Genomic DNA, 57,671 nt, shown 5'->3' on the forward strand with positions numbered 1-57,671 from the left:
AACAAATATATATGTTGTTTGCTCTACGGCAATACCAGCTACGTTGCCAGCTTTGTACACGCCACCTGCATATGCATAGATATTGTGGTAGTTAAGCATCGAATAGTCTGAGCCGGATCCACTACAACCTGATGCTTCATGCCAGAAGAGTCTAAACTGATGCTCGCCCGTCATACCATGATTTCGACCCAATGTATCTTGCAATGGAATACAACTCGCATTATTTAGCACTGCAATATCAGCGATAGCAAACACACCCACATCACGCATTGTGATCATCATTTCTTGGCTGTTGTTTTTATAATGAACCCACTGTGGATCCGTTAAGTGGTAGTTGTCATCAAACGATGTAATGTTTTGTGTTGCCGTGAAAAGTACTTCAAAGTTGTGAATATGGTTGTAAGCTTTACCCGGCACATAACGGATACCCATTAAGGTCCAACCGCCGCCTTCCATTTCCATGTCACAGAAAGTAGTAAACTCAGGCAAGCCGCCAGCCCCATCCGGATCTAGTGTGTAGTAGCCAGATTGTGAAGCTGGGTCTTTATCTAAAATTGCCTTACAACTCGTGTTGCCAAACGCTGGTTGAACATTTTTATTTGCACGGATTGTGGCCGTATCACCCCCAATCGACGTAATATCTTGAGCGAATAAATGGCCATTAATATCAAGCACGTTAATCACTTCATGTACATGTTCAAGCTCTGCATCACGAGACTGCTCCTCTTGTAAAAACAGCTCATGGCTTTCAAACTGCACTGGTAGTTCATCCACTTTAATCTGGTTAAGTTTATACACTTCACCTGTATCCAAATTACCAGACTTACTTGGTGCATAAATCGCTAAATATGAAACAGTTTGATTATTGCGCGTATTTGCGCTAGTTTGCAGCTCTTGAAACTGAACCTTGGCATTAAAACCAATTTGATTGACACTGCTTGCTCGGGCAACATACGCAAACCCACCATTGTCAGACTGAGGACTTAAAAATAAGTAAGGGACTTGGTCGTACTGCTGTGCAAAATTAAAAGTTTGGCTAGCCGTACTCAAATTGACCGTACCCACTTCCCAGATTGCACCGTCTTGCATCGTGTGCGTACCAACACTCAAAGTAAGTGTCGATATCGTCTCATCTGCGTGAGCGCCATCTAGGTACTCCCACTCCTTAAAGCTTATTGTAAATGTACCATCCTGATTATTTTGCAGTGCTACCGCACCAGGTTGTTGATCAAGATTGCTAGCCACCCCTGCAATCACAACTTCATTCGCAGCAGCATTAACAATAGTACCATTGCTATTTGCGGTGTTCTCAACCAGAACAGTAGCACTGGCCGAACACACTGCGAGTATAGGTGCCATCAGCAAAGCTTGTTTTAACATATCTTTTCCTTTTATATTTGGGTATTTAAGCCGTTTCTTCAGCCTTTTTCTCGACCGCATTCTAACAAAGCCAGTGACCTTGACATATATAAATTGGAATAAGCTATTGAATTATCCTTAAAATTAGGATTATTGTATTAGAAAAATATGGGAGTTGCTTGAAACGCCAACGGTCAGTTAAATGAATGTGAGTACTAACTCAGTTTCAAACTGGAATATCGCAATCACGCGAGCAACACATGAATCCGATAATCTCATTGATAATAAAGCAACCTAAAATAGACTTTGAATTGCGCAATTTTCGTATTGTGATGATTTAATGTCCAAACAAACCAATTAGTTATTGCCTTTTCAAATAAAATCATTATAGTGACAAACCAAGTCGGCATATAGCGCAGCTTGGTAGCGCACTGTCATGGGGTGTCAGGGGTCGCAGGTTCAAATCCTGCTATGCCGACCAGCTTATCCTCTCCCTATTCAATTACTTATCTTTTTGCTTTCAATATTCAGCTTCTTTGATTTTTAATTTTTCTCCAAACATTTATAGCATCATGATTGTTTTCTACGTTTAAGCTCGTTTTTGTGGGTTAACTTTTGGACACAGCCAATAGTTGCAATGAGTTGTCAGTTTTTCAATATTGTTGGAACATTAGCTTGGTAGTCCATCGAGATCTGCTACGTACGAGGCTCAGTCATCTACAGCTTTGATTTCAAATCATTGACTCTGACCTCTTTGATTGCAAAGGCGACTTTGATAAGGCCATTGCCTACTTTGAGTTGGCACTAGCTCAAAATCAAAAATTGCTTGGAAAGGATCACCCCAGTACAAAAGTAGCAGCAAAGAATTTAGAATATGCCAAAGAGTTAGCAATGACGCAGCAAAAAGCTTCAAAAGGGTTATAACGCAAGCAAAATAATATTCTATATACCCTTTTTAAGGCCTGCTAGAATCGGACTTTGTTTACAAAACAAACTTAAAACAAAAACTGTAGGCCCAGATATACTATTCAACCACCCTGCTCTAGCTTAGGCAATCAGCAAATGAAGTAGCATCTATATCCGCTGCTAGCTTGGAGCCTAACAAACGTCATTAAATGCGTTACACGGTTTTTACTCACTAGTTTGCGGTTGCCTTTTTGTTGAAGCCATAGATTTTGAATGTTCGCCTGTTCACTCGCTTAAGATCCACCTCTAAGCGTTTTACTTCATCACTTTCTGTGTGTTTGCTCGAATGTTCCTGCCTTGTTAACCCTGCTTTGGAGTGTTCTATCCGTAATACCAGCATATGGGTAGCACCTTTATTTAATTAACCATTGCCAACGAATCTACACACATCTTCGTCATTAAATTACTGGCATATTTTTCTCATAAAACCGATTTTTCTAACTCATTCCCCAAACCAAATGTATCTACTCATTAAGCGGAATTACTCTTCATAAATAGAGTGAAAAACTCGTTTTATTTAGAATAACCCTTGTATCTCGATATCAAAAATACAATTAATTTACCAACAAAAACTCGAACATAATGAAATATAAAATTTACAAAAGAACAATTATTAACCACAATTAATGCCACTTGAAAGCATACCAACCCAACTAATAATTGACGCTTGAAGTATGAATAATTTTATAAATTACAAAAAATAAATAAATTTAAAATTATTGCTTTTAAGTTAATGCCAGTACAAATAAAATAACCTATGGGAAACACCCATTAACCAAAGAATCAACATAAACCAATATGTGAAATTACTGTATGAATCGAGTCATATTTATTATATCTGCATGGTTGTATGCGAGCGTGACGCACGCAAATACCTTGTCTAACTTAGACAGCATGTATGCAATTACTCCCGAGGGTACTTCATCTACTGTTAACTTAACACTTACTAATCTTAATAAGCCTCTAATTATCTATAATGGTGATGCTAAACGAGACATGTTTCATCTCAAGTTCTCTGGCAGCATTAATATCAACTCAAAAATAGAAGTTTTAGGTCACCCTGCAAACCTGTTAATTACTTCGGCGAATAAGGTTACTTGTACAAATTGTAACTTCGAAAACGCAAAGCGAATTAGTATTTCTTCAGGTTCATTTTACTCAAATAGAATAGTCGCCAGTCAAAGTGGTCAAATTGACATCAAAACGTTAAATGCCAGAGGTGCTCAATCCCTCGAGCTTTATACAGATAATCTGATTACGTCAAGTAATACTCGTGTCGATATCAATTTAAAAGCTATGAATCATAAAAACGAATATCTCATTATGGATGAATCAGGAGATATTGAGGTGGGCACAGGTGGTATTTCCCTTTATTTAGGGGGATATAGCGTCAATTATTCTGACGGTAAAATAACAGGCCCTAGCCTTCAAATGCTGCCATACAACTCAAGAACTTATAATGCAACGATAAACGGTCAATACAAAAGTGCTGGCTTCTCAGTTGCAACAAATAAAAACCTCACCATTGCAAGTAATACCAATATAAACACAGTAACCGAAGCGCTATCTTCTAGTAACTCAGACAATGGCTTGTTTGTCCCTAGTGAAGGCATTGCTATTTCACACATTGGCAAGCTCTCTGTGGGTGACCCATTTAATTTTGAGCCACGAGGGGTAGAACTACAAAGCGCAGCAATAGAAGACACTCAATCCTGGGGTCATGGTCGTGGCTTTTTCGTAAATCCAAATATTGTCAACTACGGTAAACTATACTCTGATGAAAACCTTAAGTTAGTTTCTCTATCACGTATCATTAACCAAGGTATCATATACTCGGGGGCCGCAGAGTTTATCTCTCGTTCTGGAGTAAGTAATTCAGGTCAAGTTGAAGCAACTGATATTAAAGTTTCAGGTTATTACTTTACAAACCAGAACAACATCAATGCTCGTACCCTCACCATAGAAACGCAAAAAGATATTGCCAACGGCTACGGTGGTATCATCAGAGCTAACTCACTTATATTGAAATCAAGAGAAGGAACTGTTGCAAATGGTACTCGTCGCAGTGGGCAGAACTTAACCTCGACACGTCCATTTTTGGAGTTAACCAGAGATCACGAAAACCTATCCCAGGGTATCTACCATAACTCTCAGGTTCAAAAGATAAAAGAAGTTAGCCATTCAAACCTGTCCGCTAAAATCTATGCCAACTCAATTCAAGTCGATGCACAAGCCTTTGAGAATATTAATTCATACAACATTCCAAGAGGTGCATCTGATTGGAGTTCAGGCATCAAGGTAAGCTCAGCAAGGTCTAACGATGTTGTGTTCCAAGCCGAGAACAAGCTTGAAATTAAAGCACCCAAGTACATATTAAACTCATCTGCAATTCTAAGCCTAAGCCAGTCTGGTGTCTTTGATATCAATAGTAATAAAGTATTTAACGAACGCTATAGATTAGATGTAGAGACAGGGTACTATTCGGGTGTCAGTTACACCAACGACTCTAAAACTGGCGTGATCTCATCAGAACAAGGGAGCCGCTCAAAAATCAACCACTACTCACCTCCTGGTCGAATCATCGTATTCGGTAAATTAAGAGTCAGTGATGGCACGCACAATGCTCGCTCGACACAAGAGTTCAACAATATGTTCTCTTATACAGAAGTATTTTCAAAAGCTTATTTCAATAATTTACAGCTTTCTTCAATTGGACTGCGTCTATCAAAAGACACGTATACGGCCACTTATGCTGACACTAAATATTGTCAAACAACTGGACGCTGCCGCTTCGAAAAAATAGATACTTTTGTAGAGTCTGAAACGCTGCTGTCTTTCCATGGCGGTGTATACGGCGTCAAAGAAGATCTGCCTTCGAGTAGTGATTTAAATGTGACAAATCTAGATGCACTGGGTACCGAAAAGAAAAATGAAGGTATCAAGTATATGAAAACATTTGAATATAACTATGGAATTGGCAACACTGCAATCGTCTCCTCTCAATCTACCAACGGCGATATTTTAACTTTTGTTGTGACTACCTGCCGCATGGTTATTCTGCCAGGCGATGGTGAAGTTTTACAGCCTGCGTGTAGTAATCAAACCCATACTGTGAACTTAAAAACTTTAGTAGATCAGAAGAATAAAGATAAAGACATCGATGGCACGAATTATACCGCAAGACAAATCGAAGACGCGCTGAACAAGCGTATTCAAGGTTATCTAAATACCCCTCCACCAAACACATTTGGCTCTCACTGGCTACCAACCTCTATTGTATTGACTGGTTATGAAATTAGTGCAGACAAGAAAGAGGTTAATTACTCATACCGTAAGTCTGGCTACAGTGCGATTGACGACATAGGAAAGCCTAGTGTTAAAGATTGTGAAACAAACAACAATACAATCGGCATAAATTGTAAGTTTGAAAGCGAGCATGTGTATACCTCTGTCGTGCTTGCAACCTTAATGAAGTGATAGGCTTGGAATTGCAAATATCATGAAAGAAAAAAACATAGAACAAGAGTCTTGGGAACAAAAAGTTCCCATGTGGCAAAAAGTGACGGCCTGCCTCAACATATTCATGTTGTTAGGCCAACTGATGCTCCCCACAATTGGTTGGGCAATCACCAATGAGCAAGTAGCTGCGGAATTGTCAAACCCACAATACACCCGCTCGTACGTTAACGATGGCTACTTGTACAAAAAGTCAGATTACGTTGAGGATAAGGTTAATACCTCAACCACACAAAACATTGGAACTTTCTTTAAGCGACTTAAAGATAATTACAAAGTGGCTTTACAGCCTCCGGTTATGATACCGATCCAAGTCCGAGGACTAACGGTGATTATTCCACATTACCCACTGCAAGAAATGGTCGGTGATAACTTTGTACAATCTCGCTTTATCCGCTCGCAAATATATAACGAACTAAATCGTAATTTGCTGATTGGATACAACAGTGAATCAAACCAAATAAATGATTTATACAATAAGGCATATGAATTCTCTAAAACAGGTGCCGCTAAATTTGGAGATGCCATTTCACAGTCACAAATTGATAAATTTGGCAAAAACTTTATTTGGCCTGAATCGAGAACAATCGGCTCAGTTAACGTGCTAGTACCAGTTGTACACTTAACTTCAAATACCATCAAAGCGCAAGAAGTCAATGGCCACCAAGTAGAGTTCCACGGCGAGAGCAATGAATTTAAATCAATCAATGTTGATACTGCTAACCTATACACGTACCGTAATGCGTTAATAAGATCTGTTGAAAACATTACTGTCACAGACGGCAGTATAATCGCAGATGGCGACTTAAACCTCTTAGCCGGTGGTACCGTTGCAAATCTGTCTAGTCACTTTTCTGCGTCGAAAAACGTTAAAATTTTCGCCAACAATTACGTACAGAAAACACTTGTTCATCGATATGAAACCCCCTACTCTCAAGGTACACGCCTAGGAAAAATTGCCAAGCTAGAAGGCAATAATATCTATATCAAAACCAGTAATGATATTGTGCTAGAAGGCGCTCAAATTTCAGGTAATAATATTGCACTCAATGCCGGAAACAACATCATTATTAAGTCGGCTAAAGAGACTTATGCTGGTAGTCAAACACGACCAGGTTACTCTGAAAACACGCAAACAGTTGAACATCTCGTATCTCGCCTAACCGCTGAAGACAGCATCAAACTGCTTGCTGGCGGTGTTGTCGAGCTTCATGCGGCAAAATTACACGCAGATAAAGGCGTCATCCAAATCCTCGCAAATAACGGGGTTTACATCGCAAATGAATTTAACGAATATCAACGCGATATGAACCGTAAGTGGGGGAAAACAACAGAAACAGAACAAGAGTTCGAAACCATTGCTATCCGCTCTGCATTGGATGCGGGTAAAGGTGTTCTCATTGCGTCTCAATATGGCGATATCACACTTAAAGCAACTGAAATCACGTCAACCGACGGCACTCACATCGATGCTCGCAATGGCAGAGTTAATCTTCTCATGGCGAAGCAGCAAGATCATTACTTTTACCACAAAATAAGGAAAGGTACTTGGAAAATCAAAACAGAGACTATCCAAGATACTGAAGATACAGCCGTATACAATGAAATCGTTGGTGGCGTAAAAATTAACGCAACACATGGCATCACTATTGAATTTGGGCAACAAGAAGGCCAGTCTGTCTCTAATATTGTCAATGGCTTTGCATCAAGTAAAAGCTTGAGCTGGATGTCTGATCTTTATAATGACCCTGAATATGCATGTCCTCCACAATCATTGACCTCAGCGCCGAGAAATATCAATCCTTATGCGTTTGAAGCAATAAAAGCTGATCCTGAGTTCAAGCAGTGTAACAGCATGCTAGATGTCGTGTATACCAAGCTTGAAAGGATCAAAAAGCATGAAACGACCAGTGCACTAAGCCCTGCAGCAATGGCAGTCATTGCGATAGCAGTTTCTGTTGCAATGGGACCAGCAGGTGCCGGAATTACAGGTTCTAATGGTGCTATAGCCACGGCTGTTGGTAAAGGTACTTTCTCGGCTGCGGCTTTATCAGCAGGTGCTGCAACGCTTACTACCCAAGCAGCTGTCAGCTTGGCAAATGGCGAAGGTATTGATGGTGCCATTAAGTCTATTACTGAAAGTGACAACTTGCGTTCGCTTGCGATTTCAATGGTCACCGCTGGTGTGATGCAGGAGTTAGATGGACTTGATTTCTTCGAGTACGATCCTAACGCTCCTCTTATGAGCACAGACACATTAATCTCTCTAGGCAATCAATCACTGCAAGTTGTTATCGAGTCTGCCGCAAAAGCGGGTATTGAGACCGCTATTTCAGGCGGCAGTATTGACGACCTATCAGATTCGTTTGTCAATGCACTCAAAGCAAGTGCTGTCAGCGCTCTAGGAGAAACTTTAACGGCCAATATAGAAAGCACCTCTTTGTCAACTGCTGCGAAATACATCGCGCACGCAGCAACAGGATGTTTACTCGCTAATGTCAATAGCCAACACTCTAACCGCTCTCAGCAATGTGCAGCAGGTGCCGCAGGTTCTGTAGCAGCTAAGTTTGTTGCAAGTCAATATGACCCTCAAGTTGACAAGCTCACAGCACAAGGTGAAGCGACAGCAGCTTGGGTAGAGAAGCATGTTGGTATAGATGCAACGCAAATGTCGCAGGAAGAACTGTATGCGTATATGAATACAGCACGCCTGACGCCTCAAGAAATTTATCAATGGGGTAGCATGAAACAAGCGATGAAAGAGCTTGGTGCAATTCAAGCGCAAAGTGCTGATTTAGCTAGATTAGCCGCGGGTCTTGCAGCTTTCGTCGCAAAAGGCTCAGCTGAAGTCATCAATAGAACGGCAAATCAAGGTACAGCCATCACTCGTTCAGCATTGATCAGAGAGATGTCACCTCAATACCAAAGAGCAACAGCATTACTTGCCGTGCTAGAGCATCACAATATTTTACTGCATGCTCGTGCACACCGCTTTACTGTAAAAGAAGCATTAGATGCAGGTGTACATATCCCGGACGCATTTAAAGGTGTTCACTATCAAAACATACCACTGACAGGCGCCGATCTAGAGTTACTGCAAGACATCGCCATAATGGATACTTTGCAAAACGGAACACCTGAACAAGTTGCTGAACTGACTAAGCAATATGGTGCATCTGTGGTGGCCAAATACAAATCTACCCAAGGGCAAATTATCCACTACGACTGGGGGGCACTGGCCAAGCGAGCACGAGACACAGATCCGTACACCGCCTTTAAACAAGCTAAAAAGGATATTTCAGATAAACAGTATGACACAGTACAAGGTATTACCGAGTTAAGAACGCTGTTTGATAGAAAGGAAGAAAACTATATAGCTTATGTTCCGCTGATTGATAGCTTGAGAAATTTCTCAAGTGCACCGCTTACAATGGTGTTTGGCGGGGTTAAATATGTTGGTCATTTGTTGAAGAAAAATAACATAGAGCAATATAAGAAAATTGATCTTGAATTAGAAAAAACCAATTTTGCGAAAGCTCTACAAGCAAAAGCAAAAGACTTGTTAAAGAACGGAGATGGTAAAACACCATTGCCTCATAACCGTAAGGCTATTTCTCAAGCATTTGCACCTGGTACCAATTTAGCTAAATCACCTGAGTTCTTTAACTTTACTGGGAAACCAAGTGAAGTTGGGAAAATGGTAAAAAAAGCTGAAACACATGTTGAATGGAAAGAAGTCAATAAAAGTATACTTGTCAAAGACCCTGAACAGTACGTGAAGTACATAGAAAAAGAGTTCTACAAAGGAGAGGAGCCACTGCACCCTATTATCAAGCAACGGATTTTAGATTACCTAAACACCGAGCTGAAAAAAGGCAATGGCATTGCTACGCAGGCTGGTGCCCCAGGGCTACACGCTGAAGTGCGAGCGGCAAATTGGTACTTGAACAATACATCCGCAACAGTCGAAGATATTACCCTTGCAACATACAAACTTTATGACAAAACGGGTAACCCGTTCCCTGCTTGTCAGAACTGTTCTGGTATACTGAAAGGGTTCAATATAATTACGGATTAAACACTATGATTAATAAAGGACATTTGCTCGTTATACATAACGCTTTAGTTGAGCAAAATGGTCTTTTACACTTTGATGGCACGCCGTTTAGCGGCGTTGCTATCTTTACCGAGAAAGGTAAAGTTGTGAAAAGACACTTTGTTGAAAAAGGTGTTATTGGCGATGTTTATCTAAGCCCTTTTTCTAAACAGGCGATAATCAATCAGCACCTCATAACCGATGAGTTAGTAGCAGAGCATATTGAGCCATTAATGGTCGAAGAAGACGTTTTTACGGGCACTCTGTATTCTCCACATCACAATGGCTGGGTCGAGTCAGAAAACGTCTATCGAGAGGGTATTTTAAGAGAAGGTATTTCATACCACATGAATACACCTCTTTATCATGAAGTGGCCATTGATACAGACAACACATCGCAAACATATGAGTTTTGTGAAAATGGCCATACTGTTTATTGGGATGTGGCGCCTTTTGATCACGAATTGGAACAAGAAACTGGAAGAATAACCTGTCAAAGTGATGATGATGAAAGCCTGACCGTGACATTGAGCCGATCTTTTTTAGATATCGTCGCGTTTCAAGAACAGGTTGTATTTCCCTCTATTCAATACTTAAGTTTAGACAATGGCATCAAGTTCTTTGATATAAACATTGATACTTTGTATTTGACTCAAATACCAGAACAATGCATGGAATTTGTGCATGACCTTTTCGCAAATCAACATATTAAATATGTGCATATTGACGGGTTTTGTGATGCTTGGTTAGAACCACTTAAGGTGGCCTATACCAGAGGGTTAAAAAAGCTGGATGTCAGATTCGATTGTAATATGGATAGCGCTGAATTACTTGCGTTTCGTGATACATACCTCCCAGACTTGGAAGTTATTCAGTAGCTGATTGCCCAATCAGTAATTTGGTTTCTACTGTACACTGACTAACAAACAAATAGGCTATACCAAAGCTTTATCGCTGGTATAGCCTATTCTTCTTTAACGATGTCAAAGTGCGTTCTTTAAATAACGATAAGAAATATCTGCTGCTAATTCACGTTGAGCTGACATGCACAGATTTACTTTTCGCTGTAGACACCTTTACTGTCCACGGACCTAATCTCCAAAAACCAATTTGTTGTTATCCAAGTCTCTAACGTAAGCTGAAAACTTAGGGCCTCGCTGTCTTGGCTCACCTTCACAAGTACCACCTAGCTCTATTGCTTTATTATAAAGCCGTGTCACCTCTGCAGCAGAGTCGACATTAAAACCCAACATAGTGCCATTGCCATTTGTTGCAACCTCGCCATCAAAAGGTGTGGCGACTGCAAAAGCCGAATCAGGATCATCGCCTTGCCAAAAGGTCATTCTGTTATTTGTAATTGTTTGTTTAAAAGGTGTCTGTTCAAATAGCGCATTATAAAAGCCCATCGCGGCTGCCATATCATTTGTACCGACCACGAAGTAGTTCATTTTCATCCCTAGATTCCTTTTACGACTTAATCAATTAGGCGGGAATGATAGATCAGCGCACTGACACCCAATGTCAGGAGCCTTGAAGTTGCAGTCAGACGAGAAAACTACGCTGTACCTTAAACAAATTGAGCATGTCTAACCCACTGTACCTCAGGCTAAAAACGGGTAAGTAAATAAGCAAAAGTGCAGCAGATTAAATACAAAGTGGATATATATAGGCACTAATATGTTATTGGCCTTTTGGTAACCATACGCACAACCAATGCCCAGTATCGTTGCAATTAAAGTATAGGCAAGGCCACCAGGAAAATGTACAACGCCAAACAGCACACCTGAGCAAAAGACCGTTAGCTTGTCACCATGGTGGTGATGTTTGAATGTGTTTTGCATCTGCGTTTGTAAAAAACCTCGAAAAAAGGCTTCTTCTGCATAGCATGTCGCAAATAAGTTTGTTATCACCCAACCCAGCAAGATTGGGCTTAACTTAGGCTCCCACTCCACCAACCCAAACAAAACACCACCAGCTAATCCAGACACGATTGCCAAAGAGATCAAAACAAACACTTTACCACTGCCTTTGCCCATTGACGCTCTACTGTGGGGCACCACCAGCGCCAACAAAGCGATAGCAACCATAAGCTTGTCAAAATTCAAATACTTTGAAAAAGGTACAGCATTGTTACTGACCATGTACGACTCAATCACTAACGGGTTGTTGAATCCTGGAAATGCATGAATAAAAAACAGAATTGAAAAAACGAAAATACCTATCCCTAGCAACCATTTGATCGCTTTGTGCTTGAAATGATTAAACCCGTAGCTCATTAAAAATAAGCTGGTGATACCAAAGGCCGCAATCATATTAATCACTTCAAAGTAGTAGCCAAGTAAGACTGACACACTAGCTAAACCAATAGCGGTACGGCGCATCAAAAAAGTGAGCGCTAAAAGGGCCAATAATGCTGGAAAGAAGGAAATAACAGTGCTTAGGGTAAGGGTTAGTCCAAACAGCTCAAAAGGTGAATTCATCTCAAACGCTACTTAACTTGTGCTATTGACACACAAGCGCATAAAAATGGTTAGTTGAGCGATATTGTACGTTAATTAATCCTATGAATTATATAAATTTTTAATATGGTTCTAGCCCAACTAAGCTGGGCTAGATCTTATTAGCAAATAATTTTAGTGGGACAAAACACAGGTGCGGTATGACATGCACCAAAGTCTTTGCTGTAAGCCGAAGCGCCACCACCGATTTGGCGTGTTTGCATGTTATTCAAATTTTTATTGCTGCTTAGTTTTTTTAAACTTACTTTGTTGAGCTTCATAATAATTCCTGTTGTTAATTTTCAACTTTTATCAAATAAACAAGCACGGCCTATTGCTGCGCTTGCCTGCATGACTGTGTTCAAAAAACATACACAATGCAAGCTAAAAAAGTTCACAATACACGCCAGAAGCTTTACATGTTTGTTTTATAAGTTATTTATTATATTGAAAATTTATCATAATACAGAAAAATGACAGCGCTAGACAACAATCTCACTTTTGTACTCATAATTGCAAGCAACAAGCATAAGATGCAAAAACTTAGGAGATGAGTAATTTCTCAGCGTTATGATCTCTTCGCTATTGTCTTGCTTTTGCCCCCCACGACACAAATTAGCATCTTGTTTAAAAGTTATATTATGCAAATTGCTAACCGCGTATTGGAGCGCTCTTGTTGGAAACGTTTTTAACTAAAAAACGTGAATCAAAGATCCCTGTTTACATCACCAGATCAAACTGAGTATTTGCAACAACTTTACCATTAATTTGCAGTTCAACCTTGTGTATACCTGGGTAGTAGGTGCGAGTTGTAATCGCCTTGACAGCATGCTTCTTTGTAAGCTGTATCGACTCACCTGGATGAAGCTGAATTGACTTCCACTTGAATACTTTAGGAGACGTCGTGCCATTGGCTTTTTGATGATGCACAATATAATCTACTATCAAGGATTGCATCGCCGTACTATTACTTAGGATCTGAGCAGTCAGTTCGATATGAGCGCCAAAATTAAGCACAGGTGATGAAGTATTTAACGCTACCGATTGCAGTTTCACATCGCCATATCCAAACGCATTTAACGTCTTCATATGACCTTTTTTAATTAAGGTTCGACAGGCATGTTTGACCAATGCCTTTCGCTCCGCGCTGGCATTTTGAAGCCACGCTAAGGCGATGTCAGACACTCTATCTTGATGATCTTTAGCAATATCATTCAGATTGTTTGCTACAGATCGCCTAACATATTCGCTGGGATCGTCTTTCAATATTTCCAATAACTCAATCACAGGTTCAGGATCTACAATATACTGCTTTAATTGCAAGCCCCAAGGTAATCTCGGCCTACAACCTTCGCTTGCCAGCCGCCGTACATTGATATCCGAGTCAACAGCCCAGGTTTTCATCACTTCCAAGGTGCGCTCAGGCTCAGCAATTAAAAAATGCCGTATGGCGAATTCTGAGGTATTTCGCTTAGTCAGTTCTTTAAGTAAGTGCATCGAAAGCTCAAAATGGCCTTTACCTTTTGTGGCTACATAATCACTCATGGGGATGATTGCCCAACCAGAAATTCCATTCTCATTGCAAGCTGCCAGACTCCACTCCCCTTCAATTTGATCTCCTAAAGATCGCTCAATGATCTTCGCTGAGGCTTCAAACTCTTCTGGAAGATATACCTGCATCGCCTCGCAAATGCATTGACTGCGCTGCTTGAACTCTAGCTTATCTAAATCTCTTTCAATGTCATAAATGAAGTTTTCAGACTTAAAATCAGGGAATACACGGCGAAAATGAAACGCCATAAGACGAACAAGTTCTCGATCAAATACATTTTTAAATGGTTCTGGCATCTCGGTTTAATACTCAGCTGTGAAAATCGGCTCATTTATAGGCTAAACATAACATGTTATCCAATCTCAAAAAAATACCTATTCGACGCACTCTCAAATATGAAATTTATAAAAGATAAAAACCAACAAATAAATAATAAATACAATTGGTCTATCAAAAGCATTAACCCATTATCAGTTATTCCTTTTTAGGCATGACGATTTTTATTGTCATTAATATCTCGCTATTAATCTAGATGTATAATGGAGTTGAATTTCCTTTTCGTTTTTTCATCACACTACGTTTTGCAATTACATATAAGCAACTTGCACCTAAGAGCGAAAAAGCCATCACTTCGACTTTTTCGCTGAACTGCTTAAGATCAAAACCGGGTTACAATTCGCTAAAATACCTTGAATCTTAAACCACTCACAATGTAAAATAAATGTAACACCAATATTTGGAAGGGATATTCGCATGGGTAAATCCAAGCAAGACAGTACAGCGCACTACACAGCAGAACAACCTTCACAGCTGCATACCAATCAAAATAAAAAACGCTTGCCCGACAGACCTATTACCAGTGGTAAATTTTTCGAGGCTCTGAGAGATATTTATGTCCGTTACTGTGGCACAACTGCTGAACTAGACGCACCTGAGAGCAAAATAGTCGCTTTCAGTGTCGATTATGAAACAAGAAAAACAGATGGTTTATGGAGCACACACCCATGCTACAGAGTACACTTTTCTAATCAAGATATTCGACCTTTTTCGATACCAACTACAGTGCCGTCTTAAGCCAACCCTGTGCACTCTATCTTTTACTTCTTATCACTATGATGCCAGCACCTGAATAGCTGGCATCACCTATTAATTGCTTATTCCTCTTCTACTTTGAATGCAGTAATTGGTGGCACTGGATCGCCGTTTTCGTGGTCACCTACAATATAGACGTGCCCATCACGAATTGCGATATCACTGGGCTCCATCACATCCTCTTCATCGAGGTCAATCACCGCTACAATTTCGCCTTCAAGGTTTAACTTCAATACCTTGGTAAATTGCTCAGAGACAACATAAACAAATCCGTTATTGAAGTGTACCCCTTGCGCATCAAACTGGTAAATGCTGCCCTGTGTGTCTCCCGAATAAGTGATCGGGTACTTGGCTTTTACGTTAAACTCGCCATCTAAAACAATCAATATATCAGCCTGCTCTTCGCCGTTCTGATCTGGCACTACATAAAAGTCACCGGACGTCGCATCATGTCCCAAACCCGAGTAACTATAGAGCGCACCTTGTTCGTCTGTCACCTCAATCTGAAACTCTTGGTGCAAAACATAGCGCTCCCCGACTCGATTAAATTGACCAACTAAGCCGCCATCAGCTAATGCAAAAAATACGTTATCAGCCCCTACTATTGCCTCTGTACAACCTTGATTGCAATTCACACTGTTAAAGTCGATCTCATGCCGCTCCAACAACTTAAAATCCCTATCTAGGTGGAAAACTTCAGCTTGATCTGTGATCAAAGTCCACGACTGATCTTGGTTTGGCCAAATCCCGGAAGGCTGAGCAATCGCTTCATCTAACTCATATCTCTGCACAACTTCTAGGATAGCGGTATCCTCGATGGGACCATCTCCAATTAATTCAGATTTATCAGCTACAAGATAAATATTATTTTCCACATCTGGTGTACTTAAGACAACACGACCATCTGGCGCAAGCGCTATGTCATTAAATTCTTTCCCTTCAAAACCAGCCAGATGCCATGAAGCAATATGCTCAACTTCAGCACCTTGTGCTTGATAAGCCATTACCATATAGTCACCGTGGTCATGGGCGAGCACTATCAGCTGATCGTCGGCCAAAGCCAATCCAGCAATTGTGAACTCGCCAAGTAGCATAAATTTGGTCGCTACATCAGTTGACGCGTTAAAATAGGTGAGTGCATGTTGAGTTTGATCATACATCCAAATGTAATTTGGGTTTGATTCATCTATAGCAACTTCGGTGAACTCATCACTGTCTATCAACAGCCAGTGGTGGCTGGTATTGTCCGTTAAATTTAGCCGGTGAAGTGTACTGCTGCCTGTTACAAACCACACTAAATCATCGTGTCTCTCAAGATCTGTGGCCGCATTAGCAATGCTGCTATTCAAAGGGCTTGCATAGTAAAACAATTCAGACGCATCAACATCTATATAGCCATACTCTTTGCCAGCTTGATGCACATTAATCTTGGGCCAATTTACATCAATACTGGATATCGAATCTATATTTTGTTGGTCATCTGGATAAGTCACATATTGCGCGATAGGAAAATCTTCAACCATGATTTCATCCTGTTCGGGCACTTCAAGCCTGAGTTCTCGAAGCTGGGGCTGCACTACCGGCGACACTATATCTGTGTTCTTTGGAATAGTCCCCTTTAGCTTTTGTTGAAGATCATTGTCGCTACCACAAGCGCTAAGCAGCAGTGCAATCGATATTGCAGTGATTGATTTAGAAAATTTCATTACATTGGCTCCTTGTTAAAATTGCCACCAATGTAAAGGGATGAATGTCAATAAAGTGTCGATAGAGCAAACATATTTTTTATTTAAAAAAACGGCACTTAAATGCGCGAGAAGGGTCAAATAATGCTTTCGGGATCTGACGACACTTTATTGACATTTTAGTGCGTATACTAAGCAGCATAAGGAAGCGCAGCGACCGTAGCCTGTAATAATACTGCTGAGGATATATGACCAAATTGAGAATACTGATCGCCGAAGACCATTTAGATATCGCCGAAAATATTGGCGACTTTCTCGAGTTAAGCGGCCACCACGTAGACTATGCATATGACGGGAAAATGGCTGTATCGCTTATGGAGTCAGAGGTATTTGATGTGCTCATCATGGATGTTATGATGCCAAAACTCGATGGGTTACAAGCCACTCAGCGTATTCGTACTCTACCCTGTGGCGATATTCCTATTTTGATGCTGACCGCTAAAGATACCCTAGACGACAAGCTGCTCGGATTCAACTCAGGTGCTGACGACTACATAGTTAAACCCTTTGACATGCCTGAGTTATATGCGCGAATTCAAGCACAGGTCCGAAAGAATCAAAAGCAGTATCAGCACCATATCGTCGTAAATGGCATCGCGCTCAATGAAAAGACGCAATCAGCCGATATCGACAATGTCCCGCTTAATTTAAACCCAAGCACTTTTAAGATTATGTGGTTACTCACCAAAGCGCATCCTGAGCTAGTCGCCAAAAGTGAGATCGAGTTTGCATTATGGGGCGACCTACAACCACAGCGGGATATTCTCCGCAGTCACATCTACAACTTACGAAAATCTCTGAGTAAATGTAGTCATGAAGTATCTATCATAGGTAAACATGGTCAAGGGTATCGGCTTGAGCGAGCGTCAAATAAGGAACAAGAATGACACATTTTAGTCTCAGTCAACGGATCAAGCTGGCATATTCAGTGAGTTTTGTATTGCTATCATTGGTGAGTGTATTACTCGTGTTTGCAGCATCAAAAAAAATTGAAGATCATATTTTTGAAAAACAGTTACAAATAACCATCGCTCATTATTTAGCATCAAAGGAGCAAGGCGCTGTGCCCTATTTACCACCTCATATCAGTGTCTACCCGTCCATTTCAGATCTTCCCAATAATTTTAGCCAATACATAAATAACTGGACAGCAGGTGTCCACGAATTGAATCACCCCAATGAATTGGACTACCATTACGCGATTATTAATCACTCCCCTCAACAGTTTTTGGTTTTTTTATCTGATGTCAATGAGGTTGAACTGTCAGAAGAAACCGAGCAAATGATGATGCAGCTCATCCTCGTCGGCTTTTTAATTTTATTGCTGGTGTTTTTATTCTTTTTCCATGTCATTTTAAAACGGGCACTGGCGCCTATGTACTTGCTTATCGATCAAATTAATGCCCGTCAATCCAACCCGCAGCAACCCATTTCGTATCATTATCCCCAAGACAATGAACTCGGGTTATTGGTAAAAACACTTGTAGAGTACAGCCAACGCATTGAAAATTTTATTCGTCGTGAGCGCGAATTTACTGGCTTTGCTAGCCACGAGTTACGAACTCCGGTGACAGTCATTAAGGGGGCTTTATCTTTGCTACAGATGCAAGAAGTCACTGACAGCAAGTGGCAAAAGCCCCTAAAGCGAATTGAACGCGCCACAGGAAGTATGAGCGATATCATTGAAATGCTGCTCAGTTTGTCTCGAGAGCAACGAAGTATTGCGTGCGAGCCTGTTTGTTTGTCTGACGTGCTGTCGGTGGTTATTGCCAACTTTTCAGAGCGTGCAGCGAGTCAGGGTCAAGTGATTTCTCAAAACGGTGATTTCACTGCGCTACCAATGGTAGACAAGATCCCCGCCGAAATTGTCATGACAAACTTGCTGAGAAATGCGATACAGCATGGTTGCCACGGCCAAATCACCTTTGAGGCAAACGACAGTAATCTAAGTATAATCAACCCAATTAATACTCACCAAGATAGCAGACAGTCTGCTAGCTTTGGGCTAGGGAGCGTTATCATTCACGTATATGTGAGCAACATCAGTGGCGCTATCAGGGTGATAAACGAGCTGAAACGTATAAAGCTATGATTGAATTCCAGCCACTTCAAGCAAACTCAACGGAGCTTAATAACACTGCATATTAAGCACTTCACAAAAATACGCATTTAGAGGCGAGTTTAAATTCATTGAGGTACAACTTAAACACGCTGTGATTAATAACTTATCAGAAAACAGGATTCTGATGATGGCATTTGGTTTACAGTCTTATTGCTTGTAAATCTAGCCAACACAGCGACCTAAATTAGACACCAATATTTGCCCGCCTGGCAGCCAACTATGCATAATGGCTAGCACATCGCCATTTTTGGTCTGAATTTTATATATACCTGATAACGCATACTCTTCGAACTCTAGTTCATGAAGCTCATACTTTGTTATTGCGCCGCTCTTATGATAGTAAACTCTATTATTTTTGATGACAAAATGGACCCCATAGTATTTTAAACACCGTATGTTCATAAACACGGTAAACACTAAATAAGAATAAAAAATCGCCTTTGCAACAATCAATAAGGTTAATTCAAAGCCTGTATAGATCCCAATATATGTAAAGCTTGCGATTACAATCGAAAATATACACATGACAGCGAGATGTAGCGCTTTAAACCACCCTGGTGTATCAATTTTTATTTCCTCGTTTAACATACCTCACCCACTTTAATGCCAACGTTCACTGTAACGATTGAGTTGTACCAATCACCACTACACACCTATGAAGCTAACAAAATAGGAGCTCAAGGCGCAATAACCTGAAAATACGTAAACAACAAAATTATCAAATGTTTCCATATATGCTTAATAAATTCAAAGCAATACCACTTATTTTTGCCAGAGTTTCACCGTAAACGAATGTAAAAATTAGCATATTTACTTTAACTATTATGAGCCATTTGATGATTACTGGCGCAAACACAAGGTATGGTCGAAAGAGCCGTGTGTCGTATTACGCTTTACTTTTTTATCTTTTTAGGTACAACGTTATAATATAACAATGCAAAAGGAGGTGTTCTGCAATGAATAGACGAGAACTTTTAATTGGTGCAGGGTATGGAATTGGCGCACTTGGCCTAGCTTCCTGCTCGGCTGTCCCCAACGTGATCCAATCAAAACAAAGCCGCTATCGCCATTATCATCCGGTTAAAGCTTCGATGCAAAGAGTGACCCACTCTGTTGTCGGCCTGCGTCCATTTAGACCACAGGGTTATCGATTGGAGGCTGAACAACTTGGTAATAAAACCGTAGTGCACAACTATGGTCATGGCGGCGGTGGGATTAGTTTATCTTGGGGTACTTCTATCGTGGCAGCCCAGCTTGCAAGTAAACCCTTATCCCGAGACATTGCCGTGATCGGTTCTGGGGTTATGGGGATCACAACAGCATTGCTACTCGCACAACAAGGATTTAGTGTCACAATTTACGCTGAGGATTTTCCACCTAATACTACCTCAGATATTGCTGCCGCTGTTTGGCTACCAAGTAGCTACTTCGATAGAGAGATAGTATCTGATAAGTTTTTAGCACAAGACAAACACATTATCCGCGGCGCATTTTCGCGTTTTCTAACCTATATCAATCGGCCTAAGTATGGTGTCTATTGGCACAATTACCATTTACTTTTGCCAGAGATTCGGCACTTTAAAAGACCGTTGCCAGGGGGTAATGATTTGTACCCAGAGCTTGCGACAAGCACTGAAGACAACTTATTTGGTTACACATTTCAAAGCTATATGAAAGCGCTACTGATAGACCCTATGCTATACCTGCCAGCATTATTGCAAGACGCACAACTTGCAGGTGCGCAGTTAAAACAGACAACATTCAATAACCGAGATGAAGTCTTGGCGCTCAAAGAAAAAGTGATTGTAAATTGCACTGGATTGGGGGCAAGCAAACTATTCGATGATACCAGCATGTATCCTATACAAGGCCAAATGACGCACCTATTGCCACAGCCCGAAATAAACTACTCCTATGTTGTACCCACCTCTGAAGGTTACCTTTATATGTTCCCGCGCAAGGGCTCCATTGTGCTAGGAGGTACAGCGGTCAAACATGCTTATGGCATAACACCAGATGAAAAACTCACGAGAGATTTAGTCACAGGTCACGCAAATCTTGCAACTAAACTACATTTGTAAGCGAGGCCAAAACCCCTTTAAGTTTCATTTTTATTCTAAGATCGGGCCTTGATTGCAATGGCACAAGGCCCGCACACAGTTCCCTACTTCAATATAAAGGCGGCTCGCTGCCCGGCATCAATTAGCTGCTGTTTTGGCTGCACCAAACTCACATAAACACGCCCAAGTGACTTAGGCAATGACAAAGAAATGACGTACTAATTTGAACAGCGCTCCCCCTCCTCCACAACCAATCAGTGATAAAATTAACAGAGAAAAACCACTTAATTGCACCACCGATTTTGCCATACTGCACCCTTCTTATTGAAATTTCACACATTAAAACTGGAATACTATATTCCACCCACCTAAAGCCAGCTGACAACTATATTGCGAAATATGCACATAAAAAGGAAATATGCCCTCGCTCCTATTGGTTCACTGAATTACCAAACAACAACCAAGTATTGCAAGACAACTTGCCCCAACTTCTCAGCTCAGATGAGCTGTTCAATACTTCTCTCTGGCCTGTTTACAGCCAATACATAACCCAAGCAAATCCCCAAGATATAGACATGGTAAATATAATCGCCCAAGATATTTGACGTATCACCATTTGCGTTGCAAATTGCCATCGCATTTCGCGAATGATGGTCAGAAGCGATACCAAACAAGGTAACATCACGCCCGCTAAATAAACGGTACACAACAATTGAAGATCGGTTACTTCAGCCAACTTTACACCTTGAGCGCCACTATCAATCAAACCAATGGCCAATCCATCTTTTCTAATTGCACCGAGGATCACCGCAATAGCTGCACCTTCAGGTAGATTTATCGCACTCATAAAAGGGGCAATTAACACTGTGAGAAACTCGAAAACACCAAGCCAAGCCAAAAAACCTGCCACAAGGCAAATAACAATGAACAAAGGAAATGCAGTGGTAAAAAAGGAGCGGATAACGTCACTCATTTCGTTCATGGCAAAACGCCAATTTGGTGGTTGTAAAAAACCTCGATTTAACAAGTTTTGAGATGCTGCTGCTTTTCTCTGTGCTGATGACGTGGTGACAATTAAGTAAATACAAGTCGTCACAGCCAAAATAATTAAATAAGGCAAGGTTAGATAAGGTTTACCTGCCGCAGAAAACACCGCCACAGTAGCAGGCAATTGATAAGAGCAAGCAGAGCCAAAAGAGATTGCTGATACGCAACTGCCTCGTGTACAACAAGAGCAATTGCGGGTTTGGATAATCGCAGGCACATTGCACCCAAATCCCATAATTACTCGCACCAAGTCGCGACCACTTAAACCAATTTTATGCATCACTGGGTCGAGTCGATAAGACAGCCTGTCTATAAGCCCAGTCGTTTTATATAGTGAAATAATAATGGAAAAAATCACCACGGTTGGCAGCGCATACAAGATTAAAAATGGCAACATTGCGACTAGACCATAATCCCCAATCATCATTTGATTTAACGGCTCAGGTAACAGTGACAGCTTGTTTTTAATTAAATTAACTGGCTGCTCAATCGTTGGGTACAGCCAATCGGCAAATGCATTCGCGTTTGTCACTGCAAACCAAGCGGGTAACACCAATATCAGAAAAGATATAAGCGGCGCCAACCCTGTTTGTTCAAAGAACAATATTTTTGGTTTGACTGACCAGCTCGCCAACAGTTTAGGTGGATGTTTTGGAAACCGAGATGGATTGCCCAGTGCATGCTCGATTTCTTGAAGTTGTTGAGATGAAATATGTCGGTTGTCAACGGTGATCCAAGCAAGTTCAGTACTTTTCCTGAGCTTTACCAGCTCTTGTTGCACGTCAGCTCTATGCTTTACCATGTCCCAGTGAGTTAATATCACTATCCCACTTTGTCCTTGCACCAAATGCCAGAGATCAGATAGATCACTGGCCAAATCAGACGCTTTAACGGTCAAAATAATATGCTCACTGACCTTTAAACGACTGAGCACTTGAGAGGTCACTACGCTGTCCATCTTGGTCTGGATACCTGGTGTGTCGGTAATCGTTTGACCATTCCAGCTGTACTCTTGGCAAAACAAAGAGCTGCCCTGAAAATTGCTCCTATTTGACTTTTTTCCTACGAGGTTTTCTGTTAACGCGGTTTTACCAACGCTTTCCTTTCCTATTAGTAGCCAATTGTTTTTTCTTTTTTTCTCAGGGTAAAAGGTCTGTACATCAATGAATTGCTCCATTAGCAGAAACACTCCTGCTGCTGACAGCAACTCAAATCTTCTAACAACATACCAGCCTGTCGATAATGTTTTAAGATGGACATATCTAGCTCTAACTCCGAGCCAATGACACTACAAGGTGCAGCAAACCGGCCTCTAAACTTATATATAAAGCACAACAGTGTTGGGTCATGAAATAACCTTGGTCCAGCCAAAAACAAGTTTCTGAGCTTCGTCGATTCATCAAAAGCACTCACCCATGGATAACCGTTATCTTGATAGACAAAAAACTCACTAACGGGCCCTAAATCGATCTCAAACCCAGTACAGTTGATTGGTGGAAATGGAGTGCGAATTTCCTCGCCGTCTGTCGACTGCACCACAAAAGCGTCTCCTTCTTTGTAGACGGCACTTACTTCAAACTCCCCGTTAAAATCAATGTCAGTATTCTTTGCTATGCATGACATACGCTCTGCGGTGTAAGGTGATAGTACTTTGCTAGGGTCATAAGTCTGTTCGCTATCGTGACTACATTCTAACAACGTGACTTTATGCCCCAATTTGGCGAGATTGAAAGTTGCATCAACGCCACTTTCGTATCCGCCAATCACAACATAATGGCCTTTATCAAGGGCTTCCCAGCTACGAATACGCGTATTGTGAATACATAAGTCGGCACCTGTGAAGCTTTGAGTATTAGGAGATTGAAACTCTCCACCAGCCCAAATTAAATACTGGCATCGAATATGTGAATTATGTGTTTGCAACTCAAAACCGTCACTGGGGCCTAAAGAAGTCACTTTATTCAGCTCTGTATGAGTTTCGACGTCAATTTGATAGTGCTTTACAACCATCTTCAAATAGGCCGCATATTCTTTCCCACTCAAATGTTCTTTCCCTGCATTAAATGCGGGAGAGGTATCAGGTGTAATCGCATTTAAATCCGTTTGATGATAGCCGTTGCTTGGAAATGAAGGGGTGATAAAGCGCATGCTTTTGGGCCATCTCAAAAAGCTCTCCCCTATTTCACCGCGTTCTAGGACGATTAAATCTTTGTCTTCAATCCCCATTTGTTTTAATAACGCCGCACAGCCAAGACCTGCGGGTCCTGCGCCAACAATCACAACTTGCGTTTCTATCATTTAAGATCCACCTGCATTCTTAATAACCAACAATTGATACAATATAACAAAACAATAATACACAAATGGTAATGAGAATTCATCGTATTTATAAAGTAATCCTTTTAATGAACACCTTTAGAATAGGCATCCATTGCAAATCTCATGGTTAAAACCTTAATTTATGTTATAACATAACAATTAACTCAAAATAATGGCTAATTGGTTATGACCTTATCTACAGAAGAAAAAATGATTCAAGCACCAGAATCTGAGTATATGAACCAAGAGCAGCTCGCTTTTTTCAAAGAAAAGCTCATTGAGCTACATGACACGACCCGAGAAAGGATCAAGGAAGCTAAAGAAGAAATGCTTAACCCGCCTGATCTGCCCGACTTTAATGATCGCGCATCGTGGGAGGAACAGTGTGAGCTACTCATGCGTATTGTCGAACGAGAGCAAAAGCTCCTGCCCAAAATTCAACTTTCTCTTGAGCGAATTCGATTAGGTACCTATGGATATTGCCTTGAAACAGGCGAGCCGATTGGTATTCAGAGACTAATGGCAAGGCCAACGGCAGAGTATTGTATTGATGTCAAAGCCTGCCAAGAAATGAAGGAACATATGATCCGCTCGTAGCTAAACGCTACGGGCCTCTTGTCACAGCAACTAAGAGGGTAGCAAGTTATGCCACATACACCGTCAAAATTACCTGTTACAGTGCTTTCCGGTTTTCTTGGAGCGGGTAAAACAACACTACTTAACCACATACTCAATAATCGAGATGGGTTAAAAATTGCCGTTATTGTAAACGATATGAGTGAGATCAATATCGACGCCGCAACCGTTAAAAATGAAATTGGCTTTAATCGTGCTGAAGAAAAGTTAGTCGAAATGAGTAATGGTTGTATTTGTTGTACACTGAGAGAAGACTTACTCGAAGAGATAAACCAGCTTGCTAAAGATGGTAAATATGACTATCTAGTCATTGAGTCGACGGGAATTTCAGAACCTCTGCCAGTCGCTGAAACTTTCACATTTATGGACGAGCAAGGACAAAGCCTCTCTCACATCGCAACCTTAGATACCATGGTCACTGTGGTAGATGCACTCAATTTCTTAAATGACTACGATCAAGCCAGATCATTGCAAGAAGTTGGCGAAAACTTAGGGGAGGATGACCTCCGTAATGTCGCTGATTTATTGGTAGATCAAATAGAGTTTGCAGATGTGATTGTCATTAGCAAAACCGATTTGGTCTCTCCTACCGAGCTGCGCCGCTTGCAAAGTATCTTAAGTACCCTCAATACTGAAGCCAAGCAAATTCCAGCGCTCAATGGTCAAGTTCCCCTAGAACAAATTCTCGCAACTGGAAAATTTAGCTTTGAAAAAGCGCAGCTAGCGCCAGGCTGGCTAAAAGAGCTTCGCGGCGAGCACGTGCCGGAAACCGAAGAGTTTGGGATCAGCAGCTTTACGTACACCGCCAGAATACCTTTTCATCCACAGAGGTTTTATGAGTTTCTGCATAATATAGACAAAGAAGGTAAACTCATACGTTCAAAAGGCTTTTTTTGGTTAGCCTCGCGTCCTCAATATGCTGGCAGCTGGAATCAAGCTGGAGGCATGGCCCAATACGGCATGGCGGGCCTATTTTGGAAAGCGGTACCACAAGAGCAATGGCCGACAGATCCTGACTATCTCGACGCAATACAAGCGATGTGGGAAGAACCTTTTGGAGATATGCGCCAAGAGCTTGTATTTATTGGTCAAAAGCTTGATAAACAAGCAATCATTGAGATGCTGGACAACTGCTTACTCTGTGAAGAAGAAATGGCGCTTGGAATGCAGTTATGGACCACATTGCCTGATCCTTTCCCGCAATGGGTAAATAATTAGTGTTATTAAAGGCAGGTTCAGTTTAACTGCCCTGCCTTTTTAAAATGCCGAGTTATAGTTCAGCTTCTAAAATAGCCAGCGCGCGTTGCTCTGCTTGATCCACATTCCCATCGGCTTCAATCACTTTGATTACAAGTTCTTTTACAAACTTTCTCATAGGCGCATCCACAATATGACGCATTCGATGCTGAATAAATGACTCTATGTCATTTTGTTGTACTGCCAAAATGGATTTACTTAGGCTGTCTTCCAAATAATCTTCTAGTGCGATTGTTGAATTCCACTGCAATTGATTGGCCCATTCATATACAACACGCTTTTCGCTTTCATCAATTTTGCCGTCAACACCAATAAATAGTAAAGCCAAGTCCAATAAGGACTCTTTTTGCAGCTGATCAATGCAGATCCCGGTATCAAAGTGGCTCAATAATTGTTCAAATTTCATTCTTTCTCCTTGAGGTCTTATTTAACCTAACTGGCATTTAATACAATTTATACTGTGCCTAACATAATCTAGTTTTATATATTTGTCATAAAAATTGATGCGAATTTAGCAACTGTATCTTTAAATGGAACATATTAGATTGTAGAATAAGCAATAAACATAATTCAACAACGACTTAACAAAGCACGAACAAGTGTAAATTACCCATGAAATTCAACACATTACAATTTAAAGGAAAAGTTATGCTCGGTAAAATACAGGGAGTTATTCTTCTTGCCACGGCGGCAACACCAATTGCAGGCTATGCCATTGATAAAATCTCCCCTTTAAAACAGGTTTCGACTCAGAGTACGTCTCAGTTGATGAACCATATGGAACCTCGCATTGTCGGTGGAGAGGAGGCTGCTCCTTTTTCATATCCCTTTATGGGGAGCCTAAACCTTAATGGTACACATTGGTGTGGTTTATCCTTTATAGGCGACAATAAAGTACTGACTGCTAGTCACTGTGTAGAACACTGGCAAGCCAATGAATTTACTGTAAAATTTGAAGGTCATGATCTTTCTGAAGCATCACAATGGCAAACATATCAAGTCACCAAGATTGTGATGCATGAGCAATACAATCATTCTTACCAATACAATAATGATATTGCCGTTTTGGAGCTAGACCGACCAGTTGAAAACATAGCACCAATTAAGCTAGCAGATGCACAAGTAAGAGCGAGCATCTCCTCCGGTGAAAATTTAAAAGTCATGGGCTGGGGCCGACTTAGCTCTGGCGGTGAGAGCCCCTCTAAGTTACGTGAAGTTGACGTTCCCTACGTGTCTAACGAAATTTGTAATGATAGCAACCATTACAATGGTGATATATCAGATACCATGATGTGTGCTGGGTTAGAAGATGGTGGTAAAGACTCTTGTCAAGGTGACAGTGGCGGGCCTCTTATAGTGCAGCGAAATGACGAGTGGGTCCAAGTCGGAGTTGTTAGCTGGGGTGAAGGTTGTGCACTACCAAATAAACCTGGTGTTTACGCCGATGTCGCATCTTTAGAGTTTTGGACTCAAACTAAATTAACTGACTTTGGATTTAATACAGACAGCACCATCGCTATTATTCCAGACCAACCTTCGGCACAAATAGACGGGACATTTAAGAATACCCTAGACTACGCTATCAGCATTTCTGATTTTAGATTACAAAATCACTCAGACAATCTCGTGATTGGCCATAACTGTTCAAATTCAACACTACAACCTAGTCAAGAATGTACCTTTTCTATTCTTACACTTGATGAGGTCAAGTATGGTACTTACGATATCGATGTAACGATAACAGCACCAACAGACAGTGTATTCACTGAAAACTTTAGCTTTTATAAAGTCGCTCAGACTGACAACAATATAGCTGAGCACATGTCTACCTCCACAATTATTCAATGGTCTACTGGTGGCGATGCGACATGGAAAACAGATATCACTAACGCTGGCGAACATGTATTGGTCAGTGGTGACATTTCAGATCAAAACGAAAACCCAGAAATCACATCAGGCACGCAAACGACTTATTTAGTCGCAGAAGCAGAAGTTAACGACTCTCGCATTAACGAGTTTAACTTTGATTATCTCATCTCCAGTGAGCAAAATTTCGACTTTCTAACTGTGCATCATAACGGTAAAGAGCTAGTTAATATTAGTGGTGATCCGAGCACATTCGAGAGTTTAACAGTGAATTTAGATGAGGGTCTCAACCGTATTATATTTAAGTATTCAAAAGATGGTTCCGTTTCTGCGGGTACCGATAATGTTATCTTAAAGAATATCTCTACAAACTTTTTAAACGCAGATCCGCAAGTTGTGCTCACACAAACTGAAATTAATGTACGAAGTGAACATGAATTTGTACTCGATGCAAGCCAGTCTGTAGATGCAGATCAAGATCAAATCTCATATCAGTGGGTCGACTTGGCTGATTCGGAAACTGTGCTAGGTGAAGAGGCCATGCTCGCCATCACTGCAGAAAAAGTAGCCCTTGATGAAACTAAAACATATCAGGTAACTGTCACTGACGAGTATGGTGCAGCGACCAGTGCACAGGTCACAGTCTACATCACCGCGAATAAAGCCCCAGTGATTATGTTTGCACAAGACGAAATCAACGTAAGAAGCGAAGTAGAATTTACATTGGATGCATCACCATCGACAGATCCTGAGGGGGATGCAATCACTTACTCTTGGGTTAAATTGTCAGCGCAAAATGAAGTGGTTGGCGACAAAGCCAGTGTGGCTATGAAAGCTGACAAAGCACTTCAAGATTTGACAATCATCTACCAGTTAACTGCAACTGATAGCTTTGGGGCAAGCACCACTGACTTGCTTAAAGTAAACATCAGCAAAAATAATGCCCCTGTAGCCACTGTAACAAGTGAAACTCAAAGTGTTTCGGTGGGCGATGAGGTTACCATTATTGCCACGGCAGAAGATCCTGATGGTGACAGCATGGTTTATAGTTGGGCGCAAAACTCAGGTACAGCAGTAGACCTACCGGAAGACGAAGCGCAACTCACGTTTAAAGCACCAGCTGTGACTCAAGATGAAACGCTTGAATTTACATTCACGGTGACGGACTCATTTGGTCTTACTCACTCGCAGAATATGAGCATCACAGTAAAAGCGCCTGCAGCTAAGGCTAATGACACGACTCAAGCAGTTGAAAAAGATAACGGTTCAAGTGGTTCTTTTGGCATTATCAGCTTGTTCATTCTCTCTTTAGTAGGGTTCAGACGCTTGATGGTAAAATAAGCTCTCTAAACTCGAGATAAATAATAAAAGCCTTCTGTTCACGATGAAGGCTTTTTTACCTTATCACCGCACTATTTTTTCAACTCCTACCCGGCTTAAGCAGGCAAGGCTAGTTTAAGTAAACCACCTCCCTTTTTAGAAAAAGTCACCAAACCGTCAACTCAAATATTTTGTATTATTTTTAACAACTTAACCGTTTTTTTTGGTGCATTCCCTTTTTATCAAAATGATATTCTAAATTTTTAAATGGCATCGCAAATTGCAATTTCATTTTAAAAAAACAAAAAAATACAAGCAAATTCAACAACTTAAATTTGGCATTTCAATTGCAAACTCAAACGTAGCTAATTTATATGTTGGAGAGAGACATGAAATACAGATTACTCAGCTTATGTTTGCTGTCGGCAGGTGTCAGTGCAACCCCTTTCGATACGTGCCCGTCTAAAGCGTTCTTAGTGCAAGGCAGTACAGCCTCTATGTATGGCGTCAATTTAGTTTCAGGGGCTTACAATGAATTTGCCCAAAATGTAGGAACTAATAACAAGTTGAACGGCTTTGGCTTTAGCCTTCATGACAGATACTTATACGGGTGGGACTATAGTCGCAAAGACGTAGGTCGAGTCGGGAAAGACTACAATTTAGAAGCAGTTACCACAACTGGGTTCCCTGATACCAATTTTTATGTCGGTGACGTCGCTATCCATGAAAATGCCTACTATGTATATAAAAAGGGAGGTTCATATGGTTTATACCGTGTATCTTTGGACGAAAACAGCGGCGACTACCTGCAAGCCACACGCGTGATCAATGGCAGTGCGCTCAACTTAAACATCTTTGATATGGCATTTGCACCAAACGGAGAAGCAGGCCTTGCATACAGTGTGGACAGTGCGGGCAATTTACACCGTATCAATGTCACTACAGGCGCTAGCACCTCCCTTGGTAACGTCGGACAGTCAGGCACTTTTGGTGCTGTGTACTTTGATGTTGAGAACAACTTCTACATTAGTCGTAATCAAGACGGTCACATTTACCGAGTAAACATTGAAGATCCATCAAATACACAGTTATTTGCTTATGGTCCAATCTCAAATACCAATGATGGTGCACGCTGTGCAACTGCACCTATCATTGACGAAGGAGAAGACCCCACGATGGATTATGGAGATGCGCCAGACAGCTATGGTACATCATTGAACGAAAACGGTGCTCGCCACAGCGTAGGTGACCTCTATTTTGGTGACAGTGTTAGTGCAGAGCATTTACCAAAAGCGCAAGATGACGACAATGGCGTAAGCTTTGTTACAAGTATTGAAACTGGGTATGACGCACTGATTTCATTCACTCTGTCAACTAACGGCTTTGTCAATGCGTGGATAGACTGGAACCAAGATGGTCAATTCCAATCATCTGAAAGAATTATCAGCGGGTTTTCAGGTGTGGCCGGTGAAAACCGCGTGTTAGTACCGGTCCCGGTTGATGCTGTTGAGGGCAACACTTGGGCACGGTTTAGAGTATCAAACAACAGTGACATTGCGCCAACTGGTGGAGTCGGCAATGGTGAAGTAGAAGATATTGCCATCAGCGTGGTAGCGAGCAGCTTGATTGAATCATCTACCGCGTGGCAAACAGCGGCATTTGAAGACCTTTGGCCTCAAACTGGTGACTACGATTTCAATGATGTTGTTGTCAGATATAGAACGACTACAGGTCAAGTTGGTAATCAGGTTGTTCAATACAAAGTAGAAGGTGCACTTGTGGCTGTCGGCGCAGGATACCACAATGCATTTGCAATCCGCTTCAAAGATATCGCTCGTAGCCATGTAAATGAGGCTGGGTTACAACTGACAATTGATGGTTCTGCTGCACAACATAGTCCACTTGAAGCGAACCGCAATGAAGCTATCGCAGTCATTTTTACAAACACAAGAGACATGGTGCCAACTCAAGAAGGATGTAAATTCTTTAGAACAGAAGAAGGTTGCAGCGACATCCAACGCTCACCCATTCCGTTCGAATTAACGCTGCCGCTCGCTACTAGTTACAACGCAAGTATTGCAACTGTAGACAAGCTAGACCCCTTTATATTTGCGGTAAACGGTCACTATCACGGCCCCTATGTTGACTCAAATAATGGTCGCGGATGGGAAGTGCATTTAAAGAATCAAAGCCCAACAGAAGCATTTGACAACAGCTACTTAGATCAAGGTGATGATACATCAACAACCAATGGATATTTTCAAACAGCCAGTGGCTTACCTTGGGCATTAATCATCAACACAGATTGGCAACACCCAAAAGAAAGAGTCGACATGTCAATAGCATACCCAGAGTTTGTCGAATTTGCCTCTTCTACTGGTGAAAAAAACGTGACTTGGTTTGAAAACCCAGTGGCCAATTACCAGTACACCATCAATAACGCAGCTCAAAACTAGGAGTAAACCATGAACAAGTTCATCATCACTTTAATGACTTTTACATTAACTGCATGTGGCGGCGGTTCTGGTGGCGCAGACGGACAAAGCAACTCTAGTGCATCAGTCGATTCGAATACTGTAACTTCCACACCGACAAAAGCAAATGGTGACACAGCTATACCGGAAAATGCACAAGCTAGCGACAATACAAGTGAAACTAGCCAGGTAGAGGGGATCGGTAGTATAGAAGTTGACCAATCGTTTGACTTTAGAAGCAATGTATCGTTACAGGTCACCTTAGGCGAAAATTTAGTTAGTGAGCGTGCATTTGTTAATATCTGCAAACAAGGAGAGAGCATTACCAATGCAGACAACTGCTTTTTACGTGCCCCACTCGATAGCTCAGGCTTTTCAGCTCAGATCCAATTGCCTCATGCTGAGCAAAAACTTAAAGCGGAAATTTGGTTTTACAGCACAACAAAAGAGCCTTTAGTGTATAGCTGGGAACTAGACGCCAGTCAGCAAGACCAATCTTGGCTCATTAACTAGCACTGATAGTAGAGCATGCCAATGCATGCTCTACTTTAAACACTTGCCTGATTGAACCATTGTTTCAATAAGGTCGACCTAGAAAACAGAAATAAAGCTAAAACTCTACCTCGCCACAACCCAAACCCGACCGAAAAGCCGATATCCATTGTTTATGACGAAAAAACGCCTTAGCGTGCTCAACAACCTGAAAAAAAATGAAATTAATGAATTAGCGCTCTTCGATAGGACGATGCACTTCGCACCAAAAGTGCCATTTCTATCCACAGATTTTGTTAATAGGCTGTGGTTAACTTTCTTAACCTCTCTCATGGAATGACACCACATTGCATAACGTGGTCCAATTTCCTGTCTTCTTTCCCAACCTCCAAGTACGAGAGGTATGTCCGTAGAAAACATACATCATAGTTTTATAAATATAAAAGAAGATATTTTTCATAAACTTAAATTACCTCCACAATTAGCAGCGTGCTGATTAAGACGATTTTTTAATCACAACATTTGACTTGTTTATAATTAGCTTATGATCTTAACATCATAGTTATGAACTAAACTTGCATAGATATATAAAGGTTATTTTTTGAGCTACCCTTATGTTCAAACGCTATGTTTTATTGGTTTTTTTGTCTTTTCAGGTTATATCAAGCGATAAACCCCTTCGCGTTGCAACTGGCAACTACCCTCCATTTACTGGCAACCAATTAATCGACGACGGGTTCGTCAATCACATTATTCGTCTTGCTATGGCTACACAGAGAATACAGGTTGAGTTTGTATACTTACCTTGGAAACGAAGTTTTCAATCCGCAAAGCTGGGACAATTTGAAATGGCATCTTATTGGGTTTGTGAACCGCAATATCAACAAGACTTCTACTGCAGCGATCATGTTTATCAAGGCACACTAAAACTTTATTTTAGAAAAGAGACACCTCTCCCTAAATGGCAGACAATTCGAGATTTACAACCATACCGTATTGGCGCAATACTCGGTTATGAATATGTCCCCGAGTTCCATCAAGCCATTGTTCAAGATGATTTGGATGTCATAATGGTGAGCAATGATCAACTCAGTTTAAATATGCTACTTAACGAACGCGTTGATTTGGTCGTACTTAGTGAAATAGCGATGCAAACATTACTCAAGCAACACTTTTCTCAACAACAGGCTAGCAAAATTCAAGTTCACCCCAAACCTTTTCTAGAATACCAAGCACACATCCTTTTTCCAAAGGTAAGAGAGGGCAGTACAGCAACCAAAGATAGTTTTAATCGAGGCTTAAAAAAGTTAAAAAACTCGGGTGAATTGCAAAAACAGTGGCAACGTATGCTGGATGGCGAGTTTTCCGCGAAAAAAAACATGCAAGCTGAAAAAGAGCACAAAAGATAGATTATTAATTAATTTCTAGATAAGGAATATATCATTCAAAAATGAGACTGCGGTACAGAACAAAAGCCACAGCAGATCATTATGGTTAAAGCAGAAAGTGGTCGTACACCGCCCGACTCCATTTTTAACACCAGTCATTCCTAAAGGACAAATATGAAATTACTCGTACTCTCTGTAACTTCCTTGTTAGCAAGCCACTTTGTTTTTGCCAATCAGACAATTGAGGGCAATTATGTTCTCACAACTGATAACGTACATAACGGTGTCATTGAATCAGGCTCAACGCAAGAGGTCACATTGTTAGGGGATAAATCCCATTTTATGGCGCATACTAGTGCTCAATTCCTATCAGGAAAAACCGCGCAAGGCGGCAATATTATTGATTTCAAACTATCAAATAAAGTGCCTTCAAATACTCAGTACTTTTTAGGTAATGTAGATGCTCAAGGGACTTATAGTGGAACTTGGTTTGCCGCAAATGGCAGCAAAGGCGACTGGACCTTAACTGCACTACAACCAAATACTGTGACAAGTTGTCGAGATATCCTTGATGCAGGACTTAGTCAAGGTGATGGTGTTTATGAGATAAGTACTTATGCTGGTGAAAAGTTAAGTGTGTATTGTGATATGACCAGAGATGGTGGCGGATGGACGCTAGTTGGTAGCTATCCGCGCCTACAGCCAGGAGGCATACACCGCATTGAAGAGTATGGTGATACTCCTGAAACCGACCCAAACAATGTAACAAAACTGTGGCTCTATAAAGGTGACTTGAGCGTTTTCTCTGACGCAAAAGAGCAAGTTAGTTGCTCAACAACAAATTGCACGGATGGCTACAGCGTCTATGGCCTGAACTTTACAGCAAGAGAACTAGAGCTGGTTCGTTACAACTGGGGCGCGTCAGATCGTGTTGAAAAAATGCCTAAAAACTCAGACAAACCAAGCTGTACAACATCATTGGAACCTGGTGCAACCGTTTATGAGGGATGTGTTGGCACGGCTTACCTGGGTGGCAACGTCGCCGACTCTACCGTAGGTTGGCAAGGTGATATTCTTGCACCATATTGTTGGGTTGCACGAGGCACCTATAAACCACACTCCTCAGGATCCGCAATTTGTAGTTACGGCAAAGAACCCAATGGGTCTCAATGGGCACTACTTTGGATGAGATAACACAGTGGGTTTGACGCTATCTGCGTCGCCCAACCTTGCGCCGCCCCATCGCGGGCGTCGCTTACTCTCGCTCATTCATTTCGCTAATACAATTTGGACATATAACAATACCTTTTCCACTTCTGAATTCGCTCCCCAAAACGCTATTTTATGCTTCAAATCAAATAAAACAGTATTTCCCACGCAAATATAGAGATAATTTATTCTCAATTTAAAATTTTATGGTAAATTTTGATTCTCAGCATTGTGGCTGACATTCATAAAGGAGTTATATGATGAAGAATATAAAACTTAAAAAATCTAAGTTAAAAACACTATCACTTAAAGACAAAGGTTTAGCACAAGCTAACACACCTGCTGTAGGAGGCGGCGCTTCAGCCACCATGTGCATTACGCTGTCGGTCGATGACTGCTGTACCATTCCACCAACGAAACCGACAAGAGACTTTTGTTAAGTCGATAAAAAAGAAGTGACGTAAATTGTCACTTCTACTAATTGGCAAATAAACTTAAAGTCTGAGCGATCTTATTTACACTGATTTAAATTCAATTTTTTGCGGATATTCTCTAGCTTACTTTGCGTAAAATCAAATGCTTGTTTTGCGATTTGATAGGCATCCGGGTATTGATTAGGCTGATCAACTTCAGGTATCCAAAACTTTCGTCTAGTCAATCGAAGTCCTTGATCAAATACACCTACAGCATTAAAAATCTCTACTGCAATGGGACCATTAAATCGCGATAAAATAGGAGTAAACATCTCTTCCCATGGCAACCAGCAAGTTACCAAATCACCTCTATCTGGTGGAGACGCTTGCGCATAGTGCAGGCGACCTTGATCGGCAATATAGTTAATTTGCTGTGCAAATACCTCTGGGCCATCTCCATCTAAAGTCTCTTGGGCGCTATCAAGCACCACACCTACTGTCGGATCATCAATTCCATCTAAGAAAGAGATCAATTGGGCCAATTTATTAGGCCCGGGCGTCTCCCAATGACTTATCGGTTCAATTGCCAACTTTACCCCTTTTGAAGATGCATATTGGCCTAATTCAGTAAAGCTCTGTTGTGCCGTTTTATAACGCAAAGCCAATTCATCTTGCAGGTCATCACTCCATACTGCTTCACCATTAGGCGCTTTAAAAACAAATCCACCGTAGGGGATAACCATGGGTCCCATCATGATTTCACCACCGAGTGAGGCTGTTATGTCGACACGAGATTTCAGGTATTCAATTCCGGCACGACGTACTGCCGGATCCGCAGAACTCGGATCGCACTGTGTCGTTGCCCCCACATTTGTTGCAACTTTAATATGAGCGAACCCCTCTTCGTCCATGCGTTTTCTAAACGCTTTATAGGCATTGAGTTCCGCTTCATAAGTCGAGAATGCATAAGCAGTCGTATCTTCACGGCCAGGGTGAAACTCAAACCCCGTGTAACCCATTTCAACCAACCTACGAATGTGTGTCATGGCTTGATCTAAAAATGCATCATCTTCTATTGAGAAGTTTGAACCAAACATAAAGAAGCTGAAGTACATATCTGTGTTGTGCTGCATTTGCTCACCCCTTTGTTCAAAGACCCGTCACTTCCTCGAGGTATTTACGTGCCATTTGTGCATACAGCAGCGGAGTTGCAACAGCAGGGTTCTGCTCTGCCTCAACAATGAGCCAACCTTCAAACTGTTTATCAGCAAGCGCTTGCAGGATTTCTTTAAAATCCAAACAACCTGCAGGATCCCCTGGTACTGTGAATACACCTTTTAAAATTGCTTCTTTAAATGACAGGTCGTTCGCTAAGCTGTAATCCATTACCTCTTTGCGAATATTTTTCAAATGAACATGCCTGATCCGATCACCATAAAGCCTAATAAACTCTAAATTGTCGCCACCTGCAAAAAACAAGTGACCTGTATCCAAACAAAAATGAACACAGTCAGGGTCTGTGAGCTCAGCAAAGCGCGCTATTTCATCCATTGTCATTACGCCTGTTCCCATGTGGTGGTGATAGCACATTTTGACACCATGACAATTGGCTTTATGGCCTAACTCATTTAGGCCGTCGGCCAACTTACGCCATTGCTCATCACTGAATTTGGGCGCATTAGGGACCAAAGCAATAGGCTGCTGATGAGATGAGCCGCCTAGTTCAGCCAACACCAAATCACCACTTTGCATTTCTTTTAAAAACTGAATTTCTTGCTCAAAACTCTTAAACGTCTGCTCTTTCATGTCATTTATAGTGAAGTAAGTGCTTACCCACGGCTCTGATATTACCAATCCGCGCATATCTAGCGCACGCTTTAAGGTAGCAGTATCGCTTGGATACTTATGCCCTCGACTACATCCTTCAAACCCCGCCAGCGCCATCTCACTGACGATTTGCTCAAATGGGATGCCGATATCGATATCTAAAAAATCGTCATTGACCCACCCAGTTGGAGTAATACCAAACTTTACCGCACCCTTTGGAAACATTGTTTGTCTGCTCATTTTAAACATCCTGTTGATGACATAAACGAAGTAAGCACTTACATTTATGCAGGTTTAAATTAGTGCTGCCTTACAAACTGCCAGCTATTGTCAAAGTTGATCCTGGGCGCGTCACTCCACGAACCATACCCTGGCCCTTTGGCACCTGATGGATTAGCATCTATGGCCTGCCACAATAACCCTTCTGTGTACGCTGCCGAACTAACAAAAAAAGTAACGTCATGCTCACTTTTACCAAAGCTTTCACGCCAAACATGAGGCAACTGATACCAAGTTCCCGTATACCAAAGTTTAATGATGTTGCGCGCAATCGGACCCAACTTCACATCACCCAAAATTTGCTTTCTAATGCTCGTGTTAAACATCTGTTCGTCACACGCACTCTTATAAACAACTTCAAATACATTTAGTAATTGTTCAACGATATCCTTGCCGACAATATCGTTGAGTGTTTGGAAGTAATTTTGCACTTGACCCGTACCATGCAACGCAAATGTATTGAAGTCTGTCAGCGCGCCCGATAATTCCGTAAATTGATTAACTTGGTGCTGTTGATTATTCATTGCACGGCTTCCTTACGCTCATGATTTCCCTGAGTTACTGTTTGCGATCTGCTGGAGCTGCCTACCATACCCTCTTCAATTTCAAAAGTGGGACCGGCGTGCAATTGCGGATTAGTTGGTATCGGGTTGCGGATCAATTGACTGGCATACTCTTTTAATTTAAACATGCCACATACTGCGCCGAGCAATAGGTTTTGCTGACCGCTAAACGCTGCATTAATAGTCACCAAAAACTTTCTATAGTTTTGATTGAAGTCTTGAGCTGCCTTTAATAATGCCGAGTTGTCAGGTAAATCAGCTAACTTAGGATTCGATTTGATTGGGTAGACCTTGTCATAGTCCACATCAAACTTAGGCCCTGTCGGCTTACCCGGCTCATCCCCGAGTTGGTAATAGCGACCGAATTTGAGTTGTTCAAATCGGTAGTAGTGGGAGATCTCTCCTTCGGAGTCAAAAATCTCTTTTGACAGCCCTTCACCTTGCTCGATAACCAGCTCTAGGGCTCTGATAGCAGAAGCTTTATCCGTAACTTCAACGACACTGCCCCCACCTGAGTAATAGTATTTGTTAGATACTTGAAACTTGGGATCTCCAATAAATATGGTTTCTCCACATTCATTGGCCTGTGCTTCTAAAAACTCAATACCGTCAATAATGGCATCATAAAAGTCACCAATACTGTAAAAACTATATGTCGAAGACTTCAGTGGCTTAATTGCATCGAGATTAAATTTGCTATGGTCCGCTCTGGTAACACACCCTTTAGGTCCCCCACTTTGCGTGTTTTGCTGAAGCATCCCCGGCCGCTCAATTTTCAAAAACGTCTCTAGCGTGTCAGCTGAGAAACAGCTAATCGAAACTTGGAAGTCGCGTTCGCCATCAGGCAAATAGGTTGGAAACGCCGGAACAAACCCGTCGCTGAGTAAATTGGGATGCCGCCCAAGTGCATTTAGCACATTAGCGGACAACGTCATGTGCAGCATTTCTTCAACAAGCACTGCGCGAATGGTCGCAGCTGCTTCTATGTTTGTCTCTGGGTAAATACTGTAAAGCGCGGTCAAATAAGGTGGTATTGTCGCATGCTCTAATTGAATAGCAGCATCAAGCATTTGGTATAAATCTTCGATTGTGTTTACTATGCGCTCGCTCATTGACTGGCTCCTTTCACAGTTTTAAACGTCGTATCAGACACCACATCCACTTGATAACTGCCTAGTTCCGCAACTATATATTCCATCGTTTTGAAGCACAGCGCTGCGAGCGTTAGTGTGGTATTTGACGTGCCAATGCTGGGCATACTGCCAGAACCGATAAGATATAAATTGCTGTGATCCCAAGATTGCTGGTGCTCATTCACAACTGAATTTGCTGAGCTTGTCCCCATAACATGTGTACCTGAAAAATGATTGCCGCCTCGGAAGTAATAGCTCTCTCCTTGGTATTGAAAGGAACCATAGTCAAGTAATGAATAACTAGAAAAATCCTGTGCACCTAAGCGCTGAAAGAATACTTTTGAAGTTTCACGTGCATATGCAATGCCTGCCTTTGAATAATCAGACAAATTGTAATTAACGATGGGCCGCATATTACCGAGCGCATCTTTGTATTCTGGATCGACTGTGATCCGATTACTTTCATCTGCTGCTTGCTCAACCATATAGGCAAACAATAACTGATTGGATATTCTGTCAACGGTACTTTGACGAAGCTCCTTGCCAAATTTATTTTGCGTATCCACCAAGGTTTCGATGTCAGAGAAAGGTGAACCTGTTGCCCAGCCCCAGCCGTCATTGTGAATGTCGACACCAAATGGGGCTTGTTTAGCGCGGCTTTCACCATATCTGAAATCTGCGATACCTGAAGTACACTTCGTACCTCGCATAGTACCGGCGGCTTCTGGCAGCAACCCCCAAGCAAGTAGATAGGTATGGTCCATTAAATTTTTCCCCATCAATCCACTTGAACTGGGCAGGCCTGAAGCCAACATCAGTCGTGCATTTTCCACCGCATTGGTCGCTAAGATAAAAGTTTTTGCACAAACCTGACCAAGCGTGTGCTCAGGTGAACTTGTTTTTGTATAATGTTTAAACTCAATGTGGCTTATTTTGTTGTCATGCTTTCTTACGACCACCTTACTGGCGACTGCTTGGGGCAAAAAATCCATTTTGCCTGTTTTTGACGCATCAAATAATGTTTTTCGTGCATCATACTTAGCTTGAACCGGGCAAATAGGAACACAATTGTTATTCCCTTGGCAACGACCACCTTGTTCAACTTGCACCGCGCCAACTGCGCCGACAGGCTTAAACCCTGAACCACTTTGATAGCGCTCATTTGGAATGCCATTTCGACCTTGTGGAAAGGGTCTAACTTTTACCTTGTGAGTCTCCCCAAACAGCTCAAACTCTGCACCATCAATGCCTTTTGCTACCACCTGATCTAGGTAAGATGGCGGTAACCCGTACATCGGATATACGTAGCCTTTTTCATACTTAATACCGTAAAACCCCTGCTCTTCCACGTTGGCCGACACACCTATTTCACGCTCAGCCATACGGTAATAGGGCATTAAATCGTCATACTTAATTGGCCAATCTAGGCCTACGCCATACTTGGTTTTAATAGCGAAATCATCTGGTAACATGCGCAGGATCTTGGCCTCCCAGTGCATCGTTGTGCCGCCAGTAACCCGCGTATATGTGCTGTCGAGCGCTAATGGTCCGCTTTGCACCATATAGCCCTTTGAATTAGTCTGCCCCAAATAGAGCTTGCTGACATCTGTCGATCTAGGCATCGGTGCATTCGGGTTTGCCGGGTACGGCGCATTATTATCTTTTGAGGCATTGGCATAATAATTTGAGAGATACTGCTTAAAGCCGTCATAACTTAGGCTTTTTGCCGGTGCAGCTTCAAGCACTAAAACTTGAAAGCCTTTGGCGGTAAGTTCTTTGGCGGCAATTGCACCGCTTATCCCTGAGCCGATGATCACTGCATCATATTTACCATGGTTTGAGTTTTGAACTGCCTGCTCAGGTGTTATTTGCTCTATTGTTGAATTTGCTTCACTCATTCAAGCGTCCCCGTCCTATTCCATTAACAACAGCATTAACATTTAAGCTAAAATTCAGTGTAGCAGATAAAAAATAAATGCAATTAAAAAATAAAAAACATCAAGCTGATCATGTCTAAATTGCAGAAACAGGTCTCTAAAATAAGTAAATATGTAGATAAAAACACCATTTAAGTGCAAAAGCTCAAAATCAAACTTAGGTATCCAAAGCCATTTTTGAAACATTCGTGTTTTTCTTATTAAATTAATAACTTGTTAAAAAAATCAAAATATTTAAGCGACCGGCAATTTTTTGTGTATATACTTTCTGATGCACTCAGTGCGACTACAACGGATTGCTAATGTGAGACAGTTAGTGAATGAACTAGGTTGTATGTTTGAATTCTCACACCGACATTCCGAGACAGTAAACTGACTTATTCTTGGAACACTTATGACAACTCAAACGAATACGTTGCTCAAAACAGAGCAAGAATACCTCACATCTATTGATGCTCAGCCCCTTGATAAGTGGTCGAAAACAGCCCGACAACATGTTTTGGAGAGAATGATCTCGAATATTTCACCTGACGATGGAGAGCGCGGTGCTGTTTTGGCCTCCCCTTCGCGTACTAATCCTAACTATTACTACCATTGGGTTAGAGATGCTGCCCGTACCATGAGCGAAATTGCAAAACTAAATGGGTTGGACCATAGAAACTTTAAAGACAAATACTATGACATGATGATTGATTATGTTGAGTTTACAAAGATCAACCAAACCACTCCAACTGTCAGTAATAGCCTCGGCGAGCCCAAGTTTTACGTCACTGGACAAGCGTTTAATGGGCCGTGGGGCAGACCGCAAAATGATGGGCCAGCACAACGTGCACTCACCATTACACGCTGGGCAAACATCCTGCTAAAAAATGGTGAAAAAGACTACGTAACTGGTACCCTGTACGATTCCAAAGAACCCTCATTTAGCATTATCAAAGCAGATTTAGACTTTGTTGCTAATCACTGGCAAGACCCTTGTTTCGACTTATGGGAAGAAGTTGACGGAACACACTTCTATACTCGAATGCTACAGCGAACTGCCTTACGAGAAGGCGCCGACCTTGCCAATATACTCAATGACCCAGGCGCTGCCGATTACTACAATCGACAAGCTTCGCTCATTGAAAGCGCAATGGACGATTTTTGGAGCGAAGAAAAAAGTCATTATTTAACAACTTTAAATCGTGTTGGTGGCTTGGACTATAAAGCGTCTAATCTTGATGTCGCAACGACCTTAGGTATTTGCCAAGCACTGTCTGATTCTCACCCTTTTATTAACCCACACGAAGATAAAGTACTGGCAACTGCATACGCACTCCATCAAGCATTTGATCCTCTTTATTCAATAAATGCGCTTGAAACCACCACTTCAGGAGATCCGATTGCACCGGGAATTGGTCGTTACCCTGAGGACAAATATGCAGGCAGTGCACCGCTTGGGCAAGGCAACCCTTGGTTTTTGTGCACCGCCTCGCTAAGCAGTATTTGTTACAAAGCCGCGGCCTTATTCACAGAGCAGAAAAATATTGAAATCAACAAATACAATATCGGCCAGTTAGCACTTGCGGTCAAACTTGTTGATACAGACTGCAAGCTTGAAACAGGCGAATGTTTTAGCAGCCGCACCAAGACCTTCAAGACAATTATTGCCGGCTTAAAAGCATTGGGTGATGCATACCTGAGACGAATACAAATCCATGCTGGCGAAGAGACCTCTTTATCCGAGCAATTCAGTCGCTACGATGGGTTTATGACCAGTGCAGAGCATTTAACTTGGAGTTACGTTTCGGTTGCCATTGCCATTGATTTACGAAATGCCCTGAAGATTTGAACTGACCGACAGCCACCAGTGCTCAACTGGTGGTCGTTTAAACACTTAATCAAGACGTATTTTGCCAAAAAGCATCGCTAAAAATGCTTTTAGGACGTGGTAGAAACTTAAAATGGACGTTGCAATGAATACAACTCAGTCACTCGAAATACTGCACAAGGGCTCGCGTTGTCGCCCTTGTGAAAAAGCTAATTCAGTCAACTCCAATACCACAGCAATCCCCTTTGGCAGATCAATTACCTCAGACAGTTTTAGTCTGAAACATACCACTGCTTCACTATTTCAGCTGGCGCAAAGCACCGGGCAATGGTGTTTTGTCACTTTTATCTTTTACAGCGAGTAAATGCCATGAACATACCGATCACTAACCCCATTAAGATTGTCGTTAAACAATCTGGTCAGGTGAAAATCCATACTTTTATCTCTTCGTACGAAGGCGACAACATCGCCAATGCCACACATATCATAGAGAGCGAAAATGTACTGGTGCTCATTGATGGTCAGTTTTTAAGCCCGTATGCGAAAAAATTCCGCGATTATGCTGATAGCTTAAAAAAGCCTATTGAAAGACTGTATTTATCTCATCGCCATCCAGATCATTGGTTTGGCCTTGGCGACGCTTTTTCGGATGTAGAAATTTACACATTGCCAGAAACCATTGAGTTCCTCAAAGAACACGGAGAGGAGTCTCGAGAGGATCACATGGGGAAATTAGGTGACTTAGCACCTGAGAAGGTTGTGATCCCACAACATGCCGTGTATCCAGGTGTGGAAATTATCGATGGGGTTAAATATGTAATTGAACGGATCATAGATACTGAAATTGATTATGGTATTACCTTAAAGTTACCTGATTTAGGTGTATTCATTGCACAAGATCTAATTTATAGCGGCACACATTTATACCTGACTAAATACCTCGACCACTGGATGGAGCAGTATGAAGATATGCTGCTCTCAGATTACGATTTGTTTTTGCCCGGTCACGGCGCTCCTGCAGACAAAAAAGAAGTCACCGAAAACCTTAAGTACCTCATTGCCGCCAAGCAAGCAATTGCTGATGGGCTTAAAAATGAAGCATTTAAGGAGTTTATGCTGCATAAATTCCCAACACGGCAATGCCCTGCCATTTTCGATATTTACTTACCCAGATTGTTTGACGGTGCTAGTGAATACTAACAAAGCTTGATGTTAACTCATTTTATAGGTGGATCAGCATGGATACACAATACACAGTAGGACAATATTTAACTCAACGGCTTGAAGAGCTTGGACTCGGCCACTTATTCTCTATCGCGGGTGATTACACAATTGAGTGGATCAACAAACATATTGAACCTAGTAGTATCGAATTAGTCGAAGAGGTCAACGAACTAAACGCAGGGTACGCTGCTGACGGCTATGCCAGATTAAAAGGCATCGGTGCCATGTGCTTTACGTATTCAGCGGGTACCTTAAGTGCTGTCAATGCAGTTGCCGCCTCATACGCAGAACGCATACCTGTGGTCGTTATTAATGGAGCACCTAGTATTCAGAAGCGCCTGACCGCGCAGCAAACAGGATTTACATATCACCATATGATAGATGGTGAAACAGATTTAAATATCTACAAAAATATCACGGCCGCCGCGATAAAATTAGATAACCCAGAGTTGGCACCTAGGTTAATTGACTATGCCTTAACTGAATGTATCTCGCAAAAAAGGCCTGCCTATATTGAACTGCTAGAAGACATGGTCGAACAACCTTGTACAGCTCCTGTCGGCAAACTCGCACCACTTACGCCGATCCCACTGCAAGAGAACGTTGACAAAGCCGTTGATAAAATTCAGCAATCACTGGTGGGGGCCAAACGGCCAATTGTATGGCTTGGTGCTGAAGTAGATCGAATGGGGCTTCATGATCAAGCAAATGCATTAATCAGGAAACTGAACCTTCCCTATGTAACCGAACTTATCAGCAAAGCCGTATTTTCAGAAAATGACCCACTTTTTGCTGGTGTTTTCGACGGTCAGGCTTCATCAGCTATCACTCAAGAGCTAGTAGAAGAATCCGACTTTATTTTGGGGCTAGGTGTATGGCTTTCGGATATCAACTCTCTTGGCCAAACCGTCAACTACGACAAAACAGCCTTGGTAGCTTGGGACACTGTCAAGCTAGGTACTTATTTTGAACCCCAAGTACCACTGGCCAATTTTATTGAGGCGCTCAGCCAGCAACCTTTGAGTAACTTACCATCGTGTGCTATTCCCAGCGATGTACCAAATATCTGCGAAAGCCTGAGTGGCTCCATCACATATCAGGGTTTTTACGACTATATCCAAGATAAAGAGTACATAAATGACAATGTGTTGATCGGTAGTGACGCCAGCTTAAACTTTTTTGGTAGCCTGCTTTTAAAAGTTGGCACTCCTAGAGGGTTTGTCGCGCAGCCAACGTATTCGTCTATTGGCTATATTGGGCCTGCTGCAACGGGCATGAGTCTTGCCAAACAAGACCACCAGCGTGTATTTGTTTTCTCAGGGGATGGTGGCTTTCAAATGACACCACAATGCCTCTCAACACAAACAAGGTTTAAGCTCAACCCCATTATATTTGTCATGGATAATGGCGTATATGGCGTTGAACAATGGCTGTACGATGCAGAGATTTTCTCAAGTGATCAGCCATTTTTTGAATCATGTATTTTGCACCAGTGGGACTATTGCAAGCTCGCAGATGTATTTGGATGCAAGGGCTGGACTGTCAACACCTATGAAGAACTCAATAACGCAATTCTAGGTGCGCTTGAGAACTTAGATAGTCCTTCGTTAATTCAAGTCAAAGTGCCGCCTAAATCTTTGCCTGATAACGCAAAGTGGAAGAAAAAATAAGTGTGAATGCCCGGTCATTTTTTAAGTGCAATTAGTATATGAAAAAACCAGCGAAAAGCTGGTTTTTTGTCCTCGGACGGCTGCTTATTTTTTTCTTCGCCTTGTTCGCTGCCCCAGAATCCGTTTCTTGTCTCGTTGTTTCCTCGACTTGCTGGTATTTTTACGGTTGTCTTTAGGCTCTTTTGTCAAATCAGGCTCATAACCCGTTAACCACTGAGGTGTTAATCTGGTATCTAGCAATACTTCGATTTCTTCCAGTAGCCATTGCTCATCAATACTCACTAAAGAGATCGACTGACCGCTATTTCCTGCACGACCAGTACGCCCGATACGGTGAATATAGTCTTCTGCAACATAGGGAAGCTCTGCGTTAATTACGTAGCTTAGTGCTTTGATATCAATACCTCGTGCAGCGACATCAGTTGCCACCAATACCCGTGTTTTTCCTGATTTAAATTGCTCTAACGCACGCTCACGTGCCCCTTGAGATTTATCACCATGAATGGCTAATGTTGCCAACCCGTCTTTGTTTAGCTCGCTGGCATAATCATCTGCTGCTTTTTTAGTGCGGGTAAATACCAACACTTGCTGCCAGTTATTCTTACCAATTAAGTGGGCAATCAACTCACGCTTTCTATCTTCATCAACCGCATAAAATATCTGCTCCACATTATCCGCGGTGCTGTTTTGCTGTTCAACACCAACACGTTCAGGGGTGTTCAACCACATTTTCACCTGAGATAAAATACTGTCATCCATGGTTGCAGAAAACAGCATTGTTTGTCGTTTTTCAGGCATTTTACGCATAATGCGCTTAATTTCACCAATGAACCCCATATCCAGCATGCGGTCCGCTTCATCAAATACTAGATGGGTAATGGCATTCAAAGACAAGGTGCCTTTGATCATATGGTCCAGTAGACGTCCAGGTGTAGCAACAACAATATCAACCCCTTCTTTTAAGGTCTTTTCTTGCGGTCCAATATTTGCGCCGCCATATAAACAAGCGACCTTGAGATGACTAAACTTGGCCAAACGTTTTGTATCTTTTGCAACTTGCTGAGCCAGCTCTCTTGTGGGAGCCAAAACCAATGCACGAACAGCAGAGGTAGCAAAGTCACTCTGCACTAAACTATTTAAAATAGGCAGCATAAATGCAGCTGTTTTCCCTGTTCCTGTCTGTGCAGTTGCAAGTAAGTCTTTACCTTGCAAAATAAGTGGGATACTCAACGCTTGAATTTGTGTTGGTTCAGTGAATTCTAAGTGCGCTAAAGCTTGGTTTAATTCATCTGCAAGATTTAAAGATTGAAAAGACATGATAGCCTATAAGTACTGCCAAAGATGCGCGCAGTATAGCAAAACTGAGCAACCCTTGTGTACACCGCAGAGGCAACCGCTCTCCATATTTGTGCTGCATTTGCATTTTACACTTAGTCATCACTCAGTTAATTGGAGTACCAATGGCGACCCATGAATTCGAATTGAACCCAGTACCAACTGCAGCGCGACGCTCCTCTGTTGCAATGACAATGCTGATGCTTGGCCTCACCTTTTTTTCTGCAAGTATGTGGACTGGCGGTAAACTCGGGGTCGGATTGTCTCCCAGTGACTTTTTTACAGCAGTTTTAATAGGAAACCTTATCTTAGCCTTCTATACTGCATTTTTGGCTTATATCGGGGCTAAAACAGGTCTTTCAACCCATTTACTAGCGCGCTTTTCTTTTGGTATTAAAGGATCATGGTTACCTTCAGCCCTACTTGCTGGAACTCAAGTCGGTTGGTTTGGCGTCGGAGTTGCCATGTTTGCACTCCCGGTCAATAAAATTACAGGAATTGACATGAATTGGTTAATTCTTGGTGCTGGCATACTGATGACAATCACGGCTTACATCGGAATTTCAGCACTTGTGGTACTCTCCGCCATCGCTGTTCCGGCAATCACATTGCTTGGCGGCTTTTCCGTTTGGCTGGCCGTTGACGGCGCTGGAGGTCTATCAGCTTTGGCCTCGCAACCAATTGCAGCACCGCTTAGCCAGACTCAAGCGATCACTTTAGTGGTGGGTTCATTTATCTCGGCAGGCACACTTACAGCAGATTTTATGCGTTTTGGAAAAAGCACCAAAAAAGCGGTGATAATCACGATTGTGGCATTTTTAATTGGCAACAGTTTAATGTTTGTTTTTGGCGGGGCTGGGGCCGCAGCAACAGGCAAATCAGATATTTCCGAGGTGCTGATGCTACAAGGCCTGATCCTCCCTGCCATCATTGTATTGGGCTTAAACATTTGGACTACTAATGACAATGCGCTGTATGCATCTGGGCTTGGGTTTGCAAATATTACGGGACTTCCGAGTCAATACCTCAGTGTGTTCAATGGCATCATAGGGACAATTTGTGCACTTTGGTTATACAATCATTTTGTCGACTGGTTGGTATTTTTGTCCGCCGCAATCCCTCCCATCGGTGGCGTCATCATCACTCACTATTTTACCCACAAAACACAATATAAGGACATTGACATTGCAAAAAACAAAAATGTTAATTGGTTGGCTATTACCAGTGTTCTCATCGGGGTAGCGGCAGGCCATAGTTTGCCAGGGATCGTGCCAATCAATGCTGTCATTGCCAGTGCGTTAAGCTTTTATCTCGCAACATGGTGCTATACAAATCAATTGGCGCGGACAAAATAATTACCGCTGGAGAGCATCGGAAAGTCATCTGAGATAGCATATATTTCAACACGATACTCTCCACTTTGCCACTGGTTTCGAGACATGTTGATATAGTGCAAACGATCCGAAGACTTTATTGATATATTCTTAAACGCAAGCATTTGATTTGTGTCTTTATTAAACCATTTAACTAACACTTTGTGGCCATGATCTGCGCCAGTTTCAAAGGTAGCAGTAACCTTTTTCACCTCAGCGTCAAATTCATTTTGATTGGCATACCCTGCAAGTCCCTCCTCTCCATTACTGAAGTAAACACGTGAAGGTCCATGGTTAAGCATTTCTACATCATCATCATGATTTTCACCCAGCGCTATCTTACTGAGTCGCTCTGCCGCTTGTTTTATGTCAGATATCCGTTCGATACTGTCTTGGTCTAAAATCCCTTGCTGCAAAGCAAACTGAACAATTTCTTCGTCGCTTGCAAACTTCAAAGCAAAACTAGATGCTGTCGATAACACATCAGGTACAGTCTTTGTCTTGTGTTGTACTGGTGGTAACTTTTTTGGATCCGTACAGCTTGGCGTTAGCGTATCCTGCACAGGTTTTGAAGCTGTTTCAGCTATCGCAATTGCTTGCGTTTGAGGGGCTGACTTAAACCACAGCCCACTCAGGAGAACTCCCGCAAACAAGCCCAGTGAAAAAACGATCAAGCTTTTTATGTTCACGGGTAGCTACTAGCTGTTAAATGCATTTTTCAGCCACGTGTCTCGTTCAGAGATACAGCTTGCTGAAGAGTCGAAGCTTTTTAGGTAGTTAATTCTGTTATCACCACACTGAGTATCAAACTTTTTAACCGGACCAAAACATGATGCAAGGGCTTTTTTACCATCTTCAATGTAACCTACACACAGGTTGTATTGGTCAGGTTGATTGTCTGGCAACTGGATCCCACCGCCAGAATTACCCGTAGAGTTACTGCCACAATTCATTTGATCAACAACAGTCAGCGCGTAATTGGCTGCTTTTTTGTATACGTCATATGTATCTTTGTAAGTGGTTGTACGGCCAGTTTCAGGATCCGTACCTGTTTCACCACTTCGGCAGGCATTCATTGCTGCGGTAAAATACACATCCGCATTAGCGATTTGAGATGACGCTTGAACCCCACAAGCATTTGCAGCTTTTCGATCAGCATCAGAGATCAACTCGGTTAAATTACAGCTGTTCCCACTGCTACTTAAATCAACCGTCGTCTCATCTTCTCCGGTCCCTTCAGTACATGCAGAAAGCAGCCCTACACATGAAAGCACAGCTAATAGTGTCTTTTTCGAGGTTCTAATCATGTTTTCACTTCATCCCAATAGTATAAAAGCGCCGCATTCTATTGCCAAAAGAGCAACAAAACAAGAGGTGAAAATCGATGAGAAACGCCATAAATTAACATGAAATAAAACAACATTATGAAATGTAAGCACTTTAAAAACTAAAAAAGGAACATGATTTAACTGCGGTATAAAGCCACTGTCTTTATAGAAATATCAAGCCGTTTAAAAAATAGACTGAAGATATTTAAACAACTAATTAGATATACTATGACAAATAAATAAAGCTTTTAGATTATTTTTTAGATCACAACCGATTATTCCAAAATTAACAATTCAAATGAATGGTTTCGTATGTTGTTTACACATAAAGAAAAAAACGGAAAGTGCGACAATTTGTCACATCTCAATGGCGCTTAAGTTCTTTATACTCGCCGCAGTTTTTTTCGTGAGTTGTCTTAATGTTTTTGTATTCTAAAATTTCTCTTACGCTTTTGGGCCTAGGCCTTTCACATTGTGTTTTTGCACAACAAACCACACAAATTGAACGTTTTTCTGTCACCGGCTCAAAGATTCAAAATATTGATTTGGAATCCGCAAGCCCTATAACCACTCTCTCATCTGAAGATCTTGCCGCCACTGGTGTATCTAATATAGAAGAAGTACTACAAAGTCTAAGTGCCTCAGCAGGTCCCGCTGGAAACGCCACTAACGCCTACTGGACCAGTAATGGCTATGCTACTGCACAAGTAAATTTACGCGGTTTAGGGATAAAACGCACCCTAGTTTTACTCAATGGCAATCGTGTTGTTGCTGGCGGTACAGGCGCTAATGACAGTCCAGATTTAAATATGATCCCAATGGGCTTGATTGAGCGCATCGACATCCTCAAAGGCGGTGCTTCCGCCATCTATGGCGCAGATGCTGTTGCAGGTGTTGTTAACATAATTACCAAGTCAAACTTCGAGGGTACGAAACTCATTGTCAAAGCCGGTCAAAGCAGTAAAAAAGATGCCGAAAATGCTGAGCTCAACCTTTCTTTCGGCAGACGCTTTGAAAAAAGCCACGTTACAGTCAATATCAATTATGTAGACAATGGTAACGCCCTTCAATCAACCCGTAACCACTGCCCCCTAACAGAAGAAAATGGCGAGCTAGTTTGTACTTTATCAGGCACAACCGTAGGCGGTCGAGCCTTATTGGCCGATGGCCAAGAAGTGCAGTTTAATCAAACTGATGGACAAAATGGCGACCACTTTGAGCACTATGACAATCGTAAACATGGCTATAACTGGTTTAGCACACTGAATTCATACAGCCCGATGGAACGCCTTAATCTGGCAACATTTATCTCTGCTGAGCTTTCAGAGTCGGTCCAATTCGATACGTCGATACTTTATGCCAACCGTCAATCGGACCAAGTTGTCACACCGAGAAGCTTCCAGTCTGTGGAAGTATCAAAATATTTTGCCTACAACCCGACTGGGCAAGATCTTACTTTAAAGCGCCGCCGAAATGTTGAAGTGCCAAACCCAGAGTTTTATCAAAAGACCAATACCACCCAATTGACCTTTTCTTTGTCCGGGGAGCTATCAAATAATTGGCTTTGGCAAGCGAGTTACAACTGGGGAAAAAATACAGGCACAGATGGCTGGCGCTATGATTTTGACGATGACCGAGTTGCACAAACCCTCAATGCAGATATTTGCAGTACACAAGCAGGCGCCGCGATTCCCTGCGGGGATTACTTTGGCGTCGCAGAGCTCACTCCTGATGTCATAAACTATGTCACATATCAACGCGAAGGGACTGGCGGCAATCAGCTTCAATCTTTCAGTGTTGACTTAAATGGTGATATCGCCGAGCTGCAATCCGGGACAATGGCATTTGCCACAGGCCTTTCCATGCGTAAAGAAAAGGGGTGGCGCAACCCTGATGCCATCGCGATACGCAATAACGAGGAAGATGCCATCGCGGGTAACTCAGAAGTCACAGAAGCATTTGTAGAATTGTCTATCCCAGTGTTAGGTGAGCTGCCTTATGCTCAATCAGTAAAGACGGACATTGCGCTGCGCTACTCTGACTACCAAGATTTTGATGCTGAAACCACGTATAAACTCGGTTTAACTTGGCGTGTCAACGACCAGTGGCTGTTAAGAGGCGTGCGCTCCAGTGCCTTTAGAACCCCCACTATCACCGAACAGTTTGGCGGTACAAATATAGAGAACCTCATCACGGTAGACCCCTGCGATGGTGCTACAGGTTCACTATTACATAACTGCATAGCGGCGGGCGTACCCAACGGGTTTGTACAAGATGGTTCAACCGTTCGCACCGGCGTTGGTGGTAACCCGGATGTTGATGCAGAAACTGCAAATACTTTTACACTGGGTGTTGTTTATCAAAATACGTTGTTTTCAGTCTCGTTGGATTATTTTGACATTAATGTAGACAATGCTATCAATGCTGTATCCGGATCTAACATGCTGCGTCTGTGCTACAGCGATCCTGTTGCCTATCAAGCTTACTGTGACAATGTAACCCGCGACTCTACAACATACCAAGTTGTTAAACTTGAAAAGCGCCCAATGAATGCAGCCAGTGAAGAGGTTTCTGGCATAGATTTAAATATCAACTTAACCTCAACATATCAGGATGTTTCGTATCGGATCAATTGGGATACAACCCGCCTATTGAAGCACAACAATACTGCTTTTGAAGGCGCGGAAACTGAAGTGCTACTAGGGAAAATAACGTCTGATAGAGGAAGTTTTGCAAAATGGAAATCTCACCTTGCTGCAACTGTAAACCTTGGACAGTGGCAAGGCATTTACAGCATCCAATACATAGGCAACGCTGAAGATGAAAATGGCGGCGGTCCAATTGGCAGCCAAGTCCCTAGCGTGACATATCACGATATGCAAGTTGGTTATAGCGCTTCGGACTCGTTGACTCTGGCATTTGGTATCGACAACCTATTTGACAAGCGACCCCCCTTCTTAACGTCTTGGAATGATGCCAATACTGACGTATTTACGTACGACACTGTCGGTAGGCGTGGCTACGTAAAAGTCTCTTATCAATTCTAACCCCTTATGGTGACAAGTGTTCACTTGTCACCAATACCTCCTCGCTTTTATCACATCGTACCTGTCTAATTTGGATGTGACGACATGTCTATTCACTTGTTAAGATAAGTGCGTTTCACCTCAAACAAGGACTAATAAATGCCACCCGCTTTAATCGAAATAGGTTTACCAGTCGCGCTAATATTCATTATGGCGGGCGTAGGACTAAGCCTTAAGCCTGATGATTTTAAACGTGTTTTATTGCAGCCTAAAAGCTTTTTCATCGGTGCTTTTTGCCAGCTTGCTGTTTTGCCATTATTGGCCATCGCTACCATCGCCATCACGGGCTTAACAGGAGAACTTGCTATTGGTCTGTTTATCTTGTCATTGTGCCCCGGCGGTACTACTTCAAACCTCTATTCATACTTAGCAAAAGGGGATGTCGGACTTTCGGTATCTTTAACCGCTGTGGTTGGCTTTATAACACCCTTCACCTTGCCATTTTTGGCTGCATGGGCGATTAGCCACTATGGTCAAAATGGCAATGTAATTGAGTTCCCAATCTTAAAGGCTTGGTTACAGCTCATAGTCGTGGGTGTACTGCCAGTACTTATTGGTATGAGCATTAATGCAAAATGGCCTGAATTTGCTAAAAAAGCGAGTCCATATATTAGCTGGTTCTCTATCGCAGTACTGCTTCTCGTTATCGTCAGTATCTGCTTTAAACTGGGATCTAAGCTGGTCGATTACTTAATCATGGCTGGCCCCGCAGTGGTACTACTGAACCTGATCTCAATGATCGCAGGGTATGTAATCGCCGCAACTTTACTGCACAATGACACTCAAACTCGCACGATTACGCTCGAAGTTGGACTTCAAAATGGCACACTGGCACTGTTAGTAACGACCGGCCTGTTAGGTAATGAAGTCATGTCAATTGCGCCAAGCATATACGGATTGTTTATGTTTATCAGTGCGGGAGTGTTTACAGCTTGGGTAATCAAAAAACATAAAACAAGCTGACCACCAGATTGGCCCTGAAATCAAAAACAATACTACCAAAGCGCTCTCATGCGCTTTGGTAGGTTCCCAACACCATATCTTCGTTCAACAAAATCCAGTGATAAGAGATCTGCATATGTCACCGGGAGATGTGTCTGCCAAGTTTTGGGCCTAGCACTGCTGATTTGTAAAACTACTTTGAGCATGTCCGTTTCTCAGTTCAAAAATAGTAGTTTGAGACTGTTTTATCAGCATTCAATCAAGGACTTTTACGTTTCTACTTTTAGTTTTCGTTTTGCAAATTCGAACCAACTTTTCGTTAAACCTTAAAGAAGAAAAAAAATAAAGCACTGATATATAGATACTTATATAAAAGTGAATTATGGCACAGGTTTCGCACTCTTGTGTATAAATCATGAGATCAAAAGTGCAACCACAGAGAAACAACCTAAACGTAAGCCACGCAACAAGCGAACACATGATGCGATTTGTATAAACTTTTTTGTATCTGTTACCTGTGTGGTCTGAACGTCATCTGTTCTTCTACTTGTTGTTACTCTAGGCACAATGTGGGGTCAACCATAATGAAACTAGATAAAAGAGAGCTGTCGCTGCAGACAATGTATTTGAAACACGGGTTATTAGCGTTTCAAACTATGTATTCACAAAAAACAATTGACCGCTGGAATCACCTTTTAGACCCCATTTTTCAAAGCCGTAAATCTGAAGAACCTAGCTACGTGCAATCGAATGAGCTATTGGATCTTGGTATTCTCAATGAAGTAATATCTACAAAGTTGCTTAGTGCCATCACAGTACTGGACCCTTGCCCCGTGCTATTTCAATGTCATTGTATGGAAATAGATTGGGATCATATTGTCAGCAACAATTATTATAGTGATTTTGATGGTTGGCACAGGGGTGAACGCGATCCCAATATTAAGTCAGTTTATGGCTGTAGGCCATTCTCGATATACATTTACTTGACTGATGTAAAGCACACTAATGATGGCGCTTTTGAAGTCATCCCTGGATATGAAACTGGGCCACTCGAAAGTAATCTAAGTTGCTGCAACTTAACTGGCCGCAAAGGTACTTGCTTCTTATGGAACCGAGATTTATACCACCGTCTAAATGAGCACAACTCATCAGTAAAACAACGAATATTAAAATTATCCTTGCAGACCAATGGCTGGGCGAATTCGAGAGTACAGCTTGATGAATTTAAACGCGCACGAACTATCTTAAATGGTATTAGCCCAGCTTTGTCATACCTTTTTGGTAGTCATTTTAATAACAATCTCTCAATCAAAACAATTCCCTTCACTCGCAAAGGAGATCTTCCTCAGCTAAAGCCACTTGATTATTCGGCAAAAACAGAGATCCCATCTAAAGCTTCAATCATGTTGCGTAAGTTTAAAAACAAAGTTGATCAGGCGCTGGGGTTTTAATTTTTACGGGTGCCAATAATGAAAAGAGCGGCCACAACATCAAACAATTCTGCTTATTATGTTGAAGGCCTACAATCTCAAAGAGTAGTTCACAATAAGGTTTTGTGTGGGATTAACGACTATTATTGATATGTGATGACTGGGTGTACCAAACCCATTTAAAAGTATTAACAGACACGGCATTTTCACCTGACTTTATTGCTATGGAGGCGCGATGACACTACATAAATCCAAGCAACGGCATACGCATGTCAAACAGTTGCTTAGTAAAATGGACCCTGAAGCTGCGGCGAGCTTTACGTACAAACAGCGAAAAGCACTGGACAAAGTCATCAATACTCGCGGATGGAATAATCATAAAATTGATTTTAGACCGACACTTGCACTGCCATTTTTGCCTTGGAGCTTCTATTTTGTTTTGCTTGGAGGGGTGAATAAACGCAGCTTGAGCTCCACAGAGCGCTTCACCGCTGCACTGATATTTTTGACTCTTTTGACCCTTGTTGGATTGATAACACTGGGGCTTGTTATGGCGATCCTTTATTTGTTTAAGTCTTGGCTCGGTATTGACCTTTTTCCAAATGAGTCATTAGGTATTTGGGACCAATTCAAAGCGCTGTTTAAATAGATTGAGAGAAAAACAACTTTGTATTTCAGTATATTGTCTAAATCCCCCTTTTCCAATGGCCAAAAAGTCACTTTTCATGGTGGGTATTCTTGCTTAACACTTTCTGATCTGTGCACGACTTGCCAAAATTATAAGCATGACAACGCAGCCCTGCTCTGTCGATAGAACGCTAAAAAGGCGCAATTACCGCGCCCTTGCCTACTAACCCCTAACTCAATTGAGTAGCAATGCTGGCAACGTGTTTGCCTTGAAATTGCGCTAGAGCTATTTCTTTTTCTGAAGGCGCTCTACTGCCATCGGCACCAGCAATACAGGCAGCTCCCAATGGCGAGCCACCTTTGACTTCTGAAATATCCGTTAGCTCTGGTGCCGCATACGGCAGACCAACCACCACCATACCGTGGTGAAATAACGTAGTATGAAATGATTGAATTGTGGTTTCATTACCCCCGCCAGTGCCTGTCGATGTAAATACACTGCCCACTTTACCAATAAGTTTTCCACCAGCCCAAAGCCCGCCTGTTTGATCTAAAAAGTTGCGCATTTGTGACGCCATATTGCCAAATCGCGTCGGAGTCCCAAAAATAATGGCATCATACTGCTCAAGTTCAGCAGGCGTTGCGAGCTGCGCACCTTGGTCCAATTTAACACCCGCGCTTTTTGCCACCTCATCAGGCATTAATTCAGGTACTCTCTTGACCGAGACTTCAACTCCATCAACCGACTGCGCCCCTTGTGCAACAGCATTTGCCATCGTTTCAACATGACCATAGCTTGAATAATAAAGTACTAAAACCTTCGTCATTTTTCTTTCTCCTCTTGAGTCAATCTCGCGACTGACAAAAATATTTTTTAACCAATCAAACACGATTTTTATTCCCTCGTCATAGGTGTGTAATCAACACCCATTCAAACTCGACAGAGATAGATTAAGCCAAGAGCAAATTGCCTGCTTCGCAAAAAAAAGCACACATCATTCCAAAAAAAAGAATATAAAAATGCTATTTAAGTCATATTCGAACTATAAAAACGAAATTTAATTGGGCGACATTAGGCGTTGATAAGTACACACAATAAGTGCATCGGCCACTAGACCCACTCATGTGAATTTAAATCCGCCAAAAAAGCATAGAGGAAAACGGTAAGTGGTATACGCAGAGGTGCCATCTACAAACGGCAGTGCATTCTGTATGATGACAAAGGAGAGTGATAGAACTTCCACCACTCTATAAAAACTAAAAATTAATCTCGCTCAAAAACCAGTGGCATGGCGTTGTTTGGCACGTCAACTACAGCACCATCTTGATATACACATTGGCCATTTACAAAGGTATAGCGGATCTGATGAGAGAACTGATGACCAACAAATGGTGACCACTGACAATGATACAAGGTGTTATCGTGGCGCACAGCTTCACCTGGTTTTGCACTCACAACTGCCAAGTCAGCAAAATATCCCTCTCGAACGAAACCACGCTGCTGAACTTTATAACGCTTGGCTGGGTTGTGAGCCGTCTTTTCGACCACTTGTGCCAAACTCATGGTGCCGCGCTTAACTTGGTCAAACAAGGTCAATAAAGCGTGCTGAACCAAAGGTAAGCCAGCCGGCGCTTGTGCAAAAGCTTGCTGCTTTTCTTCCCATGTGTGTGGCGCGTGGT

Annotated in this window: 44 protein-coding genes and 1 tRNA gene (2 of these 45 running past the window's edge); 24 read left to right on the forward strand and 21 right to left on the reverse strand. The window is 41.9% G+C overall.

The features are described 5' to 3' along the window. Nucleotides 1–1,380, reverse strand: the 5' portion of a protein-coding gene (locus tag MHN81_RS02490) for a fibrinogen-like YCDxxxxGGGW domain-containing protein (protein WP_239424956.1). 6 nt of this gene lie to the left of the window's left edge; only the first 1,380 of its 1,386 coding nucleotides appear in the window; the start codon lies at nt 1,378–1,380; its stop codon lies beyond the left edge, outside the window. Nucleotides 1,381–1,763: 383 nt separating this feature from the next. On the opposite strand from MHN81_RS02490, the gene MHN81_RS02495 reads away from it, so the two are divergent. Beyond that, nucleotides 1,764–1,840: transfer RNA gene (locus tag MHN81_RS02495), tRNA-Pro, on the forward strand. Nucleotides 1,841–2,497: 657 nt separating this feature from the next. On the opposite strand, the gene MHN81_RS02500 is transcribed toward MHN81_RS02495, so the two are convergent. Beyond that, nucleotides 2,498–2,665 (reverse strand): hypothetical protein, encoded by a 168-nt coding sequence (locus MHN81_RS02500; RefSeq protein WP_023400399.1) that lies wholly within the window; start codon nt 2,663–2,665, stop codon nt 2,498–2,500. A gap of 473 nt (nt 2,666–3,138) precedes the next feature. Between MHN81_RS02500 and MHN81_RS02505 the strand changes: the two genes are divergently transcribed. Genes MHN81_RS02505 through MHN81_RS02515 form a run of 3 tightly spaced genes read left to right on the forward strand, consistent with a single transcriptional unit; the run spans nt 3,139 to nt 10,815 of the window. Further along, nucleotides 3,139–5,802 carry a hypothetical protein gene (locus MHN81_RS02505; RefSeq protein WP_239424957.1) on the forward strand — a complete coding sequence of 888 codons (2,664 nt, stop codon included), beginning with the start codon at nt 3,139–3,141 and terminating at the stop codon, nt 5,800–5,802. A gap of 22 nt (nt 5,803–5,824) precedes the next feature. Next, entirely contained in the window at nt 5,825–9,919 is a 4,095-nt protein-coding gene (locus MHN81_RS02510; protein ID WP_239424958.1) for a DUF637 domain-containing protein, read from the forward strand. A 5-nt stretch (nt 9,920–9,924) separates the two neighbouring features. Continuing rightward, nucleotides 9,925–10,815: a hypothetical protein gene (locus MHN81_RS02515; protein WP_023400395.1), complete on the forward strand. Its 891-nt coding sequence runs from the start codon at nt 9,925–9,927 to the stop codon at nt 10,813–10,815. A gap of 213 nt (nt 10,816–11,028) precedes the next feature. Here MHN81_RS02515 and MHN81_RS02520 read toward each other — a convergent pair whose 3' ends face one another. The 4 genes from MHN81_RS02520 to MHN81_RS02535 all read right to left on the reverse strand — a co-directional run bounded on the left by MHN81_RS02520 (nt 11,029) and on the right by MHN81_RS02535 (nt 14,283). After that, a complete protein-coding gene (locus tag MHN81_RS02520) occupies nt 11,029–11,391 on the reverse strand; it encodes a VOC family protein (RefSeq protein WP_023400394.1) in 363 nt (120 codons plus the stop codon). Between the two features lie 147 nt (nt 11,392–11,538). Further along, nucleotides 11,539–12,417 (reverse strand): type II CAAX endopeptidase family protein, encoded by an 879-nt coding sequence (locus MHN81_RS02525; protein ID WP_239424959.1) that lies wholly within the window; start codon nt 12,415–12,417, stop codon nt 11,539–11,541. Nucleotides 12,418–12,557: 140 nt separating this feature from the next. Beyond that, nucleotides 12,558–12,716 carry a hypothetical protein gene (locus tag MHN81_RS02530; protein ID WP_023400392.1) on the reverse strand — a complete coding sequence of 53 codons (159 nt, stop codon included), beginning with the start codon at nt 12,714–12,716 and terminating at the stop codon, nt 12,558–12,560. A gap of 439 nt (nt 12,717–13,155) precedes the next feature. Beyond that, nucleotides 13,156–14,283 (reverse strand): DNA alkylation repair enzyme, encoded by a 1,128-nt coding sequence (locus MHN81_RS02535; RefSeq protein WP_023400391.1) that lies wholly within the window; start codon nt 14,281–14,283, stop codon nt 13,156–13,158. Between the two features lie 457 nt (nt 14,284–14,740). On the opposite strand from MHN81_RS02535, the gene MHN81_RS02540 reads away from it, so the two are divergent. Then, nucleotides 14,741–15,061 (forward strand): hypothetical protein, encoded by a 321-nt coding sequence (locus MHN81_RS02540; RefSeq protein WP_023400390.1) that lies wholly within the window; start codon nt 14,741–14,743, stop codon nt 15,059–15,061. An 80-nt stretch (nt 15,062–15,141) separates the two neighbouring features. Here the strand turns inward: MHN81_RS02540 and MHN81_RS02545 are convergent, their stop codons facing one another. Continuing rightward, nucleotides 15,142–16,785, reverse strand: coding sequence for a hypothetical protein (locus MHN81_RS02545; protein WP_023400389.1), 1,644 nt, complete (start codon nt 16,783–16,785; stop codon nt 15,142–15,144). A gap of 227 nt (nt 16,786–17,012) precedes the next feature. On the opposite strand from MHN81_RS02545, the gene MHN81_RS02550 reads away from it, so the two are divergent. Then, the gene (locus MHN81_RS02550; protein WP_023400388.1) at nt 17,013–17,711 is read left to right on the forward strand and encodes a response regulator transcription factor; all 699 of its coding nucleotides are present in this window, start codon (nt 17,013–17,015) and stop codon (nt 17,709–17,711) included. Continuing rightward, nucleotides 17,708–18,916 (forward strand): HAMP domain-containing sensor histidine kinase, encoded by a 1,209-nt coding sequence (locus tag MHN81_RS02555; RefSeq protein ID WP_239424960.1) that lies wholly within the window; start codon nt 17,708–17,710, stop codon nt 18,914–18,916. Before MHN81_RS02550 ends, MHN81_RS02555 begins: the two co-directional genes overlap by 4 nt. A gap of 192 nt (nt 18,917–19,108) precedes the next feature. On the opposite strand, the gene MHN81_RS02560 is transcribed toward MHN81_RS02555, so the two are convergent. Then, nucleotides 19,109–19,534 carry a hypothetical protein gene (locus tag MHN81_RS02560; protein ID WP_239424961.1) on the reverse strand — a complete coding sequence of 142 codons (426 nt, stop codon included), beginning with the start codon at nt 19,532–19,534 and terminating at the stop codon, nt 19,109–19,111. A 368-nt stretch (nt 19,535–19,902) separates the two neighbouring features. Here MHN81_RS02560 and MHN81_RS02565 point away from each other — a divergent pair, with 368 nt between their 5' ends. Next, complete coding sequence (locus MHN81_RS02565) at nt 19,903–21,027, forward strand: FAD-dependent oxidoreductase (protein WP_239424962.1); 1,125 nt, start codon at nt 19,903–19,905, stop codon at nt 21,025–21,027. A gap of 511 nt (nt 21,028–21,538) precedes the next feature. On the opposite strand, the gene MHN81_RS02570 is transcribed toward MHN81_RS02565, so the two are convergent. Both MHN81_RS02570 and MHN81_RS02575 read right to left on the reverse strand, forming a co-directional pair. Beyond that, entirely contained in the window at nt 21,539–23,230 is a 1,692-nt protein-coding gene (locus MHN81_RS02570; RefSeq protein WP_063383413.1) for a nucleoside recognition domain-containing protein, read from the reverse strand. Continuing rightward, nucleotides 23,230–24,351 carry an NAD(P)/FAD-dependent oxidoreductase gene (locus MHN81_RS02575; RefSeq protein WP_239424963.1) on the reverse strand — a complete coding sequence of 374 codons (1,122 nt, stop codon included), beginning with the start codon at nt 24,349–24,351 and terminating at the stop codon, nt 23,230–23,232. The genes MHN81_RS02570 and MHN81_RS02575 overlap by 1 nt, the downstream gene beginning before the upstream one ends. Before the next feature lie 207 nt (nt 24,352–24,558). Between MHN81_RS02575 and MHN81_RS02580 the strand changes: the two genes are divergently transcribed. Then, nucleotides 24,559–24,969, forward strand: a complete 411-nt coding sequence (locus MHN81_RS02580) for a TraR/DksA C4-type zinc finger protein (RefSeq protein ID WP_239424964.1) — start codon at nt 24,559–24,561, stop codon at nt 24,967–24,969. A gap of 48 nt (nt 24,970–25,017) precedes the next feature. Then, nucleotides 25,018–26,226 carry a zinc metallochaperone GTPase ZigA gene (gene zigA / locus MHN81_RS02585; RefSeq protein WP_239424965.1) on the forward strand — a complete coding sequence of 403 codons (1,209 nt, stop codon included), beginning with the start codon at nt 25,018–25,020 and terminating at the stop codon, nt 26,224–26,226. Nucleotides 26,227–26,278: 52 nt separating this feature from the next. Here the strand turns inward: zigA and MHN81_RS02590 are convergent, their stop codons facing one another. Continuing rightward, nucleotides 26,279–26,671, reverse strand: coding sequence for a hypothetical protein (locus tag MHN81_RS02590; RefSeq protein ID WP_023400377.1), 393 nt, complete (start codon nt 26,669–26,671; stop codon nt 26,279–26,281). Nucleotides 26,672–26,913: 242 nt separating this feature from the next. On the opposite strand from MHN81_RS02590, the gene MHN81_RS02595 reads away from it, so the two are divergent. The 6 genes from MHN81_RS02595 to MHN81_RS02620 all read left to right on the forward strand — a co-directional run bounded on the left by MHN81_RS02595 (nt 26,914) and on the right by MHN81_RS02620 (nt 35,454). Then, nucleotides 26,914–29,472, forward strand: coding sequence for a serine protease (locus MHN81_RS02595; RefSeq protein WP_239424966.1), 2,559 nt, complete (start codon nt 26,914–26,916; stop codon nt 29,470–29,472). Between the two features lie 368 nt (nt 29,473–29,840). Continuing rightward, complete coding sequence (locus MHN81_RS02600; RefSeq protein WP_239424967.1) at nt 29,841–31,907, forward strand: LruC domain-containing protein; 2,067 nt, start codon at nt 29,841–29,843, stop codon at nt 31,905–31,907. 9 nt (nt 31,908–31,916) lie between these two features. Beyond that, nucleotides 31,917–32,438: a hypothetical protein gene (locus MHN81_RS02605; protein ID WP_239424968.1), complete on the forward strand. Its 522-nt coding sequence runs from the start codon at nt 31,917–31,919 to the stop codon at nt 32,436–32,438. Between the two features lie 593 nt (nt 32,439–33,031). Further along, nucleotides 33,032–33,826 carry a transporter substrate-binding domain-containing protein gene (locus MHN81_RS02610; protein WP_239424969.1) on the forward strand — a complete coding sequence of 265 codons (795 nt, stop codon included), beginning with the start codon at nt 33,032–33,034 and terminating at the stop codon, nt 33,824–33,826. Between the two features lie 153 nt (nt 33,827–33,979). Next, entirely contained in the window at nt 33,980–34,999 is a 1,020-nt protein-coding gene (locus tag MHN81_RS02615; protein WP_239424970.1) for a fibrinogen-like YCDxxxxGGGW domain-containing protein, read from the forward strand. 272 nt (nt 35,000–35,271) lie between these two features. Next, entirely contained in the window at nt 35,272–35,454 is a 183-nt protein-coding gene (locus MHN81_RS02620; RefSeq protein WP_155250782.1) for a hypothetical protein, read from the forward strand. Between the two features lie 71 nt (nt 35,455–35,525). On the opposite strand, the gene MHN81_RS02625 is transcribed toward MHN81_RS02620, so the two are convergent. Genes MHN81_RS02625 through MHN81_RS02645 form a run of 5 tightly spaced genes read right to left on the reverse strand, consistent with a single transcriptional unit; the run spans nt 35,526 to nt 41,127 of the window. Beyond that, nucleotides 35,526–36,560 carry a sugar phosphate isomerase/epimerase family protein gene (locus tag MHN81_RS02625; protein ID WP_239424971.1) on the reverse strand — a complete coding sequence of 345 codons (1,035 nt, stop codon included), beginning with the start codon at nt 36,558–36,560 and terminating at the stop codon, nt 35,526–35,528. Nucleotides 36,561–36,576: 16 nt separating this feature from the next. Then, the gene (gene iolE / locus MHN81_RS02630; protein ID WP_239424972.1) at nt 36,577–37,494 is read right to left on the reverse strand and encodes a myo-inosose-2 dehydratase; all 918 of its coding nucleotides are present in this window, start codon (nt 37,492–37,494) and stop codon (nt 36,577–36,579) included. 59 nt (nt 37,495–37,553) lie between these two features. Continuing rightward, a complete protein-coding gene (locus tag MHN81_RS02635; protein WP_023400367.1) occupies nt 37,554–38,057 on the reverse strand; it encodes a D-sorbitol dehydrogenase in 504 nt (167 codons plus the stop codon). Further along, nucleotides 38,054–39,208 (reverse strand): ferritin-like protein, encoded by a 1,155-nt coding sequence (locus MHN81_RS02640; protein WP_239424973.1) that lies wholly within the window; start codon nt 39,206–39,208, stop codon nt 38,054–38,056. The genes MHN81_RS02635 and MHN81_RS02640 overlap by 4 nt, the downstream gene beginning before the upstream one ends. Next, on the reverse strand, nt 39,205–41,127 hold the full coding sequence (locus tag MHN81_RS02645; protein ID WP_239424974.1) for a GMC family oxidoreductase: 1,923 nt from the start codon (nt 41,125–41,127) through the stop codon (nt 39,205–39,207). The genes MHN81_RS02640 and MHN81_RS02645 overlap by 4 nt, the downstream gene beginning before the upstream one ends. A 433-nt stretch (nt 41,128–41,560) precedes the next feature. Between MHN81_RS02645 and MHN81_RS02650 the strand changes: the two genes are divergently transcribed. The 3 genes from MHN81_RS02650 to MHN81_RS02660 all read left to right on the forward strand — a co-directional run bounded on the left by MHN81_RS02650 (nt 41,561) and on the right by MHN81_RS02660 (nt 45,870). Beyond that, nucleotides 41,561–42,997, forward strand: a complete 1,437-nt coding sequence (locus MHN81_RS02650) for a glycoside hydrolase family 15 protein (protein WP_023400364.1) — start codon at nt 41,561–41,563, stop codon at nt 42,995–42,997. A gap of 348 nt (nt 42,998–43,345) precedes the next feature. Continuing rightward, complete coding sequence (locus MHN81_RS02655) at nt 43,346–44,176, forward strand: Zn-dependent hydrolase (protein ID WP_023400363.1); 831 nt, start codon at nt 43,346–43,348, stop codon at nt 44,174–44,176. A 38-nt stretch (nt 44,177–44,214) separates the two neighbouring features. Further along, nucleotides 44,215–45,870, forward strand: coding sequence for a thiamine pyrophosphate-dependent enzyme (locus MHN81_RS02660; RefSeq protein WP_023400362.1), 1,656 nt, complete (start codon nt 44,215–44,217; stop codon nt 45,868–45,870). Nucleotides 45,871–45,954: 84 nt separating this feature from the next. Here MHN81_RS02660 and MHN81_RS02665 read toward each other — a convergent pair whose 3' ends face one another. After that, on the reverse strand, nt 45,955–47,187 hold the full coding sequence (locus MHN81_RS02665) for a DEAD/DEAH box helicase (RefSeq protein WP_239424975.1): 1,233 nt from the start codon (nt 47,185–47,187) through the stop codon (nt 45,955–45,957). A gap of 143 nt (nt 47,188–47,330) precedes the next feature. On the opposite strand from MHN81_RS02665, the gene codB reads away from it, so the two are divergent. Then, complete coding sequence (codB, locus tag MHN81_RS02670; RefSeq protein WP_239424976.1) at nt 47,331–48,560, forward strand: cytosine permease; 1,230 nt, start codon at nt 47,331–47,333, stop codon at nt 48,558–48,560. On the opposite strand, the gene MHN81_RS02675 is transcribed toward codB, so the two are convergent. Next, on the reverse strand, nt 48,539–49,267 hold the full coding sequence (locus tag MHN81_RS02675; protein WP_023400359.1) for a hypothetical protein: 729 nt from the start codon (nt 49,265–49,267) through the stop codon (nt 48,539–48,541). The genes codB and MHN81_RS02675 overlap by 22 nt on opposite strands. Before the next feature lie 9 nt (nt 49,268–49,276). Next, on the reverse strand, nt 49,277–49,885 hold the full coding sequence (locus MHN81_RS02680) for a hypothetical protein (protein WP_023400358.1): 609 nt from the start codon (nt 49,883–49,885) through the stop codon (nt 49,277–49,279). Nucleotides 49,886–50,325: 440 nt separating this feature from the next. On the opposite strand from MHN81_RS02680, the gene MHN81_RS02685 reads away from it, so the two are divergent. The 4 genes from MHN81_RS02685 (at nt 50,326) to MHN81_RS02700 (ending at nt 56,013) form a co-directional block, all read left to right on the forward strand. After that, nucleotides 50,326–52,953, forward strand: coding sequence for a TonB-dependent receptor (locus MHN81_RS02685; RefSeq protein ID WP_239424977.1), 2,628 nt, complete (start codon nt 50,326–50,328; stop codon nt 52,951–52,953). A 138-nt stretch (nt 52,954–53,091) separates the two neighbouring features. Continuing rightward, a complete protein-coding gene (locus tag MHN81_RS02690; protein ID WP_239424978.1) occupies nt 53,092–53,955 on the forward strand; it encodes a bile acid:sodium symporter family protein in 864 nt (287 codons plus the stop codon). A 563-nt stretch (nt 53,956–54,518) separates the two neighbouring features. Continuing rightward, nucleotides 54,519–55,385, forward strand: a complete 867-nt coding sequence (locus tag MHN81_RS02695; protein WP_036976700.1) for a hypothetical protein — start codon at nt 54,519–54,521, stop codon at nt 55,383–55,385. Nucleotides 55,386–55,599: 214 nt separating this feature from the next. Continuing rightward, nucleotides 55,600–56,013 (forward strand): hypothetical protein, encoded by a 414-nt coding sequence (locus tag MHN81_RS02700; RefSeq protein WP_023400353.1) that lies wholly within the window; start codon nt 55,600–55,602, stop codon nt 56,011–56,013. 208 nt (nt 56,014–56,221) lie between these two features. Here MHN81_RS02700 and wrbA read toward each other — a convergent pair whose 3' ends face one another. Together wrbA and MHN81_RS02710 are read right to left on the reverse strand one after the other, a co-directional pair. Continuing rightward, a complete protein-coding gene (gene wrbA, locus MHN81_RS02705; RefSeq protein WP_023400352.1) occupies nt 56,222–56,818 on the reverse strand; it encodes an NAD(P)H:quinone oxidoreductase in 597 nt (198 codons plus the stop codon). 437 nt (nt 56,819–57,255) lie between these two features. Beyond that, nucleotides 57,256–57,671, reverse strand: partial view of a dihydroorotase gene (locus tag MHN81_RS02710; RefSeq protein WP_023400351.1) — the 3' portion only. The gene runs 916 nt beyond the window's last position; only the last 416 of its 1,332 coding nucleotides appear in the window; its start codon lies beyond the right edge, outside the window; its stop codon occupies nt 57,256–57,258.

Origin of the sequence: Pseudoalteromonas sp. Of7M-16, from assembly GCF_022347805.1 — a bacterium.
Lineage (GTDB): Bacteria > Pseudomonadota > Gammaproteobacteria > Enterobacterales > Alteromonadaceae > Pseudoalteromonas > Pseudoalteromonas luteoviolacea_F.

Bases quoted from the DNA above. Each gene is read 5' to 3' on its own strand.
- MHN81_RS02500 (WP_023400399.1), bottom strand. From the start codon at position 2,665: ATGCTGGTATTACGGATAGAACACTCCAAAGCAGGGTTAACAAGGCAG.
- MHN81_RS02505 (WP_239424957.1), top strand. From the start codon at position 3,139: ATGAATCGAGTCATATTTATTATATCTGCATGGTTGTATGCGAGCGTG.
- MHN81_RS02510 (WP_239424958.1), top strand. From the start codon at position 5,825: ATGAAAGAAAAAAACATAGAACAAGAGTCTTGGGAACAAAAAGTTCCC.
- MHN81_RS02515 (WP_023400395.1), top strand. From the start codon at position 9,925: ATGATTAATAAAGGACATTTGCTCGTTATACATAACGCTTTAGTTGAG.
- MHN81_RS02520 (WP_023400394.1), bottom strand. From the start codon at position 11,391: ATGAAAATGAACTACTTCGTGGTCGGTACAAATGATATGGCAGCCGCG.
- MHN81_RS02525 (WP_239424959.1), bottom strand. From the start codon at position 12,417: ATGAATTCACCTTTTGAGCTGTTTGGACTAACCCTTACCCTAAGCACT.
- MHN81_RS02530 (WP_023400392.1), bottom strand. From the start codon at position 12,716: ATGAAGCTCAACAAAGTAAGTTTAAAAAAACTAAGCAGCAATAAAAAT.
- MHN81_RS02535 (WP_023400391.1), bottom strand. From the start codon at position 14,283: ATGCCAGAACCATTTAAAAATGTATTTGATCGAGAACTTGTTCGTCTT.
- MHN81_RS02540 (WP_023400390.1), top strand. From the start codon at position 14,741: ATGGGTAAATCCAAGCAAGACAGTACAGCGCACTACACAGCAGAACAA.
- MHN81_RS02545 (WP_023400389.1), bottom strand. From the start codon at position 16,785: ATGAAATTTTCTAAATCAATCACTGCAATATCGATTGCACTGCTGCTT.
- MHN81_RS02550 (WP_023400388.1), top strand. From the start codon at position 17,013: ATGACCAAATTGAGAATACTGATCGCCGAAGACCATTTAGATATCGCC.
- MHN81_RS02555 (WP_239424960.1), top strand. From the start codon at position 17,708: ATGACACATTTTAGTCTCAGTCAACGGATCAAGCTGGCATATTCAGTG.
- MHN81_RS02560 (WP_239424961.1), bottom strand. From the start codon at position 19,534: ATGTTAAACGAGGAAATAAAAATTGATACACCAGGGTGGTTTAAAGCG.
- MHN81_RS02565 (WP_239424962.1), top strand. From the start codon at position 19,903: ATGAATAGACGAGAACTTTTAATTGGTGCAGGGTATGGAATTGGCGCA.
- MHN81_RS02570 (WP_063383413.1), bottom strand. From the start codon at position 23,230: ATGGAGCAATTCATTGATGTACAGACCTTTTACCCTGAGAAAAAAAGA.
- MHN81_RS02575 (WP_239424963.1), bottom strand. From the start codon at position 24,351: ATGATAGAAACGCAAGTTGTGATTGTTGGCGCAGGACCCGCAGGTCTT.
- MHN81_RS02580 (WP_239424964.1), top strand. From the start codon at position 24,559: ATGACCTTATCTACAGAAGAAAAAATGATTCAAGCACCAGAATCTGAG.
- zigA (WP_239424965.1), top strand. From the start codon at position 25,018: ATGCCACATACACCGTCAAAATTACCTGTTACAGTGCTTTCCGGTTTT.
- MHN81_RS02590 (WP_023400377.1), bottom strand. From the start codon at position 26,671: ATGAAATTTGAACAATTATTGAGCCACTTTGATACCGGGATCTGCATT.
- MHN81_RS02595 (WP_239424966.1), top strand. From the start codon at position 26,914: ATGCTCGGTAAAATACAGGGAGTTATTCTTCTTGCCACGGCGGCAACA.
- MHN81_RS02600 (WP_239424967.1), top strand. From the start codon at position 29,841: ATGAAATACAGATTACTCAGCTTATGTTTGCTGTCGGCAGGTGTCAGT.
- MHN81_RS02605 (WP_239424968.1), top strand. From the start codon at position 31,917: ATGAACAAGTTCATCATCACTTTAATGACTTTTACATTAACTGCATGT.
- MHN81_RS02610 (WP_239424969.1), top strand. From the start codon at position 33,032: ATGTTCAAACGCTATGTTTTATTGGTTTTTTTGTCTTTTCAGGTTATA.
- MHN81_RS02615 (WP_239424970.1), top strand. From the start codon at position 33,980: ATGAAATTACTCGTACTCTCTGTAACTTCCTTGTTAGCAAGCCACTTT.
- MHN81_RS02620 (WP_155250782.1), top strand. From the start codon at position 35,272: ATGATGAAGAATATAAAACTTAAAAAATCTAAGTTAAAAACACTATCA.
- MHN81_RS02625 (WP_239424971.1), bottom strand. From the start codon at position 36,560: ATGCAGCACAACACAGATATGTACTTCAGCTTCTTTATGTTTGGTTCA.
- iolE (WP_239424972.1), bottom strand. From the start codon at position 37,494: ATGAGCAGACAAACAATGTTTCCAAAGGGTGCGGTAAAGTTTGGTATT.
- MHN81_RS02635 (WP_023400367.1), bottom strand. From the start codon at position 38,057: ATGAATAATCAACAGCACCAAGTTAATCAATTTACGGAATTATCGGGC.
- MHN81_RS02640 (WP_239424973.1), bottom strand. From the start codon at position 39,208: ATGAGCGAGCGCATAGTAAACACAATCGAAGATTTATACCAAATGCTT.
- MHN81_RS02645 (WP_239424974.1), bottom strand. From the start codon at position 41,127: ATGAGTGAAGCAAATTCAACAATAGAGCAAATAACACCTGAGCAGGCA.
- MHN81_RS02650 (WP_023400364.1), top strand. From the start codon at position 41,561: ATGACAACTCAAACGAATACGTTGCTCAAAACAGAGCAAGAATACCTC.
- MHN81_RS02655 (WP_023400363.1), top strand. From the start codon at position 43,346: ATGAACATACCGATCACTAACCCCATTAAGATTGTCGTTAAACAATCT.
- MHN81_RS02660 (WP_023400362.1), top strand. From the start codon at position 44,215: ATGGATACACAATACACAGTAGGACAATATTTAACTCAACGGCTTGAA.
- MHN81_RS02665 (WP_239424975.1), bottom strand. From the start codon at position 47,187: ATGTCTTTTCAATCTTTAAATCTTGCAGATGAATTAAACCAAGCTTTA.
- codB (WP_239424976.1), top strand. From the start codon at position 47,331: ATGGCGACCCATGAATTCGAATTGAACCCAGTACCAACTGCAGCGCGA.
- MHN81_RS02680 (WP_023400358.1), bottom strand. From the start codon at position 49,885: ATGATTAGAACCTCGAAAAAGACACTATTAGCTGTGCTTTCATGTGTA.
- MHN81_RS02685 (WP_239424977.1), top strand. From the start codon at position 50,326: ATGTTTTTGTATTCTAAAATTTCTCTTACGCTTTTGGGCCTAGGCCTT.
- MHN81_RS02690 (WP_239424978.1), top strand. From the start codon at position 53,092: ATGCCACCCGCTTTAATCGAAATAGGTTTACCAGTCGCGCTAATATTC.
- MHN81_RS02695 (WP_036976700.1), top strand. From the start codon at position 54,519: ATGAAACTAGATAAAAGAGAGCTGTCGCTGCAGACAATGTATTTGAAA.
- MHN81_RS02700 (WP_023400353.1), top strand. From the start codon at position 55,600: ATGACACTACATAAATCCAAGCAACGGCATACGCATGTCAAACAGTTG.
- wrbA (WP_023400352.1), bottom strand. From the start codon at position 56,818: ATGACGAAGGTTTTAGTACTTTATTATTCAAGCTATGGTCATGTTGAA.